This is a genomic window from Kitasatospora sp. NPDC056800 (assembly GCF_042789775.1).
Taxonomy (GTDB): domain Bacteria; phylum Actinomycetota; class Actinomycetes; order Streptomycetales; family Streptomycetaceae; genus Kitasatospora.
Genome location: NZ_JBHUAL010000051.1, coordinates 1 through 44,041, shown reverse-complemented (window position 1 = coordinate 44,041; position 44,041 = coordinate 1). Strand labels below are relative to the sequence as shown.

Sequence of the window (44,041 nt, the reverse complement as noted above, 5' to 3'; positions counted from 1 at the left end):
CGCCGACGACCGCGCCGACGGCAGCCGCGCCGACGACAGTGGCGCCGGCCGCGCCGGGACCGCCGCCGCCCCGGCCGCCGAGCACGCCTTCCGCGCGTCCTGGGAACGGGTCGAGCGGCGCGCGGCCAGCGTCGTCATGGTCCGCGCCCAGTGGACGGCCGACGGCGGCGCCCTCGCCCCCGAGCGGGTCGACCACGCCGTCAAGGAGCTGACCGCCGACATCCGGCGCGAGATGGCGCCCTTCGGCGGACACGTGCGCCGCGCCTTCGGCTCGGTGTGGCTGGTCGTCTTCGGCGTCCCCCGGGCCCACGAGGACGACGCCGAGCGGGCCCTGCGCGCCGCCCTCGCCCTGCACCGCCACTTCGAGGCGCCCGGACCGGCCACCCCCGGGGCCACCGCGGCCGGACCGGTGCCCGGCAGCGGGGCCGCCGCCACCCGGCCGGTCACCCACCTCGTGGTCGGCACCGGCGAGGTGGTGGTCACCTACGACGACAGCGCGCCCGAGCCCGTGGAGGTCACCGGCGAGGTCCTGGACGCCTGCCACCACCTGCTGCTGCAGGTCCCCCGCGGGGAACTGTGGGCCGCCGACGCCACCGTCGAGACCGGCGGCGCCGACCTCGGCTTCGCCCCGGTCCCCGGTGTCCCCGGCGTCCACCGCCCCGCGCCCGCCCGCCCCGAGGGCCGCGGGCCGTCCGGGCACCCCGCCGAACCGCCGTTCCTGGAGCGCACCCACGAGCTGAACCTGCTGCGCGGCGCCTACCAGGACAGCGTCCGGCGCCAACTGCCGTACCTGGTCACGGTGCTGGGCGAGCCCGGCATCGGCAAGACCCGGCTGATCGGGGAGTTCGCCGCCGCGCTGCGCGACGGCGCCGGACCGCCGGCGCCCCGGGTGCTCCACGCGGGCACCCCCGCCTTCGACGCCCACACCCCCTACGAGCCGCTGGCCGGCCTGGTCCGCGCCTACACGGGCATCCGCGCCGGCGCGCCGGCGGCCGTCGTCCTGCCCGCACTGACCAACGTCGTGCGCGGGCTCCTCCCGCACGCCGACACCGGACCGATCGTCACCGCGCTCGCCGCCTGCCTCGGCCTGCCCGCCCCGGCCGCCTCCGCCGAGGGGCCGGACGGCGGCGCCGTCCCACGGGAGGAAGTCCTCGGCGCGCTGCGGCAGTTCCTGGAGGAGGCGGCCGCCGAGCGCCCGCTGGTGGTCGTCCTGGACGACCTCCACCGCGCCGCCGACTTCGTCCGCTCCTTCGTCGAGGACCTCACCGTCCGGCTCGGCCCGGTCGCCCTGCTGCTGATCGTCGGCGCCCGTTCCGAACTGCTGCACACCAGGCCCTCCTGGGGGTGCGCCAAGCGCCGCTCGGTCCTGCTGCACGTGGCACCGCTGTCCACCGCGGCCACCGCCACCGTGATCGGCGCCGCCTCCGGCCGCCGCCACCCGACGCCCGCCGACGACCGCCGCGCGGCCCTCGCCGACGGCAACCCGCTGTTCGCCCAGGCCTACGCGCGGGCGGCGGACGCCGGCGCCGACCACCCGCCGGCCGTCCTCGCCGTCGCCGCCGCCCAGCTCGACGGCCTCGACCGCACCACCCGCTCGGTGCTGCGCGACGCCGCCGTCGTCGGCGGCACGCTGTGGCGCGGCGCGGTCGAGGCCGTCAGCCAGCGCGACCCCGAGGAGGTCGGCCGCAGCCTGGAGCTCCTGGAGTCGCGCGAACTGCTGCGCCGGGTGCGCCGCAGCGGCGTCCCCGGAGACGTCGAGTACGCCTTCCGGTACGCCGTCAGCCGCGATGTCGCGCTCGCCCAGCTGCCCGGCCGCGTCCTGGTCGAACGCCACCTGCGGGCGGCCGACTGGGCCGCCCTGCTGGACGTGCCCCGCCCCGGGCTGCTGGCCTTCCACCACGACCGCGCCATCGCGCTCGCCGAGGCGGACGGCACCCCGGTGGAGGCGATGGAGCGCCGTGCCTGGGAAGCCCTGGTCGGGGCGTCCGCCCGGGCCGCCGCCGCGGGCGACGACGCGCTCGCGGTCAGCTGTCTCGACCACGCCCTGGACCGCTGCCCGCCCGGGGAGCCCGAGCGGGTCTGGCTGGTCACCCACCACCGCCGCATCCGCGACAGCCTCGGCGCCCGCGTCCATCGCCGCCGCCCGGCCGTTACCGGCTGACCCCGGCGGGGACGGGCAGCGCCGGGGCGAGGTCCCGCACGCGTTCCAGCGAGCGGATCTTCTCCTCGACGTCGGTGACGTTGTTGGTCACCATCAGCTCGTCCGCGCCGGTGCGCTCCAGCAGGTCCGTCAGCGCCCGGCGGACCTCCTCGGCGTCACCGACCGCCTGGGTGCTGAGCAGCGCGTCGGCGGAGGCCCGCTCGGCCTCCGTCCACGGGTACGCCGCCGCCTCCTCGACGGTGGGCAGCGGCGCGATCGGCGAGGCGCCGTTCAGCCGCAGCACCGGGAACAGCGCCGGCGCCGTCAGCCGGCGCGCGTGCTCCGTGGTCTCCCCGCACACCGTGTAGGCGGTGACGATCGCGTGCGGCCGCTCGGCCCGGGCCGAGGGCCGGAAGCTCTGCCGGTACGCCCGCAGCGCCTCCTCGGTGCCGCGGGAGTTGAAGAAGTGGTGGGCGAACGCGTACGGCAGCCCGCGCCGGCCCGCGTCCACGGCGCTGCGCACACTGGCGCCCAGCAGCCACGGCCGGGGCGGCTGCGGCGGCTCCGGCAGGGCCTCCAGCCGCTGGTAGACGTGCCCGTCCGGGAACCCGCCGTCGACGAAGGCGAGCAGCTCCTCCAGCGCCGCCGGGAAGTCCTCGTCGGGTGCCCGGCGCAGCGCGTGGGAGAGCAGCGGGTCCGCGCCCGAGCGGCCGATGCCCAGGTCCACCCGGCCGGGGAACAGCGCGGCCAGCGTCCGGAAGGACTCCGCGACGGCGTACGGCGGGTGGTTGGGCAGGATCACCCCGCCCGCGCCGATCCGGATCCGGCTGGTCCGCTCGCCGAGCGCGGCCAGCAGGACGGCCGGCACGGAGCCGGCGATCCCGCGCGAGTTGTGGTGCTCGGCCACCCAGAACCGGGTGTAGCCCAGCTCGTCGGCGGCCGCCACCAGCCGGCGGGTGCCGACCAGGGTCTCGGCGGGGCTGCCGGCGGAGTCGATGGACGATATGTCGAGGACGGACAGCGGGACGGTCGGGGAACTGCTGGTCATGCGGGGGTGCTCCTTACTCGGGGTGTCACGCGTACCAGGTGGGGCGGGGGACTTCGCCGTGCAGGAGGTGGCGCCCCACCACGCGGGCGCGCCCCGGGTCGTCCTCGTGCACCCGTCGCGCCCGGGTGTCCCGCCAGTAGCGGTCCAGCCCGGCCGCGGCCTCGGCGCCGCCGGGGCAGGCCGCCCCGAGCACGCCGGCGGTGACCGCGTCGGCGGCCGCGCCGGCCTGCGCGGCCAGCGCCGCGACCCGGACGGCGTGCCGGCCGCGCTCCTCCTCGGTCACCGTGCGGCGCCGGGCGTGCAGGGCGTCCGCCTCGGCGCCGACGGCGTCGGCGAACGCCTCCACCGCCCACAGCGCGGAGGCCAGGGCGCCGTAGTGCCGGGCCGCGTCCGCGGCGGCGGCCTCGGTCAGCGGCGCCTGCGACCACTGCTCGCGGGCGTGCCGGGCGGCGGCGTCCAGCGCGCCCCGGGCCGCACCGATCAGCGCGTTGGCCTGGGCGAGCTGGAAGGCCGGGGTGAGGAAGGTGTTGTAGACCCGGGGCACGAAGGTCTTGTCGACGTGGCCGAGCGCCCCGGTCCACGGGATGTTCGCGCCGTCGGCGACCACCGTCCCGGCGGCCAGCGACCGCAGCCCGAACTCCTCGGCTCCGGGCTCGAAGGACAGCCCCAGGTGGTCGCTCATCGCGAGCGCGCTGATCGGGGTGTCGCCGTCCTCCAGGAAGCCCTCCAGGATGGTGATGTCCGACACCGGGTGGCCCAGGACGCGCTCCAGCCGCCCGTGGAACAGCATCTCGCGGCCGGTGTCCTGGATCACCAGGGGCGCCGAGCGGGGCTTCGAGGACCCGCTGTAGAACCACCGGGCCCGGGCCGACACCTCGGCGATGTGCTGGATCTTCTCGTCGGTGCCGATGAACTCGGCGATCGACACCCACACGTAGTGGTGGGCCAGCAGCTCGCCGACCGAGGCGTCGGCCGCCGCGACGGTGCGCACCACCCGGAACGCGGTGGACCAGTCCTGGCCGGCCCCGCCGTACTCGACCGGCCCCAGCAGGGTCACCAGGCCGGACTCCTTCAGCAGCCGGATCTCCCGCACCGGCGGGGTGCCCTCGCGGTCGCGCCGGGCGGCGCCGGGCGCCAGCAGCGCCGCGACCTCCTCGGCCCGCCGCAGCCACGCCTCGGCGGCCTCGGGGACGGCGTCCGTCGTCGTGTCAGTCATGTCTCCCACTTCGTGACGTGCTCGCCGTCCTGCCCGGCGACGTGTTCGGTGTCCTGCTCGGTGTTCCGCTCCGGGGCCTGCTGCGGGTCCTGCCGGGGGTCGTCGCGGCCGGTGACGTCGGCGCCGTGCGCCCCGCCCGAGCCGTCCGTACTGCCCGTACTGCCCGTACTGCCCGCGCCGTCCGCACCGTCCGAGCCGGGCAGCCGCAGGACGGCGTCCAGCAGGGCCCGGGTGTACGGGTGGGCGGGGGCCTCGAAGATCCGCTCGGTCTCGCCCTCCTCGACGACCGACCCGCCGCGCATGATCAGCACCCGGTCGGCGACCTGCCGCACCACGGCCAGGTCGTGGGTGATGAACAGCAGGGCGATGCCCCGCTCGCGCCGCAGCCGGTCCAGCAGCTCCAGCACCTGCGCCTGCACCGAGACGTCCAGCGCCGAGACCGGCTCGTCGCAGACCAGCACCTGCGGACGGCCCGCCAGCGCCCGGGCGATGGCCACCCGCTGGCGCTGACCGCCGGACAGCTGGTGCGGCCGGCGGGAGAGCAGCTCGGCCGGCAGGCCGACCTGGTCGAGGAGTTCCGCGCACCGCCGGGCCCGCTCGGCGCGCCGCAGTCCCGGCAGCGCCTCGCCGATGATCCGCGCCACGGTGAACCGGGGGTCCGCCGAGGCGTACGGGTCCTGCTGGACGAACTGGATCGCCGAGCGCGAGGCCCGGCGCCGCCGCTCCGGCAGCGCCGACCAGGGCCGCCCGTGCAGCAGCACCTCCCCGGCGTCGGGACGGGACAGACCCATCGCGACCCGCGCCAGCGTGGTCTTGCCCGAGCCGGACTCGCCGACCACGCCCAGCGCCTCGCCCGCCCGCAGGGTGAACCCGACCTCGTCGAGGGCCCTCGGCCCGCCCGGGGCGAAGGACTTGACCAGCCCGCGCCCGGTCAGCACCGGGGCCGCCTCCTCGGCGTCCGGTGCCCCGGTGTCCGGAGCCTCGGCCGGGGCCGGGGCCGGGGCCTGGGCGGGACGGGCCGGCGGGCGGCCCGAGGGCACCGCGTCCAGCAGCATCCGGGTGTACGGGTGCTCCGGGGCGGACAGCACCCGGCCGGTCGGCCCGCTCTCCACCACCTCGCCCCGCCGCAGCACCAGCACCCGGTCCGCCAACTGCGCCACCACCGCCAGGTCGTGACTGACCAGCAGCAGTCCCCGGCCCTCGTCCTTGAGCCGGCCGAGCAGCGCCAGGATCTGCGCCTGGACGATCGCGTCCAGCGCCGTGGTCGGCTCGTCGGCGATCAGCAGCGGGGCGTCGGCGGCCAGCGCGGAGGCGATCAGCGCGCGCTGGCGCAGCCCGCCGGAGAGCTGGTGCGGGTACTGGGTGCGTCGGGCCTCCGGCTCCGGCACGCCCACCGCCGTGAGCAGTTCCACCACCCGGGCGCCGACGTCCGGGCCGGCGGTGCCGCCGAGACGGGCCGCCTCGGCGATCTCGGCGCCGACGGTGCGCAGCGGGTCCAGCGCGGTCAGCGCGTCCTGGAAGACCACGGCGATCCGCCGGCCGCGCACCGCGCGCCACTGCCGTTCGCCGAAGCCGGTGGTGTCCGTCCCGGCCACCTCCAGGGTTCGGGCGGAGACCCGGGCCCTGGCGCCGGCCAGCCCGATGAGGGAACGCGAGGTGACGGACTTGCCCGAGCCGGACTCGCCGACCAGCGCCACGCACTCCCCGGGGCCGATGGCCAGTGACACCCCGTCCACGGCGGGCCGCGGCGCGCCGGGGAACGACACCCGCAGCCCCTCCACCCGCACGAGCGGGCCCGGCACCGGCGCACCGGTGTCCCCGGCCGTCGCCTCCGCACCGGTCGCTTCCGTTGTCGTTGTCGTCGTCATCGCACCGCCCTCAGCTGCAGCGAACGGCCGATCAGCGTGGTGCAGACCACCACGACCGAGACGGCCAGGCCGGGTGAGATCGAGATCCACCAGGCCGTCTGGAGGAAGTCCTTGCCGTCGGCGACCATCGAGCCCCAGTCCGCCTCCGGCGGGACGGGGCCCAGGCCGAGCAGGCTGAGCCCGGAGCCCGAGATGATGGCCGAGCCCAGCCCGATGGAGGCCAGCACCACCAGCGGGCCCCCGACGTTCGGCAGCACGTGCCGCAGCACCGACCGCCAGGCCGGCACCCCCAGCACCCGCGCCGCCTCCACGTACTCCGAGCGCAGCACCAGCCGTGCCTGGCCGCGAACCAGCCGGGCGTAGTGGGGCACCCCGGCGATGCCGATGGCGATCGCCACGTTGACCGTGCCGCCGCCCAGAACCGCCACCACCACCAGCGCGAGCAGCAGTTCGGGGAAGCCCAGCAGTACGTCCACCACCCGCATCAGGACGAAGTCGACGCGCCGTCCGCCGCAGCCGGCGACCAGGCCGAGCAGCGCGCCGCCGCCCACCCCGATCAGCGTCGCGCCGACCGCGATCAGCAGCGACAGCCGGGTGCCGTGCACCAGCCGCGACCAGACGTCCCGGCCGAGCTGGTCGGTGCCCAGCCAGTGCTCGGCACCGGGCGGGCGCAGCGCCGCCGCGACGTCCGTCGCCGCGGGGGAGTGGGTGGCGAACACCCCGGGGAAGGCCAGGACGAGCGTCACCACGGCCAGCAGGACCAGCGGCGCCAGCCGGGCGGGCGAGCGCAGCAGCGCGCCCCGGCGGGCGGCGGCCCCGGCCGGCCGGTCGAGGAGGGCGGTCACGGTGCTCATGCCGCTCCTCCCTCGCGCAGCCGGGGGTCGATCAGCGGGTGGAGCACGTCCACCAGGGTGTTGATGACCACGAACGCCGCGCTGGAGATGACCACCAGGGCGCTGACCACCGGCAGGTCGCGCGAGCCGACCGCGTTGGCCAGCACCCGGCCCAGGCCGGGCCGGGTGAAGATGTTCTCCACCAGCACCGCGCCGCCGAACAGGCTGCCCAGCACGAAGCCGGCCAGCGTGGTCAGCGGCAGCAGCGCGTGCCGCAGGGTGTGCCGCAGCAGCACCGCCGTCGCGCCCAGGCCGCGCGAGCGCGCGGTCAGCACGAACGGGCGGCCGTCGGCGCTCTCCAGCTCCTGGCGGATCACCTGGGCGAGCACCCCGGCCAGCGGCAGCGCCAGTGCCAGCGTCGGCAGCACCAGCGCCGCCGGCCCGTCCGCCCCGATCGAGGGCAGCGCGTGCAGCCGGTAGGAGAACACCGTCAGCAGGATGATGCCCAGCCAGAACGACGGCATCGACACCATCAGCAGCTCGGCGACACCGGCGGCGGCGCGCACCGCCCGGCCCCGGCCGGCCGTCAGGGTGGCCGCCAGCACCGCCAGCACCAGTGCCGTCACCAGCGCGGACACCGCCAGCTCGACGGTCGGGCCGAGCTGGCTGCCGAGCAGCCGCTCGATCGGCTCGTTGAGCTGGTACGACCAGCCGAGGCCGCCGCTCGCCAACCGGGCGAGCTGGCGGCCGTACTGGACGAGCAGCGGGTCGTTCAGGCCGTTCTCGGCGATCACCTGGTCACGCAGGGCCGGGGTGCCGGCGGCGCCCGGCCCGATCAGTCCGTCCACGATGTCGCCGGGGGCGAGGTGGAGGGCGAAGAACGTCACCGTGAGCGTCCCCCACACCACCACCAGCCCCGCCGCGAGCCGCCGGGCGACGAACCTGGCCCAGGGCGGCACGTGCCGGGCACTGTTCGACACCTCAGGCCACCCCGATGCCGTAGAAGTCGGTGTTGGCGTCGACGTCCAGGACCAGCCCGTTCACCTTGCCGTGCCGGGCGACGTCCATGGTGGCGATGTAGGCCGGGAAGGAGTACGCCTGCTCGACGATCTTCCGCTGGACCCTGCGGTACAGCTCGGCGCGCCGCTCGGCGTCCACGGTCGCCTCGGCCTCGTCCAGCCAGCCGTCGATCTCGGCGTCCTTGACCCGGCTGCCGTTCGCCCCGCCGCCCCCGAACTGGGACTTGGAGTGGTAGAGGCTGCCCAGCAGGACCGGGTCGGAGCCCTGCCAGGCGAAGGCGAACACGTCGTAGTCGCCCTTGCCGGTGCGTCCGATGGAGCCCGCGGAGTCCAGCGGTACCAGCTTCAGCTCGATGCCGACCTGCTTCAGCGCGTCCTGCACGCCCACGTCGAAGGTGTGGTTCTGGGCCGAGACGAAGGTCTGCACGTACGGCTGCTCGGCGCTGAGGCGCTTGCCGTCCCTGGTGCGGTAGCCGTCGGCGTCCCGCCCGGTCCAGCCGGCCTCGTCCAGCAGCTTCTCCGCCTTCTCCTTGCTGTACTCCCAGGCCGGCTTGGCGAACGACGGCTCGGCGCCGGGGGTGGAGGGCGCCAGCGGCCCCCAGGCCTGCTCGTACTCGCCCTGGAAGACGCCCTTGACGATCCCGGCGAAGTCGATGGCGTGCCGGACGGCCTGCCGGGTGCGCGGGTCGTCGAACGGCGCGCGGGCGGTGTTGAGGTAGTAGGTGTAGGGGACGCCGGGGACCGCCTTGCGGACCACCTCGACGCCGTTGCGGCCGCGCAGGCCGGCCAGCCGGTTGGCGGGGATCAGCTCGGCGGCGTCGACCTGACCGGACGTCAGGGCGCCGACCCGGGAGGCGTCCTCCTTCAGCAGCAGCACGACGATGCTCTCCAGCTTCGCCGGCCCCTGGTGGGCGGCGGTCGGCGGGGCCCAGCCGTAGTCGGACCGGCGCTTGAACACCGCCTGCTGACCCGGCGTCACCGACTCGAAGGTGAACGGGCCGGTGCCGACGACGAACGCGCCGCCGGAGGAGAGGTCGCCCGCGTGGTCGCGCAGCGCGACGGGGGAGTGGAAGCCGAGGAAGGTGCTCCCCGCCGAGTTGAGGAACGAGGCGTGGGGGGCCGTCAGGTGCACGGCCACCGTGCGCGGGTCGACCACCTCGGTCTCCTGGTAGGGGCCGAGCAGGCCGGCCGCCCGCTTGGACGCCGTCTTCGCCGCCGTGACGTGCTCGAAGTTCGCCTTCACGGCCGCCGCGTCGAACGGGGTGCCGTCGCTGAAGGTCACGCCGGTGCGCAGGGTGAACGTGTAGGTGAGGCCGTCGGGCGAGACCGTCCACGACTCGGCCAGCCACGGCTTGACGGTCCCGTCCGGAGCGATCGCGACCAGCGACTCCAGCACCGGGCGCAGCAGCCGCCCGGTGACGGCGGTGGACGCGGCGTGCGGGTCCCAGCTGTCGGGTTCGACGGCGGCGCCGTAGCGCAGGGTGCCGCCGCCGGCGCTCTTCGCGGAGGGCGGGGCGGAGGAGTCGGAGCAGGCCGTGAGGACGGCGGGGCCGATGACGGCGGCGGCGGTCAGGGTGACCGGGAGACGGAGGAAACGGCGTCTGGTGTACATGGGTTCTTTCTCGATCCTGCGCGAGGCGGGGAACGGTGGGCGGCGTGAGGCCCGCCCACCCCGCGGGGGAGACGCTGATGGACCCGGCCGCGGACGATGCGACGAGTCTGCTGGCTCCGTCCGGATCCGACCCCCCTGACCGTCCCCCTAAGCGGGCCCTTTCCCGGGGCCCGCGGGTTTCGCGGCGGGATCCTCGTGGGTGTGCTCGGCCGGTGTCTGGGCCGACGTGCTCGGCCGGCGTGTTCCGACACGGTGCTCCGACGCGGTGCTCCGACGTGGTGCCGAGTGCGGTGCGGCCCCGGCGGCGGTGCGCGCCGTCAGGGTGGTGCGGCCGTTCCGGGAGGCCCTCCGGAACGGCCGCACGGGGACCGTCAAACGTGCGGTACGGGGGTGTCCGCAGACTTGAGGTCCGACTCGGGGGCGCTCTCGGCGCCGTCCGCGGGGCTGCGCAGGACGAAGGCGGCCACCAGGACGCCGACCGCCACGAACAGGGCGCTGAGCCCGTAGGAGAGGTGGAAGCCGCCGGTGAGCGCCGCCACCTTGCTGTCGCCCTCGCCGAGCAGCGTCGCGGTGCGGGAGGCGGCCACCGTGGCGAGCACGGCGGTGCCGATCGAGGCGCCGACCTGCTGGGTGGTGTTCACCAGGCCGGAGGCGATGCCGGCGTCGTTGGGCGAGGTGACCGACATGGCCTGGCCGATCAGCGCCGGCATGGCCGCGCCGAAGCCGAGGCCGAGCAGCACGAACGGCGGCACGATGTCGGCGAGGAAGCTCCCGTCGCTCGGCACCCGGGCCAGCAGCGCGAGCGCCGCGGCCACCAGCAGCAGGCCGACGACCAGCACCCGGCGGGGCCCGAACTTCTGGTTCAGCTTGACCGCGAAGCCCAGCGAGACGATCGCGATGGTGACCGGCGCGGGCAGGAAGGCGAGCCCGGTCTTCAGCGCGTCGTAGCCCAGGACGTTCTGGAAGTAGAGCGCGGTGCAGAACTGGTAGCCGAACAGGCCGGCGACCATCAGGACCATGATGCCGTTGGCGCCGGAGACCGCCCGGGAGCGGAAGATGTGCAGCGGCAGCAGGGGCTTGGCCGCGTACGCCTGGCGGACCACGAAACCGACCAGCAGCACCAGCGAGCCGGCCAGCAGGCCCAGCGTGCGGGCGTCGCCCCAGGTGTACTCCTCGGCCTTGATGATCGTGTAGACCAGCAGCATCAGACCGCCGGTGGCGAGCACCGAACCGATCAGGTCGGCGCCCTCGCGCAGCCCCGCTCCCTTCCCGCCGGGCACCACGCTCTGCGTCAGCACGAGCGCCACCAGGCCGATCGGCACGTTGACGTAGAACACCCACGGCCAGCTGAAGCTCTGCGTCAGTACGCCGCCCAGGATCAGGCCCAGCGAGGCGCCGGCCGCGGAGACGAACGCGTACGCCGCCAGTGCCTTGGCGCGCTCGCCGGCGTCGGGGAACAGGGTGATGATCATGCCCAGGACGACGGCCGAGGCGAGCGCCCCGCCGACCCCCTGGACGAACCGGAACACCACCAGCGCCGTCGAGGAGGAGGACAGGCCGCAGGCCAGCGAGGCCACCGTGAACAGGCCCAGGCCCGCGCTGAAGACGCGCTTGCCGCCCAGCAGGTCGCCCAGCCGGCCGGAGAGCAGCAGCAGCCCGGCGAAGGCGATGAGGTAGGCGTTGACCACCCAGGCCAGGCCGGACTGGGTGAAGCCGAGGTCGGTCTGGATGGTCGGGAGGGCGACGGTCACGATCGAACCGTCGAGGATGATCATCAGGTTGCCGGTGCAGAGGAGCCCCAGTGCCAACCAGCGTGACCTGGAAGGCTGGAGGGACGGCGGGGCTTGCGTGGTCATCGGAGCAGTCCTTCGGGGGAATGGCCCGGGAGGGGCGCCCGGTGGCGCCCGCGCTCCCTGAGGGCACTTCTTGTTACAGCGACCATCATGTGTGACCATCAAGTCCACCGTAAGGAGGCACTTTCATGTTCCTGGGGAACAACGATGTGATCGAGGACATCGACGAGACCGGCGGCCTCGACGACCCGGCCCCCGCCCGCGAGGCGTGCACCGTCCTGGAGGCGCTCAACCGGATCAGCGGCAAGTGGGCGATCGGCATCCTGCTCAACCTCAGCCACGGCCCGGTCCGCTTCACCGAACTCGAACGGTCCGTACCCGGAATCAGCCGCCGCATGCTCACCCTGACACTGCGGAACCTCGAACGCGACGGACTGATCGAACGCACCGTCTACGCGACCGTGCCGCCCAAGGTGGAGTACCGCGGCACCGAGATGGCCGCCGAACTCTACGCCTCCCTCAAGGGCCTCACCGCCTGGGCGGAACGCCACCGCGACGCCATCGCCCGCTCGCGCGACTCCTACGACCGGGAGCAGCTGGCGGCGGGCACCGGAGACCTCTGAGGCCAGGCCCTCCGCTATGCGAAGGGCGAGCCCGTCATCATGCTCGACGGGCTCGCCCGGGTACTGCACGTCGACCGGCAGGAGGCGGCCCGCCGGGTCCTGACCCCAGCCGTTCGGCGCGGCGGCGTCCGAAGAACTGCCGGATGGAGCAAGGACGTTGGTGACAAGCAGGGCTCGGCCTGACCGCCAGGATCCCGGGCTACGTCAGCTTGTAGGCCATCTCGGCGAGCTCGAGTGCCTGGCGGAGCGTGTCCTCATCCGTGATCTGCACGCTCACCCGGTAGGCCCGGTGGCCCTTGGGGACGAGATAGGCGTCCGGCGCGATGCCGTGAAGGGTCGCGGCGTCGCTGTCGTAGTTGAGCCGCAGGTTGACCACGCCGGTGTCGGCGTGGACGTACGCGAACCCGCCGAGCTGGCTTCCCTGTCGTCGCAGGCGCAGGTAGTCGCTGTAGTCGAGGGGTTCTCCCTCCTGGTGGGTCTTCCGCTTGACCCCGTGCAGCGCGGCGTTGGGCCACGACGTCGTCTCCTCGAGGAACGAGACGAACTGCTCCGCGGCGGGGTTCCGGGTCAGCATCTTCCTCACCTCCGCCTGGCCCTCGGCCGCGAGGCCGGGAATCGGCAGCGACTGCCGGCTGCCCCCGACCGGCGCGTCCTCCCCTGCGCTGGGACGGCTGGCGGGCGTCGGGCTCACTCCCATCGCGGCGATGAGCTGCCTTCCCACGTCGGACGCGTCCAGCTCTTCTGCCGTGCCCTCCACCTGGATGAACGTGACCTTCACTTCAACCCCTCCCTGAGTTGCATCAGTACATGGAAAGTAGCATCAACTCCCAATGTATGAAATGTACTTAGGAGGCCCTGGAGCGGGAGGTGCCGGGTGCCGGAATGGGTCTTCGTCGCGCGCCCGAGGCTCCGGACCAAACACCGTCCGTTCCATGAGGGCCTCCAGCCACGCGACGACCGAGGCCGGTTCGCGTACGGGAGGGCGTCGCCGAGTACGTCTCCTACACCTACCGCGGCGGGGCCGGCCCCGCGGATCCGGCCGGTCGGGTGCCGTCCGGGGCGCGGCGGATCAGCCCTTCCCGGTCCTCAACCGTCGCGTCATGAAGCCCACATGCCTTCTGCTGGGCCTGTCGGTTGTGCATCCTCGCTTCGATTGTCACGCCGGAGAGGAGTTTCAGATGAGCCGACCCGGCCAGGGCCGCCTTGCGCTGACACACCACGCCTGATCATCCCTTCTGGAGGGACGATCAGGCGTCAGCGGGGATCGACTCGGCAGCATGCCTGGTCAGACCGTCGATCGTTTGAGGTAACTCCGAAGGCTGCTTCAGCTGTGTGCTGTTCTGGGGATGTGATGTCCGAACGGGTTTCCTGCGGGTGGGACCGGGTCCGGCGGGGAGGCTTCGAGCACCGCCCGGGCGTCGGCGAGGGCGGCCTCCAGCTGGTCGCGGAGGGGCTCGGGGAGGGTGGCGGAGCCGAGTGCGCAGGCGGCGAGGGCCTGTGCGAGTTCGGCCGTCCGGCCGGTTCCGAGGCGGTCGCGTACACCGGGGTGGGCGAGGAGATCGCGCAGTGCGTAGCCGTCGCCCGTTTCACCCGCTCGGTGGGAGAGCTGCTCGATCAGGTCTCGGGAGGCGGGGGTGTCCGGGCCGGCGGCGTCGATCGCGGTCAGGGCGAGGCGGGTGGTGAAGACGGCCAGGCCCTCATCGGGTTCGAGGGCGAGGCAGTGGTCGATCGCGGTTTCGGCGGCGGGCCGGTCGCCGGGGCGACACAGGGCGGTGAGGACGGCGGTGACGGCGTTCTCCCAGGGTGCGCCGGGCTCGGTGTCGGCCAGCAGGGCGAGGGCGCCGGGAAGGTTGTCGGCGGTGGCGCGGGCGAGGACGGCGACTTGTCGGCCGTCGAGGATGCGCCGGCCGATGCCGTGGTGCTGCTCGATGTGGCGCAGGGCGGCCGTCCAGCGGCCGGCGGTGGTGAGGGCGCGGGTGCCGTCGGCGATGAGGACGCGCCACAGCCACTGGCGGACTTCGTGGCGCTGCTCGTCGGTGTCGGTGAGGTGGGCGGGGATAGTGATGTCGTCGAGGGTGGTCTCGGTGGCGGTGGTGACGGCGTGGTGGAGGTCGAGGAGGAGCTGGTGGCCGTGCTGGTGGTGGCCGGCGCGGATGTGGAGACGGGCGAGGTTGACGACGGGTTCGAGGCCGCGGATGGCGCTCATCGCGGGGAGCGGGCCGCGGGTGAGGTAGAGGGCGGCGTGGAGGTGGCAGAGCTCGCGGGCGTAGTCGGGCAGGCCGAGATCGCTGGCGAGGAGGGCTGCCTGGTTGAAGACGGTGGAGGCGAGGCCCGGGTCCGCTTGCTGGGAGGCCGTGTCGGCCAGCTCGGCGAGCCGGCCGACACGGGCAGTCAGGGGCAGGCACGCGGGCCGGTGGCGGGCGACCAGCGGGAAGCGCCGGGCGACGGGGCCGGTCGGGTGCACGGGGGTCACTCCCAGATGACGGTGATCGGGTGGTGGGGGCGGTCCAGGACGAAGCGGCCGGCGACCGGGTCCGCGGTGGCGGGGGTGTCGGGGAGTTCGAAGCGCGGCCTGCGGCTGCGGTAGCCGGTGTTCCAGGAGCGGATCAGGTCGGTGACGAGGTCGGCGAGGGCGGCGCCCGTCGGGCCGTGGCCGATGACGCCGGTCTCGTAGGTCTTGCGGCCGTCGGTGTCGGGTGCGCCGGGGCGCAGGGTGAGGTAGGCGAGGGAGGCGGCGTCCACCGTGGCCATGGCGCCCCAGCCGAACATGGGGTTCACACCGCGCTCGCGGGCGTTGCCGGTGACGCCCATCCGCATCAGGGAGTTCGGGAGGGTGAGGGCGAGCCACAGGTCCTGGTACTCGTAGGTGGTGCCGGCCGGGATGGTGACGCCGGTCCAGACGTCGTGGCGCCCGGTGTCGAGGATGCCGAGCAGCAGGTCGGCGTGGACCGCGTCGCTCTGGTCCTTGTGGACCTGGAGGGTGACGTCGCCCTGGTGGGTCAGGGTGACGGTGCGGCGGGCGTCGTCCATGCTGCCGCGCAGCGGCATGAAGACGGCGAGCTGGTCGTCGACCGACGCCCAGCCGGTGTCGCCGCGCTCGAAGGCGATGGTGCGCGAGGCGGTGCCGCGCAGGCGCAGCGGCAGGACGATCCGCCCGGTGGGCTTGACCTGCCGGAGCCAGGCGGTGGGCATCTCGTTGCTGCTCACCGTGGCGATGATGCGGTCGTACGGGGCGGCGTCGGGGTGGCCGAGGGCGCCGTCGCCGAGGACCACGTCGGCGTTGGTGATCCCGGCATCGCCGAGATGCCGGCGGGCGCCGTCGACGAGGTCGTCGTCCACGTCCACGGCGACCACGTGCCCGTCGGGGCCGACGATGGTGGCCAGGTAGGCGGCGTTGACGCCGGTCCCGGCCCCGGCCTCGAAGACGCGCTGGCCGGGCCGGGCGTCGAGCTGCTCCAGCATCAGGGCGACGATGGCGGGCTGGGAGGCGGCGCTGATCTGGGTGCCGGACCCGTCGGTCTTGGTGTAGGTGGGGTTGTCGGCGTAGGCGGCCTCCAGAGGGAAGCCGGGCAGGAAGTGCTCGCGGGGAACGGTGCGGAAGGCACGCTCCACCGAGGTGCTGGTGATGTGCTTCTGGGCGAGCAGACGGTCGGTAAGGCTGGTGCGCAGCTGCTCCGCGGAGGTGGCGGCGCTGTTGCTGAGAGTAGTCACGTCGGCGACCCTAGTGGTTGTGCGGATGGTGGGCTGCGAGGACGTGGGGCCCTCGCCGAAATGGAAGACCGTTTCCAACGCGCGTGCAGCAGTGGCGGATTGGTGCTCGACGGGCAGGCCGGCGCGGTTGGCGTGGAAGATCATCAGGTGGGCGAGGACGGCGCGTAGCCCGCGGGTGAGGCGGCCGTCGCGCGCCAGGCGGACGAGGTCCTGTCCGGCCTTCTCGAAGGCGTCGACCCAGTCGGATTGGCCGGCGAGCGGTTCACCAGGGTGGGTGAGTCGGCGGGTGTCGAGGGTCATCAGGCGGCGCATCGCGGCGGTCAGGGGGGCTGCCCGTACGGGTGCGAGGGCGGGCGGCTCGGGTCGCAGTTCGGCGAACTTGGCCCAGACGTCGCCCTGTTCGTACCAGTCGAGGTCGGCGGCGCGGAGCATGGCGGAGACGAGGATGACGAGGGTCTCGGTCCGGCCGAGTGCGGGCGGGTCGGGCTCGGCGGTACGGGCCATCAGGTGCCGGCTGTCGGTGTGGAAGAGCCGGTGGGCGATCTCCATGGCGTCGGGGCCGCCGAACGCCTCGGTTTCCGGTTCGTAGATCACGGTGGCCCAGTCCGTCAGGAGTCCCTCCTCGGCGAGCACGTCGAGGAGCGCGGTGATGACGAGGGCGGGGTCGGCGGCGCGGTAGCGCAGTCGCAGCCCCTTTTTGCGCATGTACCACCAGCCGTTCAGCGCACCGGAGTTCTGGCCGTAGGTGAGGACGGGGGCCAGGCGGTGGGCGGTGATCTGTTCGACGGTGGCAGGGTTGGGGAAGGTGAGGTCGTGCTGGATCCAGCCGGTGGTCATCGAAACGGTCCTTGGTCAGGCGGTCAGGCGGTCAGGAGGCAGACGCCCGGAGCGAGACCGCGAGGCGGCGGGGGTGGGGTGCCGCCCAGCGTGCAGAGCGGCACCCCACCGGGATCACTGGCCGGAAGCCGCCCAGATCGGGAGGCTCTCAGCGACGGAGGCGGTACGGATCAGCCAACCCATAGAGGTGTTGGAGGCAGGGTGACGAGGCCGGTGACGAGGGCGAGGGCGGCGGCGTGGGTGCGGCTGCCGCGCCACGAGAGCGCACGGACGACCCTGGCCTCGACGGCGCGGGCCTCGCGCAGGCTCAGTCCGGCGGCGTTCGCCCCGGCCTCGCTCATCGTCCCGGTGCAGATCAGCGTGAGCACGGCTCGCCCCGCCTGATCCAGCTCGGGCACGCGGGCGGGCAGCCCGGCGCGCAGCCGCTCGGTGCCGATCAGCTCCGTCGTGATCAGGCGGACGGCCAGGTGTGCGTCGTCCGCGGCGCCGGTGCGTCGGCGCAGGTCGGCCAGGCGGTGTCGGACCAGGTACTCCCCGGCATGGACCCGGCCGCCGATCTCGGCGATGGTCAGCCCCTCGGCGGCGAGTTCGGCGATCCGCCGCTCCAGCGCGTTGAGCTCGGGCACAGGGGCACGTCGAGGCTCCGTCCGCGGAACGACGCTCGTGGTCGCCAGGACCCGGCGGAAGCCGGCTTCCCCGGCCACGGGTACTTGATCGGCGGTGCACGCGAGCAGGAGGTCGTCGGCCGGGGCGCCGAGGCGGTGGGCGGCGGCCACGTAGGCGGCGGTGCCGTTGTGCGCGCCCTGGCGTACGGCGCAGGACCAGGCCGCTCTCAGCCCGACCACTTCGACGGCACGGTCCGGATCGACCGCCACTGAAGGAAGCACCAGAGCGCACGGGACACCGAGGGCCAGCGCCTGGTGCACCAGCCGGACGACGGTCGGCGCGACCCCGCGAGGCGCGGCGCCGGCCAGAACCTCCGCCAGCGACGGCACTTCCGGAAGGGCGGCCAGCGCACCGAGGTGTACGACCAGACCGCGCGTGGACCGGAGCATCGCGACGGCGCGCTCCACCGGATCGGAACGGTGGCAGAGCTCTGCCGGGGTCGTCGCTACGGGTCCGGACGCACCGGCCGCTCCCTTCGTCCGGTGGTGCCTGGCGCGGCCCTGGCCCGAATCGGCCGCCATGGGTGTGGTGAGCCCGGCCAGGGTGCCCCCGGCCGGGTCGATCAGCTGGTGTTCCAGTGCTCGGCGGACGGCGACAACGCGCTTGCGCGTGCCGAAGACGTCCAGCACGGCGTCCTCGTAGAGCTCCGCCGCGCGCTCCCGGACCTCCAGCGCGCGGGCGACGTCGAGGCGGTTCCCGCCCGCCGCCCAGATCCGCAGGATCAGCGTCTGCTCGTCCGTGAGGGCCGGCGGAGCACCCGTCGGGGCCGAACGCGTGAGCAGGCCGGACTGCCACGCCCAGGTGAAGGCCTGGACCCGGTTCGCCGTCCCCAACCGGTCGTACGCCTGGCGCAGGTGGTACTTGACGGTGTCGACACTCAGATCCATGGCCGTGCCGATCGCCGCGTTGGTCATCCCGAGACCGACCCTGTCCAACACCGCGACGAACTGCGCGGCCGGCGCCGTGGACGCCACTTCCGTACGCATCAGCACGCCTTCGCCCGCTGCCGAAGCCTGCTGAGCTTCACGGCCGGCCAACCGACGCCGAGTGCCCGCAGCGGTACCAGGTCGCCTAGAACGGCCGCGGCGCTCGCCTGCTCCCGCGACCGGGCCCCGAGCGTCCTCAGGACGGTCTGGGTGTAGGTCTTCACCGTGTTCACGGCCAGGTCCAGGCGCTCGGCGGTGACGGTCGGGTCCTCGCCGCCCACCAGCCCGGCGAGGACGGCGATGTGCTGCGCCGACAGCGGGTTGCCGATGGGGTTCATCAGGTGCACCTCCTGCACCAGGCCCCATCCCGCGCCCAGGGCGGTGGCGTGGAAGCGCGACTTCGCGCCGATCCTCGGCAGCAGCGTGAGGATGGCAGCGCCGACCCTGGCCCGCTCGATCCCGGTGGCCCGGCTGATCGCCCCGTACAGCGCGCCGCGGGCCAGCTGTTGCAGGAGGAGGACGTCGGCCTCGGACAGGTCGGGCTTGACGGGGCGGGAGGTGGGCATGGCGGATCTCCAGCAGAAGCGGGGGAGGAGGGGAGGCTACGAGCGGTCGAGGGCGGCCAGCAGGGAGGGCCCGATCCGGCGGGCGGCGTGGGGGCCGATGGTCAGGACCAGGTCGCCCCGTCGGACGAGGGAGGCGACCAGCGACTCGGGGCCCGGCTGGTCCAGGCCGGGCTCGTAGCGGATCACCGTGCCCGCGGGACTGGCGGTGAGGATGCTCTCGCCGCCGTCGACGCGATTGTGGTGACGGGGGAACGTCGAGTGGACGGGCAGCAGCACCGTTCGGTCGGCGGCCGTCAGGGCGTCGGCGATCAGGCCGGCGAGCGTGTTCGACCGCAGATGCCCGGAGGGCTCGTACACGGCCACCACCGCGCCCTCGGTGAGCATCCGCGCGCCCTGGAGGTCGGCCTCGATCTCCCTCGGGTGCACGGCGATGGATTCCACGACGTCGATTCCACCGCTCGTGCCGAGCCGGGTCAGCGACCTCTCGACGCCGGCGAACGCGCCGAGCCCGTCGACGAGTTCGTCGCCGGGGACACCGAGCGCCCAGCCCGCGGCCCAGGCCGTTGCCACGGCCATGGCGGAGTTCGTCCCCGCGACCGGCACGGTGAAGGTGTGACGCTCGCCGCCGGCCTGGACGGTGACGCGGTGCTCCTCACCGGTCCAGAAGCTCCCGAGGACCTGCACGTCCATGTCGGCGCCGCGACCGACGGTCACCACGCTCGGGCCCCGGCGCCGGCGCAGCCGGTCCGCGAGCTCCAGGCAGCCGGGCTGGGCGGCCCACAGCACCACCGTGCCGCTCCGTCGGGCGAGGGCCTCCATCTGGTCCAGCGCCTCCTGCTGGTTCCATCAGCTCGGCGGTGCGGCGTCCGCGGCGGTGACCAGCGTCACGGCCGGGTCGAGGCCTTCGCCCAGGGACCGGAAGCGCCAACCGGGCGGCGAGGCGTCGTGGCCGGAGCTGTCCGGGCACAGGTCCACCACCAGGAGCTCTCCGCCGCCGTCGTAGCCGGCGGAGTCTCCTTTGGGTGCCTCGGCGAGGATCCACCCGGGGTCGCGGCTGACGAGCGCGCAGGTGAGCGCGGCGGCGGCCATGGTGGTCGAGTGGCTGCCGGCGACGGCGACCGTGGTCGGCGCCGTGGCGGCCAGCAGCTCGACGGCCCGCCCGTAGCCCAGTATCGGAAGGCCTCGGCCGACGGCGTGGTCCAGGACCTCGTGCACCACGGTGTTGTCCCCGCCCCAGATCAGCGAGGCCGTCCCGGGAGTGGCCGCCCGAAGGCCGACACCGCACCGTTCGAGCCTTTGGAGCAGGTCGGGGCGGGAATCGGGGCGCGGCGGCGAGACCGTCACCCGAGCGTGCCTCCGGGCCAGATAGGAGGCCAGGCCCGCGATGCCGGGGGTGTGGGGGTCGAGGATGTGGACGGCCGAGAGGAGGCCGGGCAGCGGCAGGGGCCGTCGAGGCGCCTCGGTGCTGTTGGCGTCGGCGGTCGTGTTCACGCCGCCTCCGTCAGAGCGAGCCCCTTGGGGCTGACGTGGATGTCGGCGAGGACGCCGGCGGTGCCGATCAGGTCGCTGACGACGGCGCTGAGGATGCAGGGGATCATGGCGAGTCTCCGCAGATGAGCGGGTGGATTCGAGCCGGCCGATTCGATCCGGTCGAACCGGCGGAGACTCAGAATGCCGGTGGGGAGGGGGACATGATCAGGCCTGAGCTGGACGTCTTGGGACGTCCTCGGTATTCTCCTGGAGTCTCAATACGTCCCAAGACGTCCCACCCGGGGGTGCCATGGCGAACGAACGCCTTCGGTCCGCGCTGGTCGTCCGCGGAGTCACCGAGCGGGAACTGGCGGAGCACTGCGGAGTCGATGCCAAGACGGTGGAGCGCTGGATCCTCAAGAGCCGTGAACCGTACAGGCGGCATCGCCAGGCGGCGGCGGCCAAGCTGCAGACCGACGAGGACTACCTCTGGCCGGACGCGAAGTCGGAGACCCGGCGCCTGGACGAGGCCGACGCCGAGATCGTCCATGTATACCCCCACCGCTCCTCCGTGCCACCGGAGTTGTGGTTGCAGTTCGCTCAGCGCTCGGCTTCCGACATCGGCGTGCTCGTCCATGCCGGCGTCCATCTCGCCGAGAACCCGCGCTGGCACCGGGCGCTCGCCGAACGGGCTCGGGCGGGCGTCCGGATCCGTCTGCTGCTCGGTGACCCGGAGAGTACGGAGGTCGCGCGACGGGGCGAGGAGGAGGAACTCGGCGAGGGCGTCGCGTACAAGGTGTGCGAGGTCATCAAGCTCTACCGGCCGCTCTACGGAACGCCCGGCATCGAGTTCCGGACGCACCGGTCCACGCTGCACAACTCCTTGTACTGGTTCGACGACGAGATGCTGGTGAACACCCAGATCTACGGGGTGAGCGCACCGCTCACCCCGGTGCTCCACCTGCGCCGCGTCGTCGGCGCCCAGCTGGTCTCGACCTACCGGCAGAGCTTCGAGAAGGTCTGGGCCGGTGCTGTTCCGCTACCGAGGCAGGAATCGTGAGCCGGACCGACTACTTCGACGATCCGAAGGCCCCGAAAGCCCAGCGAATCGTGCCCGCCGTCACCGCGTTCGTGGTGAACGAGCGCGGCGATCTCCTGTTGGAGCGGCGCTCCGACAACGGCCGCTGGGGCATGCCCGGCGGGGTTCTGGAGATCGGCGAGAACCTTCCAGGGGCCGTCGTGCGCGAGGTGCGGGAGGAGACCGGTATCGAGGTCGAGGTCACCGGCCTCGTCGGCACGTACAGCGACCCCGGGCACGTGATCGAGTTCTCCGACGGGGAAGTGCGCCAGGAGTTCTCCCTGTGCTTCCGGGCGCGGCCGGTCGGCGGCCGCCTCACGGCCAGCTCCGAGTCCTTCGAGGTGCGCTGGGTTCCGCGAGCGGAACTCGAAGGGATGGACATCGCCCCGACGACCAGGCTCCGCCTCGACCACGGCTTCCGGAACGAGCCGGCCCCACACCTCGGCTGACTCAGGCGCTGGCGGACTCGGCCATCCGCTTCGCGACCCGGTCGACCATGGCCAGCAGCGCCGGGCGAGCCGCGGAGACGGCACGGTGGACGACGTGGCCGGTGCCGTACCGGTGAAGGACCTCGTCGAGCCGGGACACCGGGTCGACCACGGTGCCGTCGGGTCCGCTCGTGAGATCGCAGTACGTGATCGCGTCCAGCAGGTCCGACGGCGGCCGGCGAAACTCCGCGAGCGCGGCCGACAGTCCCAGTTCGGCCGCTTCCCACTCCGAGGACGAGTGGTAGGCGACGAGCGAGCAGACCTCGGCATGGACACCGATCCGACGCAGGTACCGGGCGCCGTCGATCATGTGCTGGCCGGTGTCGACCGCCGAGGGCGCGTACCCGACATCGTGAAGAACTGCGGCGACACGCACCAGCTCCTCGTCGCCCCCGAGCGTCGGGCCGAGGAGCCGGGCCTGCTCGAATACCTGACGGGAGTGCGCCCAGCGCAGGGGGATGCCCGTGAGCAGCGATTCGGCGGTCCGGTACGCAAGGCTCAGGTTCATCGCTCAAGGCTAGGCGACGCAGGACGTGGGCCAGTGACCGGTGGTGCGAACCACCCGACGGCGGAGGATCCGGTACCAGCGTGAATGGACGGGATCGCCGAATCATCCAGCCTTGTCAGCAGCATTAAGTGTCACAATAAGCACTAACTCGCTGTACTCAGTCATTGCTGACTTCGCTCGCTGTACTCAGTCATTGCTGACTTCGCTCGCTCTCGGGACAGGGTTCGTCGACGGGGCCGATTCTCGGCTCACCCCTGATGGTTGGTCGGGTGGCCTTCGGAAACTCGGGTGCGCGGGCGCCAGTGCCGCGAGGATTGATGGCGCGCCGGTGCTTGTGATCAGGGTGAGCCGATGAGTTCGGATATGGCCGTCGCGTTGGCCGGTGAAATTCGGCAGGCGTGTGCTACACCGGGGGAGCTCGTACCTGGAGGGGGCGGTGCCCGCCCGAAGCATCCCACTCCTTGTTGGTGCAGACAGACGTATATGCGGATAGTCGTGTGGGAGATGGTGGATGCGATCACTGCAGCCGGCGGAGCGGGAGGACGTCATTCTCGGTGTTCCTCCAGAGAATGATCAGAGGATTTGGGAGCGGCTGGCAGAGGAGGACGCGGTCTCGGCCGGACTCGTGGGGAGCTTGACGGCGGGTGCCGGAACGGACGGCGGGTCAGTGCGTGCACACCTGGAATCGGCGGCACACGAGAATTCGGCAGGAGCTTGGGAAGCGCAGGCGGATCAGTTGCCCTTGTGGACCGAAAAGGGAACGGCTGAGCCGGAAGGTGCTCGGCTGGTGACGGACCAGGTCGGGCTGCCCGATCTCAGGGTGCAGCTCCGTGAGGTGATGGAGGCCTGGAAGGAGATCGTGCCCGCGGGGCGTAGCACGGCCGACGATCTGCGAGTGATCCTGGAGGCCGATGTCGAGGCGCTGCGGGTTCGGTGGCAGCAGGTTGCCGCGAAGTCGGGTGGACCTGTGATGCGGGACGTGCAGGGGGCGACGGTACTGCCTGCCGCAGGGTACGGCGCGGAGGCCGTCAACGCAGCTCTTCGCGATGCCGAGCGATGCGACCCAGACCTTCGCGGACTGGAGGAATGGCGCCAACTTGGGGCCGTACGGGAAGCGGTTGGCCGACTGTGGCGAACTCTCGCGCTGAGGGCAGGTGAATGTGCCGGTCGGCTCTTCGGCGACCACCGTGTCTCCGAGTTCCTTCGCAATGTGTCGATCCGCGCCTGCGAGACGATCGCCCGGCTCGCCCAACTGGCCTCTGACCGGCTGCGCCGCGGCCAGATCGGGCTGCCGAGCGCGGAGGCCCTCCTGGTTCTCGGCAACGCGGCAGGTGCCTACAGCATGTCCGCGCGGCGTCAGGATGGAGGTCCCGCCGCCGGGACTCCGTCCATCACCGTCGATGTTCCCGAGCTGCGGCGGATGGGCGAGGCGCTGCAACGGCCTGGCCCGACGGCCGCGCAACCAGGAAGCGTCTCGGCGAGAGCGGCCACGGCGCGGTCGGCCCGTACGTCCCCGAGGCGGCCGACCGCCGCTGCGGGTGAGCGGCCGGCGCACCTGCGACGTGGCGGATCGTCCGTCCAGCCGGGGCGCACGCCCAAGCAGAGGTGAGCCGAGGCTGGGAGCGAACTCGGCGAGTTCATCCGATCCGGTGAACCGCCCTGCTGTCAGGCCCGTGTTTTCCACAGCAACCCCGGTCGGTACCCCGAACCGGTGCGAGCTGTGCTCGTCTGTCTCCGCACCGCCATCCCATCGGAGGACCGAATCATGAACCCGAACCCGGACCAGCCGGACGTCGAACAGGCGGCCGCCACCGCCTTGAGGACGGCCGCCACTGCCGCACACGCGCTCGCGGACCTGGCCGTCCGCGACGACCGCTACGACCAGCTGGCCGCCCTCACCGCCGCCTCCTACGCCACCGAGGCGACCATCTACCTCCCACTGCCCGACAGCGACCCCGAGGGCGGCGACCGCCTGGCCGACCACGACCTGGTCGACCACCTGGCCGGCCTCGCCGACGCACTCGACGAGCTCGCCCGGCGCTCGCCCGACGTCCGGCGGATGCGGGACCGTCACATGGCCGCCCTCCACGCCCGGGACGCCGCCGCCGCACTGCGCGATGCCCTGCCCGTCGAGCAGGGAGCGGCCGGATGACGGACGTCACCTGGGGTGATTTCGTCACCCTGGCCTTTTCCAGGATGGAGTACGCCCTGGCGGCCCTCACCCTCGCCGACGCCGATAGCCCGAGCACACCAGGTCAGCACGCCGCTCGCAGCGAGGCGCTGGCGGACGTCTTCCAGCTGCTCCACCGCGGCACCAGCCGATTCGGAGCCCTCGCTCCCGACCCGCTCGGCATTGCCGAAGGCGACGTGGCCCGACTGCACAGCAACGTGGAGATCCTCGGACGGTTGCTGCGGGACGAGGCCTTCTATGCGTGGCCCGAGCCCGACCCGGCAGCGTCGCACCTGGCCGAAGCCGTGGGCTTCCTCCGCTTCGCCGGAGACTTGCTCGCCAGCCACCACGGGCCGGACGGAGAGCCCCGCAGCCCCTACGCCGCGTACCTGGACAGCTCCGGGGTCGCGCGCCACGTGGTCGCCCAGACGGCCGAACTCGCCAGCGTCGCCGGGCGGGTGGCCGTGCGGATCGGCCAGCTGTGCCCGTCCGACCGCCGGGTGATTCGCAGCCATGACGTGGCCTACCGCCTCAGGGAGCGCGCGGTGCTCATCGAGCGGGCGGCGATCGGCATCCAGCGCCAGCTCCACTCGCCCCGCCCGTCCGTCCCGGCTCCCGGTCTCACGCACCTCCCGCAGGCCGCCACGGCGCCGCCGCCCCCGGTCAGGCCGGGCGAGTCGCAGTACGAAGCGCTCCGGGCGGTCGGCGGAGGTTTGGAATGGCTGGCCGCCCACGTGGCGCAGCAAGCGTCCCAGCGCCTCCCGGACGCCACCGTCGCCGAATTGTCGATCGCCGCCGACCACTCCGCGGTGGCCCACCTGCTCACCGCCCGTCTGATCGAGCACACCCGGGATCTCCTCACGTCCGACCCGGTCGCCCAGGGCGTCGTGGATGTGGCCGGCGGCGCCTTGCGAGAGGCGGCTCAGGCCTGGCAACAGGCCGCGGCCAGTTGGAAGTCGGGCCTCGGCAGCGCGCCCGCGGCCTCGAACCCGCGCCTCGTCCGTGAGGCGGAGTTCGCGGTGGTCCGGCTCGGGCGCACCCTCTTCTCCCCGGGCTGGACCCGCCGCGACACCGGGCGGCGCGCCCCCAGGGCCCCGCACGAGATCATCACGGCGCCGGGCGACGCAACCCACCTGCTCGCTGCCGCCCACGCTGTCCCCGCAGCCGGACAGATCCTCGCCGAACACGTCCCCCGCATCGGCTCCGCCCTGGTCCAGCGCGGAGCACTCCTCAGTTCCGATCCCGCCCACAACCCCCGCGGCAGCGCACCCTCCGACCGGTTCCGGGACGGTTGGACCAGGTGGTACCCGGCGTCGCCCGAGCAGATCCGCCACATCACGATCGCCTACGACAGCGCCCGTCAAGCGTCCGCCGCAGCGCAGATCGCCACCGCGCGCGCGGCCGAAGCGGTCGGCAGCCCCCTCGGCCGGGCCGTGCTGGAGGCGGACCGTCGGAACACGCTCGGCTTCACCGGGGACCCCTTCTACGACACCCGCCGGGTGAAGGCCGCCGCCGCCCGTGCCCGCAGCACGACGGTGGCCCGCCCGTCGGACCCGGCGCGCCTGCCGGCCCACCGCGCGTCCGAGCTGTCCCGAGAGGTCGGTGCGCTCCATCCGCGGAGGAAGACCCGGTAGCGTCGGCCGGTCAGCTGTCGTCCTCGGTCGTGCACCAGGCGCTGGGCACCCTGCCGGGCAGTCGGTGCCCGGTCCGGTGTTCGCCCTTGGTGCAGCCGGCGAACGGCCCTCCCGGACCGCGCAGGTCGGCGATGTGCGGCCGGTAGTGGTCGCGGTACCAGACGCTGGGCCCGGTGTAGCCGCAGGTGGCGGGATCGGTGAGTTCCTGCCAGGCCAGCCACATCGCGTGCAGGACACCGACGGCGTCCCAGTGCTCGATCCACAGATGGCACCACCGGGATTCGGCGGATGCCTCGCCGAGGCAGCCGGGGACGAGGACGCCTTCGACCCACTCCGCGAGCAGCCTCAGCTCCGCGTCGCGCTGCTCGCCTTCGAGGAGGAAGAGGAAGGGCGGGTACTGCCACTCGGTGCTCTCCTCCTGCTCTGCCTCGGCGTCGTCGGGTGTCTCGCTTCCGTGATCCGCCGATCCGGCGCTGGCCGAGCCGGACTCCCGGAGGTCCCGCAACTCGGCCTGAACGGCCTGGAGCATGGCCTTGAGATCTTCCACGTCCTCGGTGAGCACCCGATCCGCGGCTTCGTCAGTCATGGCGAGCCGACCTCCGGGCCTCCCAGGCGACGGCGGCACGCTTCGCGATGAGAGCCTCCTCGGTCTTCATCGCGGGGCCGAGGTGGGCCATGGCCGGTTCCTCGTACCAGGGGCGCAGCGCGATCTGGGCGACGGGCATGCCGGTGGACAGCAGCAGGGCGGTGCCGCGCTTCATGGCACGGACCTGGGCAGGTTCGAGGATCTGCTCGCGGTGCTCGCTGAAGGACGTCGAACCGCCGTCGCGGCTCCTGGAACGGGACTCGCGGATGACGTCGTGGTTGCCGACGAGGGTGGCGATGTCGTTGACGAAGCGCGGGTCGTCCAGGCCGACGCCGATCACCTTCTTCGTGGCCGCGCTCCACAGGGCGTCCATGCCGACCTCTCCCCAGGCCCGTACGCCCTGCCGGTAGGACTGGAGGATTGTGCAGGGAGTGATGCCGCGTGAGCCGAGGTGGCTGTAGAGGTCGGGCAGGTCCTCGATCCGGCAGATGTTGGCCGCCTCGTCCAGGACCGCGCGCATCGGCTCGGGCAGGCGTCCGCCGTGGCGCTCTCCGGCCTCGGAGGCGGAGGTGAACACGGAGTCGGCCAGCGCGGCGACGACGGCGGAGGCGGCGCCGCCCTTCCTGCTGAGCAGGTAGAGGGTGTCCCGGCTGAGCGCGAACTCCTCCGGCCGGAACCGGGGCCGGTGCCGGTCGGGGAGCAGCCAGGCGAGCACCTTCTCGTCGCGCAGCGCGCTGACGGCGGTGCGGGCGTTCTGGTAGATGCCGGACTGGGTCTCCTCGGCGATGTTGATGGAGCTGTCGACCTGTTCGGCGAGGACCTCCTCGTGCTGGTAGAGGATCCGCAGCGGCGCCCGTTCCTTGGGGTCGGCCAGCCACTTGAGTACGTGCCGTACGGTGGCGCCGTCCCACCAGGCGGCGCGGAACATGCCGACCAGCAGGTCGCCGGCGCCTTGAGACCAGAACGGGTCGGCGACGTCCGACTTGACCTGGTTGACGAAGTGCCCGGCCAGGCGCTCGGCGCGGTCGAGCGTCTCGGCCTCGGAGATGATGTCCCACCACCATGCCCGCTCGATCCGGGCCACGCCCTGGGTATCGAACGCCCAGACGTTGCCCGCCTTTTGGCGGGAGGCCAGGGTGGCGGCGTAGACGTCCGGCTTGTTGCTGGTCAGCAGCAGGGCCGCCGGGGCTTCCTCGGCGACCGGGATCGCGATCGTCGAGGACTTGCCGGCCCGGGGTGCCATCAGGGCGAGGTAGGTGTCCTCGTCGGACCCGCGCAGTTCCACGCCGGTCGGCAGGTGGTCGCCGAGCAGCACACCACGGTCGTGCGGGGCGACGGCGCGAGGCCTGACCCCGTGGAGGGAAGCGCGCAGCCGGATGGCGGTGCGGGCTGCGCGCTCGGGAGCGAGGTCGCGTACCTGGTGGAGGGTGGCGAGGTGGGAGGCGTTGTGGAACCAGCGCAGTCCCGTCCGCAGGCCCCAGAGAATGCCGGCGAGGACGACCAGGTCGAGGAGTACGGCGCCGATGGCACTGGTGGTGGGGGAGTTCGGCCAGACGGAGTGCCAGTCGCGCGTCATCTCGAAGACGGTGAAGGGGCTGAGCGGCGGGACGTCGGCTCCGGCGATGGCGGCGCAGACGGAGGCACCGGTCCAGGTGGAGGCGGACAGGACCACCGAGCCGCCGGCGAGCCACGCCCGGTCGTTCTCGGTCATCATCGGCGGGCTCCTTCGGGCGCGTTCCCGGCCGTGTCGGTTTGGTAGAGCCGCTGCTCGGTGGACGTGAGTTCCATCGCCGCGGCGATGCCTGGCCTGGTGCCCAGCTTGATGAGGTACTTGCCGCAGCCGGGATGGACGTGGTCGGAGGCGTCGAGGCCGGTGCTGGTGGCCGAGGCCCAGGACGTGATCAGCAGGCGTTCCTGTTCGGTCAGGGTTCGTTTGCCGGAGACGCGGCCGAGTTCCTCGTCGGTCGAGCCCCCGATGACCCAGGTGTCGCACCGGTCCATCAGGCCTCTGGCCTTGGCCCGGTCCTCCTCGGTGGGTAGGGCTTCCATGTCCTGGAGTGAGTGCGTGACGTAGATGGTGACGTCGTCGGTGGTGCGATTGAGGCGGCTGATGGAGTCCATGGCGTCGACCAGGCCGGGGCCGGAACGCAGGGCCCGCCACATCTCGTCCATGGGCAGCACGAGCCGGCGGCGGATCACACCGAGGCTGCGGGCGCTGTCGATCGTGTTGTAGGTGTAGGCCCAGCTGGCGATCATCCCGGCGGAGACGACGTCACGGCCCCGGGCCCGCAGGGCGTCGATGTCGACCGACACCGACGGGGCGTCCAGGTCGAGCGGCGTCGTGGTCGGCCCGTCGAACATGCCCTTGAGCGGCCCGTCGACCAGGTTGTCCAGCCCTGCCACGACCGAGCGGGTCAGGTCGAGGTACGTGTCGCCCTCGGCCGCCAGCTTGGCCCGCAGCGCCTCGGGGGCCTGGCGCAGGACGGTGATGACGTCGGGGATGACCGGGTCGGTGCCCGGCGCGGCATCGGCGGCGAGCTGTACGGCGGTGGTGAGTGCGGAGCGTTCGATCTCGTCCGGCTGGCGACCGAGCCCGCACCGGGTGGCCAGCAGGGCGCCGAGGGTCTCCAGCCGGCGGCCGTTGAGGACGTCGAGCAGGGCGCCGCGTTCGGCGGCGGGCAGCGAGGCCGATCGGCCCAGGAGAGGGCCGGAGTCGAGCGGGTTGATCCGGTCGGCCCCGGTGCCGATCCTCAGCACGCTGCCGCCGAGTTCGCGGATCATCGCGGTGTACTCGCCCTTGACGTCGGCCGGCACGCACATCATGCTGCCGAACGCGACGTAGACGAGGCAGATGCGCTTCACCAGGGCGCTCTTGCCGACGCCGGGCTGGCTCATGACCCACACCCCGGGATTGGTGGTCAGCTTCCCGGTCCAGCCGGACGGGTCGACACACACCAGCTCGCCGGTGAGCACGTCCCGGCCGACCGGCACTCCGCGAGGCGGCAGCCCCGAACCGAGGAGGAACGGATAGATCGCGCCGGCCTGGGTGGAGGGCCCGGTGTAGACGGTGCCGGTGTCCTCCACCGCTGCCCGGCCACCGAACAGGCCGCCCCAGCCCAGCCGCGGAGCGTAGGTCCGCCGCCCGCCCGGTACACCGCGGGCCTTCCCGCGCTCCGGCCAGCCGTCGTCCGGGTCGGGGTTCCAACGCGGCGTCAGCAGCTTCGGCTGTCCCATGCCGACTCCCTACTTCACCAACGGCTGGTAGCCGATCGGCAGACCGGCCGCGAACGTGGACGCCTGCGCGCCGTAGGCGGGGCGCATCCGGATGCCCTTCGTCGCCTTCACCGCGCGTTCCAACTCCTGCCGGGCGTCGGGGAGTTCGGCGGCGGAGCGGGCGGTGGCGGTGACCCTCAGCGTCCATTCGACGACCTGGGCGCCGCTCGCCGCCTGGTGGGCGGCCTGCTCGGCACGCTGGTGGTCGGCCTTCTGGCTCCACCTCGCGCGTCCCCGTACCTGTGCGGTCGCCTGCGCGCGCTGTTCGGCGTTGGAGATCTCACGTTCCAGGACCGCCTCGCCCTCGTACGGGTCGAGCACCCGGTAGGAGAGGGTGACGCGGCGCTGGAACCGCCCGGGGCTCAGCAGCGGCAGCAGCACGCTGTAGGGGATCGGGCGGCGCGGCATCTCCCGCAGCACCCAGCTCACGGAGACAGCGCCGTCGTGCGCGTAGGCCTCCAGCAGGTCGTCGGCGGCGACCGGGCCGCACTCACCCCAGGTCAGCCCGGCGAAGTCCTCGTCCCGGGCGTCGAACACCGCCGGATCGTAGGCGGAACGTACCAGGCGGCGAAGGTCGGTGGGCGTGCTCCGGCGCACGATGTCGGTGCCGGTGCCGTTCAGGTCGAGCGTGTCGACCACCCGGAGGGCCTCGGCCACCTGCTCGGCCAGGTCGGTCGGCGGGTTCGCCCCCGCGGTGGGGTCGACGATGACGCTCATCCACGGGGCCACCGAGGCGGTCGCGCGCGGCGTGGTGCGCACGAGTTCGTCGATCGTGTCGAGCGCCAGGCGTGGGGCGTCCGGTCGACGGCGGTCCTTGACGTCGTCGGCGAGCGCTTCGCCCGCGCCCGGGGTGATCTGGACGGTGACGGCGGCGCCCAGGATCTGCTCGTCGGTGCTCATCGCGTCCAGGACCGCGCTCCAGCTGCGCAGGCTGCCGCGTACCGCGCTGGTGGTGGCCATGAGCGTCCCGCCGGGGGCGAGCAGGGTGGTGACGGTCATCGCTCCGCTGGACCGGTTGTGGACCACCCCGACCGGACGGCCCGTGGTGGGGTCGTGGGCGGCGATCAGCACGGAGCTCGCGCCGACGCCGGGCAGGTCCAGCGCGTAGGGCTGCGGCAGAAGGACCTGGCGGTAGGAGGTGCTGCCCGAACGGTCGGCATGCCGCCAGGCGAGCACGGCCCAGTAGTAGGCCAGAGCCGGCATGCCCTGACGGCGCGCGGCGGCCAGCCCCGCGAGGGCGAGCGTGAGCGGCATGGTGACGAGCAAGGTGCCGGGGTAGCGGGCGCCGACGATGCCGTCGGCGATCAGCACGACGGCGGCCAGGATGGTGGCTTCGCGCGACATTCCGGCGAGGCCGAAGCTGCGCCGTGCACGGAATCCCTGCACCCTCAACCCGTCCGGGACTTCAAGCGTGGTCACAGGTGTCCTCCGTTTCCGATCTCCCCGGCACCTTGTTGAACGGCCTGGTCGAGTCCGTCCAGGACCTGGATCACGGGGCCCGCTCCGGTCGCTGCCCCGGCAGCACCTGCCGCACCACCGGCTCCCGCCGAGCCCCCGGCACCGGCTGCGGAGCTCGCACCGTCTCCCGGGGCGGTCGGGTTCGGGACCAACCCGGCACCGGTACGGGAGGCCTGAGCGAGGGCGTCGCTGCCGCCGTCCTGCTCGTCGGCGGCGGCCTTGCCCCTGGACCTGGCCTGTTCGACGCGCTTGGCGTGTTCCACGGCTGTGGTCGGCTGGCTTCCCCCGGCCCCCTCGGCCCCGCTTCCGGCGATCTCACCGCTTCCGCGCCCCGCCATCGCACCGATCGCACCCATGGCCCCGACAGCGCCGGAGCCGGCCATGCCCGACCCGAGCTCCTCGCTCAGGGAGGCGAAGATCCGGGTGAGCGGTCCGGGGGCGAGGATGCCGAGCATCAGGGTGGCCAGGCCGCGCAGCCACGCGGCGAAGCCGTCCGACTTACCGAACTCGGTGAAGCCCGCACAGATGATGACCGCGAGGACGGGTTTGTAGGCGATGCCGACGAGGATCGAGGAGATCAGCTTCGTCACCCACTTCTGGGTGGCGTCGCCGCCGACCCGTCCGGCCCCGGCGATCGGCAGCAGCAGGCACTGGATCGGGATCGCGCTGTTGCGCAGGAAGACCAGCATGAGCTGGACGAAGCCGACCAGGATGAGCACCACGGCGCCGCCGGCCACGATCACGGGGTTCACGATCCCGTTGGGGACCATGGTGGTGATGATCTTGTCGAAGGCGGTCGTGTCGTCATGGAAGACGCCTTGGACCAGGCCGTCGGTCAGCGCGTCACCGGCGGTGAGCAGCAGCGCCACCAGCGATACGCCGAAGACGCTCAGCATCGCGTTCTGCCCCCACCCCGAGGCGGCCCGCAACAGGTGTTTGGCTTGGCCGGTGACAGCCATGCGCCCGGCCTGCCACATGAATCCGAACACGGAGATCAGCAGGCCGAGCCACGCCATCATCCCGGCCAGTACGGCGTTCCCGTTCCACAGCCCGGTGTTCTCCAGCTTCAGCGACGGTCCCTTCAAAGCGATCGCCAGCGTCGCCGCCATGAGCGTTCTGCAGAGTTCGACCGCCGCCTTGAGCCAGTCGCCGACGGCGGACTCCCAGATGGAGTTCCACTCCTCCTTGACCGCCTTGTCGGTGGCCTTCCCGGCCGACTCGCACCAGTCGGTGTCGAAGATCCGTCCGACCAGACCGACAGCGGTCTGCTAGCAGCCGAAGTCCACGATCGAGCCGACGACGCCGTCGTCCGCGGCGGCCGGTGGCGCGATGGCCGTGGCGCTGCCGAACACGACCGCCAGGGACAGGAGGACGGCGGCGATCCGACGCCTCACGACGCCTGCCTGATCGCGGTCCAGCCTGCCGCGTTGAAGGCGGCGTCGCCCGGCGCCGCGATGGGCGGCTTCCGGTCGGCCTGCGCCGCCGCGTCCTTGATGGCCTGTCCTGACAACTTCCAGTCGCCGTCCTGCCAGACGGCTCCGAGGATCCCCACGCTGTAGACCGTCTTCTCCGCGGCCGTCTCCCCGGCCTTGTCGGTGACGTTCATCAGTACGTAGGCGGTCACCTGGGCGGGGGTGACCTGGATGAGCTTGACCCCGATCATGACGGTCCGCATGAACGCGCCGCCCGGCAGCGGCCCGCTCTCTGGCAGTCCGAGGGTTCTGCGGGTCGCGGCGTCGGCCCGCTCCGCGCCCTGGCGCACCTTCGCCTCGGCTGTCGGGGACTGGTCGGCGGGTGCCATGTAGGCCCTGTAGACGGCGAGTTGCTGCTCCGCGAGGGTGCCGGATCCTTCGACGTCCATCGCGGAGGCGGCCACCATCATCCCGATGGCGCCGTCGGTGGTGTTCGGGAAGCCGGTCTCCCGACCGTTCGCCGCCTTCCGCGCACCCCTCGGCGCGGCGAGCCAGCGCTCCGGCTCGGTCCAGGTCGGCGGGACGCTGTACGTGGGCGCCGGCTGCGGCGCGGTGGTCGCCGCCGGTGGCGACGACGTGGACGCCGGGCCCGCGTGCCGGGCCGCCGGAACGTCGTCGTGACCGGCCAGGGCCGCGTACCCGGTGAGCCCGAGCACGGCGGCCAGCATGGCGCCCGAGCCCCACAGCACGGTCCGGGACAGGGGCCGGCCTCCCCTCGACTTCCTCATGTCAGCCCGCGATGCCGTTGAGGATGGAGATCAACGAGCCGGCCAGCAGGACGGCCGCCACTCCACTGCCCATCCACTTGAACGGCTCGGACCCGCCGCCGTGACGGGACTTGTCGGACATCGCGAGCTTCCACACCCCGACACCGGCCGCGACGACACCGGCCAGGAGCAGGATCCACAGGCCGTAGCCGAACAAGGTGCTGACGGTGCCCTCCATTCCCGGGATCTTGGTCGGCTTGGCGGCGGGAATCAGTCCCGAGTTCTTGGGATCTTCGGCGATGAACATCAGTCACTTCCCTTCCATCTGGGTGCGCAGCCGGGCGGCCGCGCGCGCCACGGCGGCGTCGGCCAGGGCGTCTTCGGCACGTGCGACCGAGCGAAGCGCCGGCAGGTAGGGCAGGAACACCGTCCCGGCGAGACGCCCGCCCAGGGCACGGAGACGGTAGCGGGCCGCGGCCGCAGGCTTGGCGGGGACGTCGGCCACCACGACGAGCCACGGCTTCGGAACGGTGTCGGCCGGCCAGCTTCGGACGATCGCCTCCACCTGCACGGTGCCGTAGACGGTGCTGGGAGCGACCAGCACCGGCTGGACGCCGTACGGCACCGGTTCTCCCGGTCCGAGCCCGCAGGCCCGTAGGCCCCGTCCGTCGCCGCCGTTGAGCATCTGAAGCACCACGGCGGAGGCGATGTCGTATCCGTGAACCGGCATCAGCCCGTACCTCGGGACGGTGCGTGCCTGCTGAACAGGTACCACCGGATCGGGTGCCACGTCGCAACCTCCCCCAGCAACTCGCGTTGTCAGAGCGGCCTTTCGATCAGGAGCGAGGAACTGATCGTTTGACCACGTGGCGTAACGCCCCTGGCGGTGCCGAAGGCACGCCCATCCGCCCATTCGGGCCTATCGATGCACCTCACAAGGAGGTCTCCGTGAAGAAGGGTCCGGTCTGCTGTGCGGTGCTCCTCGTGCTCCTCGTGCTGCTCGGTGTGGTCGTCGTGGCGTTCGTTCCGGTGGTGACGGCGGGAGCCGCCGAGACGGGCAGGACACCGGTCGCCGGGCTGCCCGAGGAATACCGGCCATGGGTGCTCAAGGCCGCTGAAGCCTGCCACAACCCGGCGCTGACAGCCGCGTTGCTCGCGGCCCAGCTGTTCGAGGAGAGCGGCTTCCGTGCCGACGCCCGCAGTCCGGCGGGCGCCGAAGGACCGGCCCAGTTCATGCCGGGTACCTGGGCGACCTGGGGGAGGGACGACGACCGCAGCGGTACGGCTTCGCCCTTCGAGATCGGAGACGCCGTGATGGCGCAGGGGCGGCTGATGTGCAGTCTGCTCGGGCAGGCGGCCGCGTCCGGCATCGCCGACGACCCCCGTCGCCTGGCGTTGGCCGCCTACAACGCGGGGTGGGCCGCCGTGGAAGCCAACCGAGGCGTGCCGCCCTACGCCGAAACCCGGCGCTATGTGGCGGACATCATGGGCAACGTGGCCCGCTTCCAGGGCACCGGTCCGGTCTCGGAGATCACGGGCCACGGCGCCGGCCCGGACGCCGCCCGCCGGGCCGCCACCCAGCTCGGCGTGCCCTACAGCTATGGCGGCGGCAACCCGGCCGGGCCCAGCCGTGGGTACTGCGACGGCGACGGCGGCTACCGGGACGGGCAGTGCCTGGCCGGTGCGACGGTCGGCTGGGACTGCTCAGCCCTCGTCCAGTACGCCTACTGGCCCGCCCGCCGGCTCCCCCGCACCGCCGCCGAGCAGTACTCCGCCACGGCGGACCGTCCCGTTGCCCAGGCCGAACTCCGGGTGGGCGACCTGCTGTTCTGGAGACACGGCGGCAGCGGCCGCGTCTACCACGTGGCCCTCTACCTCGGCGACGGACTGATGATCTCCGCGCCGAAGACCGGCGACGTCGTCAAGAAGGCCCCCGTCACGGACATGCCCGCCTCCGACTTCGCGGGCGCCACGCGACCGTAGGAGCTGTGTCAGAGCGGGGCTTGGGGCGGCTACCGGGACCGTCCGGCGCTGGGCTTCGGGATGGGAGCACGGTGGGCGGTGCGTTTGGGGCTGGGCTTCGCGCCCCGGGTCCATGACGGGGGCTGTCCCGCCGTTGCCGAGGAAGCCCGGGCCGCGTCGGTCACCACCGTGGCCGCGGTGACGGCGTCGTTCGCCGGCCTGCGTAGTGCGTCGGCGGTGGCCTGGACGAGGCGGGGCACGAGGTAGGAGGCGGGGCCGGCTTCCCAGCCGCGATCACGCATCAGCCGCGCCAGGTGCTCCCGGACCGGCTTGCCACCGTCCTGCATGTGCGCCATCCGGGCGGCCAGCAGCGGCCAGGGGCGGGAGTTCACCAGCAGCGCCGCCTCACGCTCCCGGCCGGGCAGCGCCTCGTAGACCCAGCGTACGAACGAGGCGTTCTCCGCCTGGCTAACACCCAGCTGCGCCAGCGCCCTCCGGCGGTCTCCGAGGTCGAGATCCCTCGGTAGGTCCAGCCCTACCGTCAACGGACCGTAGGAGCGTACGGAGTCCCGGCTCGGCCCGCTCGCCCGCCGCTGAGCGGCGTCGAGCCCGCGGTCGACCGCCTGCCCGACACCGGTCCCCTCGGCGTAGGCGGCCGCCAGGATCCGGCGGACATCGACGCCCCGTTCCAGCAGCTCCTGCATCGTCGCGGCGATCTCCGGCCAGGTGGGGGAGGCCAGGATCGCTTCGCGCACCGGGCCCGCCGGAAGGGTCTCGCGGAGCAGCCCGGCCCACTCCTGGGTCTGCTCGGCCGTGATCCGCGCCGAGTCGGACAGGACGGCATCCCGCACCGACACCGCGATGTCCCCGACCCGCGGCAGGAAGTGCTCCAGGTCGACACCGGCCCGCCGCAAGGCGACCAACTGCTGCGCCATGATCGGCCAGTCCGGACCGGACATCAACATCCAGGCGACATCGGGGGCGAGCAGGGCCTTGAGATCCCCGGCCGCCTCGGTGAGCGCCAGGTCGGTCGGCGGCAGCGGGTGCTCCCGCCCCGACCTCCGCTGCGCCCCACGGCGGACCGCGTCCGCGACGGCCAGCACCAGGCGCACCGCCGCCGACGACGTCTGCACCGCCTCGCCGACGGCCTCGGCGAACGGTTCACCCGGGTAGGGCATGGTCATCGTGATCTCCTGTCGCTCAGCGGCCCCGTCTGGGGCCTTCCGTACCGTTGCCGGGAACGCGATTCGCCCCGGCCGAAGGACCGGCGGTCTTCTTGGCTCCTGCGGTCGGTGTAGCGGTTGTCGCTGCCCGCGTATCCAGAGCCTCGCCGCGAGCGCGGGCCCAGCCGTCCAACCTCCAGACGAGAACCTGGGCGATGGACTCCGCCGAGCCGAGTTCACGCCGCGTGGCGACTGCGGCGAGAACCGATGAGGGGTCGAAGCCCAGTCGCTCCAAGGCGATGAGGCGGCTGCGCAGGACAGGCCAGGCGGGATCCACGAGCACCGCCGACGCATGACTGGGCAGCGCCCTCGTCACGACGTCGGTCAGTAGCGACGATCGGCTGGGCACCGGTGAGGCGGGCCCCGGCCGTCTCGTGCGTGACCGAGAGCTGGTTTCGACGGACGCTCCGGTGCTCAGCTCCACAGCTTCCAGGAGCGACCGGCCGGTCCTCCTCGCCGCGTCGGCCTGGAGACGGTAGCCCTGTTCCTCGTGCCAGAGCTGCGCGGCCGTGACGGCTGCGACCAGGGCCAGGAGGAAGCCCAGGAAGGCGGCCGCGTCGTTGTGCCCGGCCGACCTGGCCGACGACACGAGGAGGCGGGCCGAGGACCGAAGGAGCATTCGCGCTTCGCCGTCCAGGTCGCGTCTGCCCGGGGCTCTGGCGGCCCGCTCGAATTCCGCCGCCGAGGCTCGCAGGTTCGGTTCGACCAGGGGAGGTGCGGCCGCGGACATCAGGACGAGAAGGTCGCCGAGCGCGGCGACGTCGCCGGCCCCTGCTTGCCGTCCGCCGGAGCCGAGCGAACCCGAAGCCGTGCTGAGGTTGTGCTGGAGCGTCTGCCAGAACGCATGCGGCGGCACGTCTGGCTCCGGGATCGGTACCTGCCAGCGCTCGCGGACCCGGGGGAGCGACAGGTCGTAGGCGAGGCTCGAGCCCGCGAACCACACGGCCCGGTCGCCCCGGTCTCGGTCGCCGGGGAGTGCGACCGTGTAGCCCGTCGGGGCGCTGCGCCCCGGGCCGGAACGCTGCGCGACCCGCAGACCGGAGGACCGGAGCCGGGCGAAGAAGTCGTCCTCGCCGGCTGCGGCCGCCGCTGCCACACGGACCGTTCGCTCAAGCTGCTCACGCGCACTTTCGGGCAGGTGACGGCGCGAGGCCTTTCGGGTCTCTCCCGTCGTCGGCCACCGCTTCGCGGTCCGATCCCCCGACGTCAGCCGACGCAGTCCCCACCGCACCTCGAACCGTCGGGCGAGCTGTTGCATCCGCACGATGTCCTGCCGCAGATTCGGCTGGATTCCGTCTTGGCGGACCTTCGTCGCGACGATGTGGATGTGGTCGCCAGCATGCCGGACCGCCACCCATCGGCAGCCCCATCTGTCGCCCTGTGGGGCGACACCGGCGGCGCTCATCATCGCCCGGGCGACCGAGCCCCACTGCTCGTCCGTCAGGAGCGGATCCTCGGGTGCCAGACGCACCGCGACGTGGTAGACGAGTTCGGCCGGGATGGTGCCCCGGGAAGCGTGCACCGGAGCGTCCAGGAGCAGCGCGAGATCCCCGACCGTCGTCTCCGCCGACCGCGCGGGGTCGGGCACCCATGACGCCCAGGCGGCGACCATGCGCGGGTCCTCGTGCTCGTCCCGCTTTCCGGGGCCGTACAGGTAGAACAGCAGCCCGGCGGTGTCGTTTCCGCCCTTCGCTCTTTTGGGGATCACCAGCGCGACGCCCGCTCGCGCATCAGCTGCAGCGTCGCGCGGTCGACTCGCCGTACGGCTTCCTCGATGAGGAGTGTGCCGGGCTCGCCATCGCGGGGACCGACCGGACTGAGGGACTCGCTGATTCGCACCAGTTCGCCGCGCGATCTGATGAGTTCAGCCAGTACGTCCCGGGCATCCGCGGATACCGGCACGAGCTGGGACTTGGCCACCGCCAGTGCCTTTCGGGCCACCCACGCGGACACCGCCATGCCGTCGCGTTTCGCGGCCTCTTGTACGATCGTCAGCTCGGCATCGTTGTAGGCCAGGTTCACCCGGTTCGACCGCGGCGACTGCATCTGCCGTTCCCGTCGTCGGGCGCCCTCTGTGGCACTCACCGTCGGTCCTCCTCGGTTCCGCTGGCCGGGGGTTTCGGGCGGTCGGTTCGAAGGTGGCCCTGGCCGTGCCGCCCTGCTGCGCCACCTTGCTTGGTCATCGAATTGACGGCCAGCGGATACGCCGGATTGGCAGCCGGAAATCACCGACACGGGTGAGGCGCGCGGGAAGATTCGAAACCGTCGGGGGCGGTGGCTCTACGATCCGCTGCATGACGAGGGAAGACGATTTTCTGAGGCGAATGCGCGAGATCCAGGACGACCGCGAGAAGGCCATCGTGCCGCTCGCAGCCGTCATGGCGGAGCGAAAGTGCCTGAAGGACCAGCTGGCAGAAACCGAGGTCCCGTACGGGAGGGCGTACGCGGCCGCCGAGGCGGCCGGTTGGAGCACGGAGGAGCTCGCCAGGCTGGGCGCCGAGGTGCCGGCGCGCCGCCCCAAGGGCAGGCCACGGAAGCATGCCTTGGCCACCAGGAGCACCGTGCCGGGCCCCTCGTCCGGCGACGAGGAGAGCCTCGACGACGCAGGCGTACAAGCCGGCTGAGCAGCGGCGTAGACATTCACGGCCGGTCGGTGGTGAATGTCTATAGCGAGTTAGTGGTCATTGTTCCATCGACTCTGAGGTGAACCTTTCGGGCGTTAAGCCGCGGCAACCCCTGCCAATGGGACGAATGCGGTGTCGTCTTCCTTCTCGGACGGTCGATCCCGAGGCTTGGGGGGTAGGCGTTGCGCCAGAGCGGAGGTCCACCGATCGCTGGGTTCCCGAGTCGGCTACGAGGACTCGGCCACGGGGTCGCCGCCCAGAAGGAGCGCCGGGACCGGCTGCACCACCTGTTCGCCGAGGCCGGCACCCAGGACAACATCCGGGGCACCCGTTGGGCCGCCCTTCAGGCCGTCGTGGAGTTCGAGGACCACTTCCGCACCGTCAAGGCCCCCGAGGCCCTGACCGGGCAGGAGCACCGCGCCAACCTGGCGATGACCACGCTGCTGCACGACCAGAAGGGCCCGCTCAAGGACGCGACGAAGGCCCTGCTGCTCGCGCCCAACCCCCGGCGGCCGGGGGGTCTGCGGGCCCCGGCCGACCGCCAGCCGCTCCACATCGCCTCGGCCGCGCCGCCGCCCGCGCGGCCCCACCTTCCCTGGAACGAGGAACCGTCATGTCCGACAGCGACAACGCGCCCGTTGCCGTCGAGGCGGCCGACCTGGCCGACTTCGTGGCCGGTGCGCTCGGGCGCGAACCGGCCGGTCGGATCGCCGTCGCCGAGTCCGGCGACCCCCTGCGGGTGTACCTCGCGGACATCCCGGAGGGCCGGTGCGGGTCGGCCCGCTCGGCGGCCTTCGCCCGCGCGTTCATCGGCGACATCCCCGGGATGCGAGCCACTGGCCGCGGGCAGCGCGATGTCGCGCTGCTCATCTACGCCCGCGACGGCCACGGCTTCAAGGACGTCCACCCCTACAGTGCCGTGTGGCTCAACCTCGCGGTCGTGTGTGAGCGGTGCGGACTGAACGTCGTCGCGAGCCAGTTCATCATTCCCACCCGGTGGTGGGGCCTTCCGTCCATCGGCGAGACCGGTCCGGGGGAACGCCCCGCGCTGTCGCGCGGCGGACGGCCGACAGGGGTCCCAGGGTCGGGGCGGAGGGTGCCGCAGACGTGGTGGCCGACGCCGTGCGCGCCTTCGCGCGCGAGCTGGAAGCCGGCCACGAGGCCGCTGATTTAGTCGGGTTAGATGGGCACCACGTCTCCGGTGGAAGGCGAGATCGGGAGCCACTCGTCAGGTGATCCGGTGGGCTGCGGCGGAGTATCCCGGGATCGTTACCGTCGGTCGTCGCCATGTTGTGGCCGTGGGCCTCGGGGTCCGCCTCCCTGACAAGACGTGCGTCCCCGAGGCCCGACTGCCTCGGTTGCACATCGCGATCCGGCCGCCTCGTCTTTCTCCGGGACCGGTGAATGGAGTGCGGCGTGGAAGGGCGGGCCCGCACGGCTCGGGGCGGCACGGGCATGGTGCCTGCCATGCCTTGCCCGGGCGATGCCGTGTCAGCGGGTCATGAAGTGCCCATACCGCAGCTGCTGGGCTGCGGTGACGTGAACCCAGACTTTGATCACTGAAGGTGCCGGAAGCATTACGCTCCGATGTAGGGGGGTCTGCTTGCCGCGCTTTGCACGCGGTCGGGTGGGCCTGCCGTTCCCGTCTGGTTTGGATGGAGTGTTCGATGTCGATTCTGTCTGTGTCCTCTGGCCCGACTGCCGTGCCGGTGTTCATCGCCGACTTCGGTACGGCCTTCGAGGGTGCGGCGCGGGTCAGCGACTGGTCCGACTTTCGCGGGGTCGCCGGCGGGGGCGCGATCCCGGGGGTGACCGATCGGGTGCTGCGCGGGTACTTCGAGAACGGGGGTGGCCACTGCTACCTGGCCAACACCGCGGGCAAGACCGCGCGGGAGGCCCTGGCCGAAGTGGAGGCCTTCGACGAGGTGACGATCCTGGTACCGCTCGGCCTGTGGAACAACGGTGCCGACGCGGCCGGCGATACGGCGAGGGCCGTGACCGCCTACGCGGCGGCCCACCGGGCGATGGCCATTCTGCACGCCCACCAGGACTGCGACGCCCGGCAGGCCCGCGAGGCGGCGAGGTCGTTCAAGCTGGATGCCGACCAGAGCGCGCACGCAGCGCTGTACCACCCGTGGCTGATCCCGTCCGGGGACGGCGCTCAGCCGGTGCCTCCCGTCGGCGCCGTCGCCGGAGTGTGGTGCCAGGTCGACGGCAGGCACGGAGTGTGGAAGGCGCCGGTGAACGTCACGGTGCAGGGCATCGCGCGCCCGTCCCAGGCGGTGGCCGACAAGGAGCAGGGCGAGGCCCAGCCGGTCGACATCCTGCGCGAGTTCGAGGGCCGGGGCACGACCGTCTGGGGCACCCGCACACTCAACGAGACCGATGAACGGTGGAAGTACATTCCGGTGCGGCGTCTGGCCGACACGGTGGAGCGCGACCTGCAGAAGGGTTTCGTCTTCGCGATGTTCGAGCCGAACACCCAGCCGACGTGGGAGAAGCTGCGGTCCGAAGCTGACGCCTACCTGCGTGCCCTCTGGAAGAAGGGTGGGCTGCAGGGGACGAAGCCGGAGGAGGCGTACTCCGTCCAGATCGGCCAGGGCCTCACGATGACCGAGGAGGACGTCAAGGCCGGCAGGATCGTCATGAAGGTCGGCCTCGCCGCAGTCCGCCCCGCCGAGTTCATCCCCGCGACCGTGACCGTGACGGCCGACCGCACCTGACGAGCGGAGTCCTCCAGGCCGGCGCCGCTGCACGGCATCGTGTACCCGCGGCGCCGCTGTCACACTCACTTCCGCCCGCCCGGATGCCGTGAAGTCAGCCGGCCCGAAACGCTTCCTGCGCGACCGTCACGGCCTCGACACGGACGGCCCGCCCCGGGCCACCGCCGGCCCAAGGGGACTGCCCTGCCGGACTGGACGATTCGCACACGGGAATTCGGATCTGCGGAAGGCGTTCGACGTGTGTACTCGATCGGATGACTTCGCGGGTGCATGGGTGCCCTGTCACTGTCTGTCGCCGCTAGCGTCGATGACGTTCCGTCGGCCCGCAGCGAAGTGTGCTGCGAAACGATTCCGGGAGTGACTGTCATGCGCCGTACTGCCACTGTCCTCGCAGGAGTTACCGCCCTGTCCAGCGTGTTCGTCTCCTCGGCCGTCGCCGCGCCGGCCGAGATCGTCGCCCCCAACGCCAGGGCCGCCGCCCAGGTGAGCGCCCGAGGGGAGCTGGAGAGGCAGAAGAACGTGGTCGACAGCTTCGAAACCCCCAACCAGGGCGTCTACTGCGTCATCGTCGACCCGGCCGCCGGCATCGACCTCTCCACCGCCCTGATCCTGGCCAACGGCGGCCCCACGACCACCGGTGTCTCCGCCAGCGGGCTTCCGACATCGTCGTGCAACAACCGCCGGGACGCCATCACCGTGGTGACACTCGACAACGGCCGCCCGGTGGTCGGCAGCTTCACCATCGCCGTCCTGTAGTACGCCCTCACCGGAGCCGTGAGGGTCGCGAGATCGTGCCCGAGCCGTCAATTCCGCGGCGGGAAGAGGGCCTCCTGGGTGGCCTGGTAGCGGTAGGACTCGGTGCCGGTCTGGATGAGGGTGCGGCGGAAGGTGATCCGGTCGGCGATGGCCGCGCACAGGCGGGCATCGCCGAAGGTCTTGTCCCACTCGGTGAACGGCGAGTCAGGACCAGCGGGCGCCCTTCCCGGACCCATCCGGGTGACCTGAGGTCGGCAACGACCTCGGGGGTGACGTTCGGGTTCTTGGCGAAGTCGAAGTCCCGCAGCCGCTTGGGCCGCGGGAAGCGGGCCGTTCGAAGCAGCCGCTGCCGGCGGCGGACATCGCGGTCGGCGAGCTCGACCTGCAGCAGATCGCGGAGAGAACCCCCCTTGACCCAACACGGTGCCAGTCTTCGACGTCCGCAGCCCCGCCCAGGCCGTCGAAGCGCTGCCCTGCCGCCCCCGTTCCTCCTCTTCTTCGAACGCCGGCGCATGTGAACCGAAGGCCGGGGTGTCCAGGTGCGGGCACCCCGGCCGTCTGCAAGGCGCTGTAGGACGGGGCGGGCGGCACAGCGCCGCCCATGGGCGGAGGCGCTATGGGGTTGTGACGCTGGGAGTGTTCGGTGGTGTTGTGCCGGTCGCCGTAAGGTGGGACGGAACCGGGAGCGTTCCGTACGACATCGGGTGAACGACGTGCCAACACCATTCGTCCGGGGTCGCCTCCTGGAACCATCTCACCTGATGCCATGTCACTTTCCTTGTGTGCAGCTCGTATTGGCGAATCACCGGGAGTGGACTGGCATGGGTTCGATGCCGAATCGCCGGGGGCACCGACGCCGCTGGTTATGGCTGGCGGCCGTCGGAGGCGCGATCCTCGTCGCTTCCGCGGTCTACGTCGCCGCCAAGCTGACCGACAAGACCGGGAACAAGCCCCCCGACGTGGCCACCCTCATCGGGATGCCCGTCGCGATCGCCGGACTGGTGGTCGCCGTGTGCATGTGGGCGACGGCCTGCACCGCGTGGTGCAGGCC

42 protein-coding genes and 2 pseudogenes are annotated in these 44,041 nt (G+C 72.5%); 15 read left to right on the top strand and 29 right to left on the bottom strand.

The features are described from left to right. A partial coding sequence (locus ACFRQN_RS14460) for an AAA family ATPase (RefSeq protein ID WP_380740626.1) occupies positions 1-2,161 on the top strand: 2,161 nt, incomplete at its 5' end. On the opposite strand, the gene ACFRQN_RS14455 is transcribed toward ACFRQN_RS14460, so the two are convergent. From ACFRQN_RS14455 to ACFRQN_RS14425, 7 genes are all read right to left on the bottom strand, one after another. After that, a complete protein-coding gene (locus tag ACFRQN_RS14455) occupies positions 2,151-3,188 on the bottom strand; it encodes an LLM class flavin-dependent oxidoreductase (RefSeq protein ID WP_049660901.1) in 1,038 nt (345 codons plus the stop codon). The two genes, ACFRQN_RS14460 and ACFRQN_RS14455, sit on opposite strands and share 11 nt — an antisense overlap. Before the next feature lie 25 nt (positions 3,189-3,213). Beyond that, on the bottom strand, positions 3,214-4,404 hold the full coding sequence (locus ACFRQN_RS14450) for an acyl-CoA dehydrogenase family protein (protein WP_074003436.1): 1,191 nt from the start codon (positions 4,402-4,404) through the stop codon (positions 3,214-3,216). Then, a complete protein-coding gene (locus ACFRQN_RS14445; protein WP_380740623.1) occupies positions 4,401-6,272 on the bottom strand; it encodes a dipeptide ABC transporter ATP-binding protein in 1,872 nt (623 codons plus the stop codon). The genes ACFRQN_RS14450 and ACFRQN_RS14445 overlap by 4 nt, the downstream gene beginning before the upstream one ends. After that, positions 6,269-7,126: an ABC transporter permease gene (locus ACFRQN_RS14440; protein ID WP_380740621.1), complete on the bottom strand. Its 858-nt coding sequence runs from the start codon at positions 7,124-7,126 to the stop codon at positions 6,269-6,271. The genes ACFRQN_RS14445 and ACFRQN_RS14440 overlap by 4 nt, the downstream gene beginning before the upstream one ends. Continuing rightward, positions 7,123-8,085 carry an ABC transporter permease gene (locus ACFRQN_RS14435; protein ID WP_241852957.1) on the bottom strand — a complete coding sequence of 321 codons (963 nt, stop codon included), beginning with the start codon at positions 8,083-8,085 and terminating at the stop codon, positions 7,123-7,125. The genes ACFRQN_RS14440 and ACFRQN_RS14435 overlap by 4 nt, the downstream gene beginning before the upstream one ends. 1 nt (position 8,086) lies before the next feature. After that, on the bottom strand, positions 8,087-9,736 hold the full coding sequence (locus tag ACFRQN_RS14430; protein WP_380740619.1) for an ABC transporter substrate-binding protein: 1,650 nt from the start codon (positions 9,734-9,736) through the stop codon (positions 8,087-8,089). 371 nt (positions 9,737-10,107) lie between these two features. Further along, entirely contained in the window at positions 10,108-11,592 is a 1,485-nt protein-coding gene (locus ACFRQN_RS14425) for an MFS transporter (protein WP_074003432.1), read from the bottom strand. Between the two features lie 125 nt (positions 11,593-11,717). On the opposite strand from ACFRQN_RS14425, the gene ACFRQN_RS14420 reads away from it, so the two are divergent. Then, the gene (locus ACFRQN_RS14420; protein ID WP_079272302.1) at positions 11,718-12,152 is read left to right on the top strand and encodes a helix-turn-helix domain-containing protein; all 435 of its coding nucleotides are present in this window, start codon (positions 11,718-11,720) and stop codon (positions 12,150-12,152) included. Positions 12,153-12,351: 199 nt separating this feature from the next. On the opposite strand, the gene ACFRQN_RS14415 is transcribed toward ACFRQN_RS14420, so the two are convergent. The 7 genes from ACFRQN_RS14415 to ACFRQN_RS14385 form a co-directional block, all read right to left on the bottom strand. Beyond that, complete coding sequence (locus ACFRQN_RS14415) at positions 12,352-12,930, bottom strand: hypothetical protein (RefSeq protein WP_380740617.1); 579 nt, start codon at positions 12,928-12,930, stop codon at positions 12,352-12,354. A gap of 546 nt (positions 12,931-13,476) precedes the next feature. Next, the gene (locus tag ACFRQN_RS14410) at positions 13,477-14,616 is read right to left on the bottom strand and encodes a hypothetical protein (protein ID WP_380740615.1); all 1,140 of its coding nucleotides are present in this window, start codon (positions 14,614-14,616) and stop codon (positions 13,477-13,479) included. Positions 14,617-14,621: 5 nt separating this feature from the next. Then, positions 14,622-16,700: a methyltransferase, FxLD system gene (gene fxlM, locus ACFRQN_RS14405; RefSeq protein WP_380740613.1), complete on the bottom strand. Its 2,079-nt coding sequence runs from the start codon at positions 16,698-16,700 to the stop codon at positions 14,622-14,624. 170 nt (positions 16,701-16,870) lie between these two features. Further along, positions 16,871-18,352, bottom strand: coding sequence for a LuxR C-terminal-related transcriptional regulator (locus ACFRQN_RS14400; RefSeq protein ID WP_380740611.1), 1,482 nt, complete (start codon positions 18,350-18,352; stop codon positions 16,871-16,873). Further along, the gene (locus ACFRQN_RS14395; RefSeq protein WP_380740609.1) at positions 18,352-18,858 is read right to left on the bottom strand and encodes a LuxR C-terminal-related transcriptional regulator; all 507 of its coding nucleotides are present in this window, start codon (positions 18,856-18,858) and stop codon (positions 18,352-18,354) included. The genes ACFRQN_RS14400 and ACFRQN_RS14395 overlap by 1 nt, the downstream gene beginning before the upstream one ends. Before the next feature lie 36 nt (positions 18,859-18,894). Further along, positions 18,895-19,677: a hypothetical protein gene (locus tag ACFRQN_RS14390; RefSeq protein WP_380740607.1), complete on the bottom strand. Its 783-nt coding sequence runs from the start codon at positions 19,675-19,677 to the stop codon at positions 18,895-18,897. Between the two features lie 27 nt (positions 19,678-19,704). Beyond that, complete coding sequence (locus tag ACFRQN_RS14385; protein WP_380740605.1) at positions 19,705-20,349, bottom strand: hypothetical protein; 645 nt, start codon at positions 20,347-20,349, stop codon at positions 19,705-19,707. A gap of 289 nt (positions 20,350-20,638) precedes the next feature. On the opposite strand from ACFRQN_RS14385, the gene ACFRQN_RS14380 reads away from it, so the two are divergent. Continuing rightward, positions 20,639-21,388, top strand: coding sequence for a helix-turn-helix domain-containing protein (locus ACFRQN_RS14380; protein ID WP_380740603.1), 750 nt, complete (start codon positions 20,639-20,641; stop codon positions 21,386-21,388). Next, complete coding sequence (locus ACFRQN_RS14375) at positions 21,385-21,855, top strand: NUDIX domain-containing protein (protein ID WP_380740601.1); 471 nt, start codon at positions 21,385-21,387, stop codon at positions 21,853-21,855. The genes ACFRQN_RS14380 and ACFRQN_RS14375 overlap by 4 nt, the downstream gene beginning before the upstream one ends. Before the next feature lies 1 nt (position 21,856). Here the strand turns inward: ACFRQN_RS14375 and ACFRQN_RS14370 are convergent, their stop codons facing one another. Further along, on the bottom strand, positions 21,857-22,402 hold the full coding sequence (locus ACFRQN_RS14370) for an HD domain-containing protein (RefSeq protein WP_380740599.1): 546 nt from the start codon (positions 22,400-22,402) through the stop codon (positions 21,857-21,859). A gap of 787 nt (positions 22,403-23,189) precedes the next feature. Between ACFRQN_RS14370 and ACFRQN_RS14365 the strand changes: the two genes are divergently transcribed. The 3 genes from ACFRQN_RS14365 (at position 23,190) to ACFRQN_RS14355 (ending at position 26,206) form a co-directional block, all read left to right on the top strand. After that, positions 23,190-24,011, top strand: coding sequence for a hypothetical protein (locus ACFRQN_RS14365; protein WP_380740597.1), 822 nt, complete (start codon positions 23,190-23,192; stop codon positions 24,009-24,011). 156 nt (positions 24,012-24,167) lie between these two features. Next, positions 24,168-24,554: a hypothetical protein gene (locus ACFRQN_RS14360; RefSeq protein ID WP_380740595.1), complete on the top strand. Its 387-nt coding sequence runs from the start codon at positions 24,168-24,170 to the stop codon at positions 24,552-24,554. Then, positions 24,551-26,206, top strand: a complete 1,656-nt coding sequence (locus ACFRQN_RS14355; protein ID WP_380740593.1) for a hypothetical protein — start codon at positions 24,551-24,553, stop codon at positions 26,204-26,206. Before ACFRQN_RS14360 ends, ACFRQN_RS14355 begins: the two co-directional genes overlap by 4 nt. Before the next feature lie 10 nt (positions 26,207-26,216). On the opposite strand, the gene ACFRQN_RS14350 is transcribed toward ACFRQN_RS14355, so the two are convergent. Genes ACFRQN_RS14350 through ACFRQN_RS14330 form a run of 5 tightly spaced genes read right to left on the bottom strand, consistent with a single transcriptional unit; the run spans position 26,217 to position 32,632 of the window. Next, positions 26,217-26,792: a DUF4913 domain-containing protein gene (locus tag ACFRQN_RS14350; RefSeq protein ID WP_380740591.1), complete on the bottom strand. Its 576-nt coding sequence runs from the start codon at positions 26,790-26,792 to the stop codon at positions 26,217-26,219. Next, on the bottom strand, positions 26,785-28,506 hold the full coding sequence (locus ACFRQN_RS14345) for a type IV secretory system conjugative DNA transfer family protein (protein WP_380740589.1): 1,722 nt from the start codon (positions 28,504-28,506) through the stop codon (positions 26,785-26,787). The genes ACFRQN_RS14350 and ACFRQN_RS14345 overlap by 8 nt, the downstream gene beginning before the upstream one ends. After that, positions 28,503-30,026 carry an ATP-binding protein gene (locus ACFRQN_RS14340; RefSeq protein ID WP_380740587.1) on the bottom strand — a complete coding sequence of 508 codons (1,524 nt, stop codon included), beginning with the start codon at positions 30,024-30,026 and terminating at the stop codon, positions 28,503-28,505. Before ACFRQN_RS14340 ends, ACFRQN_RS14345 begins: the two co-directional genes overlap by 4 nt. 9 nt (positions 30,027-30,035) lie before the next feature. Then, positions 30,036-31,451 (bottom strand): SCO6880 family protein, encoded by a 1,416-nt coding sequence (locus tag ACFRQN_RS14335; RefSeq protein WP_380740628.1) that lies wholly within the window; start codon positions 31,449-31,451, stop codon positions 30,036-30,038. 29 nt (positions 31,452-31,480) lie between these two features. Beyond that, entirely contained in the window at positions 31,481-32,632 is a 1,152-nt protein-coding gene (locus ACFRQN_RS14330; RefSeq protein WP_380740585.1) for a hypothetical protein, read from the bottom strand. Here ACFRQN_RS14330 and ACFRQN_RS14325 point away from each other — a divergent pair. Next, positions 32,631-32,795 carry a hypothetical protein gene (locus tag ACFRQN_RS14325; protein WP_380740583.1) on the top strand — a complete coding sequence of 55 codons (165 nt, stop codon included), beginning with the start codon at positions 32,631-32,633 and terminating at the stop codon, positions 32,793-32,795. The genes ACFRQN_RS14330 and ACFRQN_RS14325 overlap by 2 nt on opposite strands. Here the strand turns inward: ACFRQN_RS14325 and ACFRQN_RS14320 are convergent. Genes ACFRQN_RS14320 through ACFRQN_RS14305 form a run of 4 tightly spaced genes read right to left on the bottom strand, consistent with a single transcriptional unit; the run spans position 32,792 to position 34,432 of the window. Continuing rightward, a complete protein-coding gene (locus ACFRQN_RS14320) occupies positions 32,792-32,917 on the bottom strand; it encodes a hypothetical protein (protein ID WP_380740582.1) in 126 nt (41 codons plus the stop codon). The genes ACFRQN_RS14325 and ACFRQN_RS14320 overlap by 4 nt on opposite strands. Then, complete coding sequence (locus tag ACFRQN_RS14315) at positions 32,914-33,723, bottom strand: hypothetical protein (protein WP_380740580.1); 810 nt, start codon at positions 33,721-33,723, stop codon at positions 32,914-32,916. Before ACFRQN_RS14315 ends, ACFRQN_RS14320 begins: the two co-directional genes overlap by 4 nt. A 1-nt stretch (position 33,724) precedes the next feature. Further along, a complete protein-coding gene (locus tag ACFRQN_RS14310) occupies positions 33,725-34,009 on the bottom strand; it encodes a hypothetical protein (protein WP_380740578.1) in 285 nt (94 codons plus the stop codon). Between the two features lie 3 nt (positions 34,010-34,012). After that, entirely contained in the window at positions 34,013-34,432 is a 420-nt protein-coding gene (locus tag ACFRQN_RS14305; protein ID WP_380740576.1) for a hypothetical protein, read from the bottom strand. Between the two features lie 218 nt (positions 34,433-34,650). On the opposite strand from ACFRQN_RS14305, the gene ACFRQN_RS14300 reads away from it, so the two are divergent. Next, positions 34,651-35,685 (top strand): NlpC/P60 family protein, encoded by a 1,035-nt coding sequence (locus ACFRQN_RS14300; RefSeq protein ID WP_380740574.1) that lies wholly within the window; start codon positions 34,651-34,653, stop codon positions 35,683-35,685. A 29-nt stretch (positions 35,686-35,714) separates the two neighbouring features. On the opposite strand, the gene ACFRQN_RS14295 is transcribed toward ACFRQN_RS14300, so the two are convergent. The 3 genes from ACFRQN_RS14295 to ACFRQN_RS14285 are packed head-to-tail and all read right to left on the bottom strand — an operon-like array spanning position 35,715 to position 38,972. Beyond that, a complete protein-coding gene (locus tag ACFRQN_RS14295) occupies positions 35,715-36,848 on the bottom strand; it encodes a hypothetical protein (RefSeq protein ID WP_380740572.1) in 1,134 nt (377 codons plus the stop codon). A 16-nt stretch (positions 36,849-36,864) separates the two neighbouring features. Continuing rightward, positions 36,865-38,595 carry a relaxase/mobilization nuclease domain-containing protein gene (locus tag ACFRQN_RS14290; RefSeq protein ID WP_380740570.1) on the bottom strand — a complete coding sequence of 577 codons (1,731 nt, stop codon included), beginning with the start codon at positions 38,593-38,595 and terminating at the stop codon, positions 36,865-36,867. After that, on the bottom strand, positions 38,592-38,972 hold the full coding sequence (locus ACFRQN_RS14285) for a hypothetical protein (RefSeq protein WP_380740568.1): 381 nt from the start codon (positions 38,970-38,972) through the stop codon (positions 38,592-38,594). Before ACFRQN_RS14285 ends, ACFRQN_RS14290 begins: the two co-directional genes overlap by 4 nt. Before the next feature lie 209 nt (positions 38,973-39,181). Between ACFRQN_RS14285 and ACFRQN_RS14280 the strand changes: the two genes are divergently transcribed. The 5 genes and pseudogenes from ACFRQN_RS14280 (at position 39,182) to ACFRQN_RS14260 (ending at position 42,990) form a co-directional block, all read left to right on the top strand. Then, the gene (locus tag ACFRQN_RS14280) at positions 39,182-39,511 is read left to right on the top strand and encodes a hypothetical protein (RefSeq protein ID WP_380740566.1); all 330 of its coding nucleotides are present in this window, start codon (positions 39,182-39,184) and stop codon (positions 39,509-39,511) included. Positions 39,512-39,693: 182 nt separating this feature from the next. Beyond that, positions 39,694-39,870: pseudogene (locus ACFRQN_RS14275) on the top strand (hypothetical protein); the annotation flags it as partial. Positions 39,871-40,124: 254 nt separating this feature from the next. Continuing rightward, positions 40,125-40,685, top strand: a complete 561-nt coding sequence (locus ACFRQN_RS14270; RefSeq protein ID WP_380740630.1) for a hypothetical protein — start codon at positions 40,125-40,127, stop codon at positions 40,683-40,685. A 481-nt stretch (positions 40,686-41,166) separates the two neighbouring features. Next, positions 41,167-42,234, top strand: coding sequence for a phage tail sheath family protein (locus ACFRQN_RS14265; RefSeq protein WP_380740564.1), 1,068 nt, complete (start codon positions 41,167-41,169; stop codon positions 42,232-42,234). A gap of 366 nt (positions 42,235-42,600) precedes the next feature. Then, positions 42,601-42,990 (top strand): hypothetical protein, encoded by a 390-nt coding sequence (locus ACFRQN_RS14260; protein ID WP_380740562.1) that lies wholly within the window; start codon positions 42,601-42,603, stop codon positions 42,988-42,990. A gap of 47 nt (positions 42,991-43,037) precedes the next feature. Here the strand turns inward: ACFRQN_RS14260 and ACFRQN_RS14255 are convergent, their stop codons facing one another. Together ACFRQN_RS14255 and ACFRQN_RS14250 are read right to left on the bottom strand one after the other, a co-directional pair. Further along, positions 43,038-43,226, bottom strand: a complete 189-nt coding sequence (locus ACFRQN_RS14255; RefSeq protein WP_380740560.1) for an ATP-binding protein — start codon at positions 43,224-43,226, stop codon at positions 43,038-43,040. A 27-nt stretch (positions 43,227-43,253) separates the two neighbouring features. Further along, positions 43,254-43,504, bottom strand: a pseudogene (locus ACFRQN_RS14250) (ATP-binding protein); the annotation flags it as partial. A gap of 307 nt (positions 43,505-43,811) precedes the next feature. On the opposite strand from ACFRQN_RS14250, the gene ACFRQN_RS14245 reads away from it, so the two are divergent. Next, on the top strand, positions 43,812-44,041 hold a 230-nt coding region (locus tag ACFRQN_RS14245), incomplete at its 3' end, for a hypothetical protein (protein WP_380740558.1).

Bases quoted from the DNA above. Each gene is read 5' to 3' on its own strand.
- ACFRQN_RS14455 (WP_049660901.1), bottom strand. From the start codon at position 3,188: ATGACCAGCAGTTCCCCGACCGTCCCGCTGTCCGTCCTCGACATATCG.
- ACFRQN_RS14450 (WP_074003436.1), bottom strand. From the start codon at position 4,404: ATGACTGACACGACGACGGACGCCGTCCCCGAGGCCGCCGAGGCGTGG.
- ACFRQN_RS14445 (WP_380740623.1), bottom strand. From the start codon at position 6,272: ATGACGACGACAACGACAACGGAAGCGACCGGTGCGGAGGCGACGGCC.
- ACFRQN_RS14440 (WP_380740621.1), bottom strand. From the start codon at position 7,126: ATGAGCACCGTGACCGCCCTCCTCGACCGGCCGGCCGGGGCCGCCGCC.
- ACFRQN_RS14430 (WP_380740619.1), bottom strand. From the start codon at position 9,736: ATGTACACCAGACGCCGTTTCCTCCGTCTCCCGGTCACCCTGACCGCC.
- ACFRQN_RS14425 (WP_074003432.1), bottom strand. From the start codon at position 11,592: ATGACCACGCAAGCCCCGCCGTCCCTCCAGCCTTCCAGGTCACGCTGG.
- ACFRQN_RS14420 (WP_079272302.1), top strand. From the start codon at position 11,718: ATGTTCCTGGGGAACAACGATGTGATCGAGGACATCGACGAGACCGGC.
- fxlM (WP_380740613.1), bottom strand. From the start codon at position 16,700: ATGACCACCGGCTGGATCCAGCACGACCTCACCTTCCCCAACCCTGCC.
- ACFRQN_RS14400 (WP_380740611.1), bottom strand. From the start codon at position 18,352: ATGCGTACGGAAGTGGCGTCCACGGCGCCGGCCGCGCAGTTCGTCGCG.
- ACFRQN_RS14395 (WP_380740609.1), bottom strand. From the start codon at position 18,858: ATGCCCACCTCCCGCCCCGTCAAGCCCGACCTGTCCGAGGCCGACGTC.
- ACFRQN_RS14390 (WP_380740607.1), bottom strand. From the start codon at position 19,677: ATGGAGGCCCTCGCCCGACGGAGCGGCACGGTGGTGCTGTGGGCCGCC.
- ACFRQN_RS14380 (WP_380740603.1), top strand. From the start codon at position 20,639: ATGGCGAACGAACGCCTTCGGTCCGCGCTGGTCGTCCGCGGAGTCACC.
- ACFRQN_RS14370 (WP_380740599.1), bottom strand. From the start codon at position 22,402: ATGAACCTGAGCCTTGCGTACCGGACCGCCGAATCGCTGCTCACGGGC.
- ACFRQN_RS14360 (WP_380740595.1), top strand. From the start codon at position 24,168: ATGAACCCGAACCCGGACCAGCCGGACGTCGAACAGGCGGCCGCCACC.
- ACFRQN_RS14355 (WP_380740593.1), top strand. From the start codon at position 24,551: ATGACGGACGTCACCTGGGGTGATTTCGTCACCCTGGCCTTTTCCAGG.
- ACFRQN_RS14350 (WP_380740591.1), bottom strand. From the start codon at position 26,792: ATGACTGACGAAGCCGCGGATCGGGTGCTCACCGAGGACGTGGAAGAT.
- ACFRQN_RS14345 (WP_380740589.1), bottom strand. From the start codon at position 28,506: ATGATGACCGAGAACGACCGGGCGTGGCTCGCCGGCGGCTCGGTGGTC.
- ACFRQN_RS14340 (WP_380740587.1), bottom strand. From the start codon at position 30,026: ATGGGACAGCCGAAGCTGCTGACGCCGCGTTGGAACCCCGACCCGGAC.
- ACFRQN_RS14325 (WP_380740583.1), top strand. From the start codon at position 32,631: ATGAGCGTTCTGCAGAGTTCGACCGCCGCCTTGAGCCAGTCGCCGACG.
- ACFRQN_RS14330 (WP_380740585.1), bottom strand. From the start codon at position 32,632: ATGGCGGCGACGCTGGCGATCGCTTTGAAGGGACCGTCGCTGAAGCTG.
- ACFRQN_RS14315 (WP_380740580.1), bottom strand. From the start codon at position 33,723: ATGAGGAAGTCGAGGGGAGGCCGGCCCCTGTCCCGGACCGTGCTGTGG.
- ACFRQN_RS14310 (WP_380740578.1), bottom strand. From the start codon at position 34,009: ATGTTCATCGCCGAAGATCCCAAGAACTCGGGACTGATTCCCGCCGCC.
- ACFRQN_RS14305 (WP_380740576.1), bottom strand. From the start codon at position 34,432: ATGCCGGTTCACGGATACGACATCGCCTCCGCCGTGGTGCTTCAGATG.
- ACFRQN_RS14295 (WP_380740572.1), bottom strand. From the start codon at position 36,848: ATGACCATGCCCTACCCGGGTGAACCGTTCGCCGAGGCCGTCGGCGAG.
- ACFRQN_RS14280 (WP_380740566.1), top strand. From the start codon at position 39,182: ATGACGAGGGAAGACGATTTTCTGAGGCGAATGCGCGAGATCCAGGAC.
- ACFRQN_RS14270 (WP_380740630.1), top strand. From the start codon at position 40,125: ATGTCCGACAGCGACAACGCGCCCGTTGCCGTCGAGGCGGCCGACCTG.
- ACFRQN_RS14265 (WP_380740564.1), top strand. From the start codon at position 41,167: ATGGAGTGTTCGATGTCGATTCTGTCTGTGTCCTCTGGCCCGACTGCC.
- ACFRQN_RS14260 (WP_380740562.1), top strand. From the start codon at position 42,601: ATGCGCCGTACTGCCACTGTCCTCGCAGGAGTTACCGCCCTGTCCAGC.
- ACFRQN_RS14255 (WP_380740560.1), bottom strand. From the start codon at position 43,226: ATGGGTCCGGGAAGGGCGCCCGCTGGTCCTGACTCGCCGTTCACCGAG.